57 protein-coding genes and 1 other RNA gene (2 of these 58 cut by a window edge) are annotated in these 55097 nt (G+C 68.0%); 23 read left to right on the top strand and 35 right to left on the bottom strand.

The window, feature by feature from the left end; genetic code table 11:
- From ruvB to G539_RS0119355, 12 genes are all read right to left on the bottom strand, one after another.
- On the bottom strand, positions 1-821 hold the 5' portion of the coding sequence (ruvB, locus tag G539_RS0119305; protein ID WP_029076649.1) for a Holliday junction branch migration DNA helicase RuvB. 217 nt of this gene lie to the left of the window's left edge; 821 of the gene's 1038 nt are visible here — the first part of the coding sequence; it begins with the start codon at positions 819-821; its stop codon lies off the left edge, out of view.
- Positions 822-927: 106 nt separating this feature from the next.
- The gene (gene ruvA / locus G539_RS0119310; protein WP_029076650.1) at positions 928-1545 is read right to left on the bottom strand and encodes a Holliday junction branch migration protein RuvA; all 618 of its coding nucleotides are present in this window, start codon (positions 1543-1545) and stop codon (positions 928-930) included.
- 54 nt (positions 1546-1599) lie between these two features.
- Positions 1600-2106 carry a crossover junction endodeoxyribonuclease RuvC gene (ruvC, locus tag G539_RS0119315; RefSeq protein WP_029076651.1) on the bottom strand — a complete coding sequence of 169 codons (507 nt, stop codon included), beginning with the start codon at positions 2104-2106 and terminating at the stop codon, positions 1600-1602.
- Between the two features lie 149 nt (positions 2107-2255).
- Positions 2256-3005, bottom strand: a complete 750-nt coding sequence (locus G539_RS0119320; protein ID WP_035831607.1) for a YebC/PmpR family DNA-binding transcriptional regulator — start codon at positions 3003-3005, stop codon at positions 2256-2258.
- 90 nt (positions 3006-3095) lie between these two features.
- A complete protein-coding gene (locus tag G539_RS0119325; RefSeq protein ID WP_029076653.1) occupies positions 3096-4193 on the bottom strand; it encodes a tetratricopeptide repeat protein in 1098 nt (365 codons plus the stop codon).
- On the bottom strand, positions 4190-4861 hold the full coding sequence (locus tag G539_RS0119330) for a thiamine phosphate synthase (protein ID WP_029076654.1): 672 nt from the start codon (positions 4859-4861) through the stop codon (positions 4190-4192). Before G539_RS0119330 ends, G539_RS0119325 begins: the two co-directional genes overlap by 4 nt.
- 82 nt (positions 4862-4943) lie before the next feature.
- Positions 4944-5738 (bottom strand): inositol monophosphatase family protein, encoded by a 795-nt coding sequence (locus tag G539_RS0119335; protein ID WP_029076655.1) that lies wholly within the window; start codon positions 5736-5738, stop codon positions 4944-4946.
- A 112-nt stretch (positions 5739-5850) separates the two neighbouring features.
- Positions 5851-6672: a TIGR00282 family metallophosphoesterase gene (locus tag G539_RS0119340; RefSeq protein WP_029076656.1), complete on the bottom strand. Its 822-nt coding sequence runs from the start codon at positions 6670-6672 to the stop codon at positions 5851-5853.
- Between the two features lie 18 nt (positions 6673-6690).
- The gene (locus tag G539_RS0119345; RefSeq protein ID WP_156912048.1) at positions 6691-7263 is read right to left on the bottom strand and encodes a 5-formyltetrahydrofolate cyclo-ligase; all 573 of its coding nucleotides are present in this window, start codon (positions 7261-7263) and stop codon (positions 6691-6693) included.
- 43 nt (positions 7264-7306) lie between these two features.
- Positions 7307-7465, bottom strand: a non-coding RNA gene (ssrS, locus tag G539_RS26795) — 6S RNA.
- Between the two features lie 105 nt (positions 7466-7570).
- Positions 7571-7942, bottom strand: coding sequence for a cell division protein ZapA (locus tag G539_RS0119350; protein WP_029076658.1), 372 nt, complete (start codon positions 7940-7942; stop codon positions 7571-7573).
- Between the two features lie 11 nt (positions 7943-7953).
- Entirely contained in the window at positions 7954-8235 is a 282-nt protein-coding gene (locus G539_RS0119355) for a DUF4164 domain-containing protein (RefSeq protein WP_029076659.1), read from the bottom strand.
- Positions 8236-8533: 298 nt separating this feature from the next.
- On the opposite strand from G539_RS0119355, the gene tkt reads away from it, so the two are divergent.
- From tkt to G539_RS0119375, 4 genes are all read left to right on the top strand, one after another.
- Entirely contained in the window at positions 8534-10525 is a 1992-nt protein-coding gene (tkt, locus tag G539_RS0119360) for a transketolase (protein WP_029076660.1), read from the top strand.
- A gap of 78 nt (positions 10526-10603) precedes the next feature.
- The gene (gene gap, locus G539_RS0119365) at positions 10604-11611 is read left to right on the top strand and encodes a type I glyceraldehyde-3-phosphate dehydrogenase (RefSeq protein WP_029076661.1); all 1008 of its coding nucleotides are present in this window, start codon (positions 10604-10606) and stop codon (positions 11609-11611) included.
- Positions 11612-11752: 141 nt separating this feature from the next.
- Positions 11753-12952 carry a phosphoglycerate kinase gene (locus G539_RS0119370; protein WP_029076662.1) on the top strand — a complete coding sequence of 400 codons (1200 nt, stop codon included), beginning with the start codon at positions 11753-11755 and terminating at the stop codon, positions 12950-12952.
- Between the two features lie 189 nt (positions 12953-13141).
- The gene (locus G539_RS0119375) at positions 13142-14173 is read left to right on the top strand and encodes a class I fructose-bisphosphate aldolase (RefSeq protein ID WP_029076663.1); all 1032 of its coding nucleotides are present in this window, start codon (positions 13142-13144) and stop codon (positions 14171-14173) included.
- Between the two features lie 191 nt (positions 14174-14364).
- Here the strand turns inward: G539_RS0119375 and G539_RS0119380 are convergent, their stop codons facing one another.
- Complete coding sequence (locus G539_RS0119380) at positions 14365-16089, bottom strand: amidohydrolase (RefSeq protein WP_245576908.1); 1725 nt, start codon at positions 16087-16089, stop codon at positions 14365-14367.
- Positions 16090-16604: 515 nt separating this feature from the next.
- Between G539_RS0119380 and G539_RS0119385 the strand changes: the two genes are divergently transcribed.
- The 3 genes from G539_RS0119385 to G539_RS0119395 all read left to right on the top strand — a co-directional run bounded on the left by G539_RS0119385 (position 16605) and on the right by G539_RS0119395 (position 19019).
- Entirely contained in the window at positions 16605-17615 is a 1011-nt protein-coding gene (locus G539_RS0119385; RefSeq protein ID WP_029076665.1) for a hypothetical protein, read from the top strand.
- A gap of 2 nt (positions 17616-17617) precedes the next feature.
- Positions 17618-18646 carry a peptidoglycan -binding protein gene (locus G539_RS0119390; protein ID WP_029076666.1) on the top strand — a complete coding sequence of 343 codons (1029 nt, stop codon included), beginning with the start codon at positions 17618-17620 and terminating at the stop codon, positions 18644-18646.
- 175 nt (positions 18647-18821) lie between these two features.
- A complete protein-coding gene (locus G539_RS0119395; RefSeq protein ID WP_029076667.1) occupies positions 18822-19019 on the top strand; it encodes a DUF2283 domain-containing protein in 198 nt (65 codons plus the stop codon).
- Here the strand turns inward: G539_RS0119395 and G539_RS0119400 are convergent, their stop codons facing one another.
- Entirely contained in the window at positions 19020-20822 is a 1803-nt protein-coding gene (locus G539_RS0119400; protein WP_029076668.1) for an ABC transporter transmembrane domain-containing protein, read from the bottom strand.
- A 257-nt stretch (positions 20823-21079) separates the two neighbouring features.
- On the opposite strand from G539_RS0119400, the gene rpmE reads away from it, so the two are divergent.
- A complete protein-coding gene (gene rpmE, locus G539_RS0119405; protein ID WP_029076669.1) occupies positions 21080-21304 on the top strand; it encodes a 50S ribosomal protein L31 in 225 nt (74 codons plus the stop codon).
- A 293-nt stretch (positions 21305-21597) separates the two neighbouring features.
- Here rpmE and rcdA read toward each other — a convergent pair whose 3' ends face one another.
- The gene (gene rcdA / locus G539_RS0119410; RefSeq protein WP_051231815.1) at positions 21598-22125 is read right to left on the bottom strand and encodes a protease adaptor protein RcdA; all 528 of its coding nucleotides are present in this window, start codon (positions 22123-22125) and stop codon (positions 21598-21600) included.
- A gap of 254 nt (positions 22126-22379) precedes the next feature.
- Entirely contained in the window at positions 22380-22571 is a 192-nt protein-coding gene (locus tag G539_RS0119415) for a DUF1192 domain-containing protein (RefSeq protein WP_029076671.1), read from the bottom strand.
- Positions 22572-22702: 131 nt separating this feature from the next.
- Here G539_RS0119415 and G539_RS0119420 point away from each other — a divergent pair, with 131 nt between their 5' ends.
- The 4 genes from G539_RS0119420 (at position 22703) to G539_RS0119435 (ending at position 26841) form a co-directional block, all read left to right on the top strand.
- A complete protein-coding gene (locus G539_RS0119420; RefSeq protein WP_035832085.1) occupies positions 22703-23683 on the top strand; it encodes an NAD(P)H-quinone oxidoreductase in 981 nt (326 codons plus the stop codon).
- Between the two features lie 816 nt (positions 23684-24499).
- Positions 24500-25222, top strand: coding sequence for a DUF1013 domain-containing protein (locus G539_RS0119425; protein WP_029076673.1), 723 nt, complete (start codon positions 24500-24502; stop codon positions 25220-25222).
- A 363-nt stretch (positions 25223-25585) separates the two neighbouring features.
- Positions 25586-25816: a 30S ribosomal protein S21 gene (rpsU, locus tag G539_RS0119430; RefSeq protein ID WP_029076674.1), complete on the top strand. Its 231-nt coding sequence runs from the start codon at positions 25586-25588 to the stop codon at positions 25814-25816.
- Positions 25817-25953: 137 nt separating this feature from the next.
- Complete coding sequence (locus G539_RS0119435; RefSeq protein ID WP_084640083.1) at positions 25954-26841, top strand: tetratricopeptide repeat protein; 888 nt, start codon at positions 25954-25956, stop codon at positions 26839-26841.
- A 115-nt stretch (positions 26842-26956) separates the two neighbouring features.
- Here the strand turns inward: G539_RS0119435 and G539_RS0119440 are convergent, their stop codons facing one another.
- The 3 genes from G539_RS0119440 to G539_RS0119450 are packed head-to-tail and all read right to left on the bottom strand — an operon-like array spanning position 26957 to position 28472.
- Entirely contained in the window at positions 26957-27436 is a 480-nt protein-coding gene (locus G539_RS0119440) for an SRPBCC family protein (protein ID WP_029076676.1), read from the bottom strand.
- Entirely contained in the window at positions 27433-27774 is a 342-nt protein-coding gene (locus G539_RS0119445) for an ArsR/SmtB family transcription factor (RefSeq protein WP_029076677.1), read from the bottom strand. Before G539_RS0119445 ends, G539_RS0119440 begins: the two co-directional genes overlap by 4 nt.
- A gap of 8 nt (positions 27775-27782) precedes the next feature.
- Positions 27783-28472, bottom strand: coding sequence for a glutathione S-transferase family protein (locus G539_RS0119450; RefSeq protein ID WP_029076678.1), 690 nt, complete (start codon positions 28470-28472; stop codon positions 27783-27785).
- A gap of 254 nt (positions 28473-28726) precedes the next feature.
- Between G539_RS0119450 and G539_RS0119455 the strand changes: the two genes are divergently transcribed.
- Entirely contained in the window at positions 28727-29530 is an 804-nt protein-coding gene (locus G539_RS0119455; protein ID WP_029076679.1) for an APH(3'') family aminoglycoside O-phosphotransferase, read from the top strand.
- 105 nt (positions 29531-29635) lie between these two features.
- Here G539_RS0119455 and G539_RS0119460 read toward each other — a convergent pair whose 3' ends face one another.
- The 7 genes from G539_RS0119460 to G539_RS0119490 form a co-directional block, all read right to left on the bottom strand.
- Positions 29636-31042 (bottom strand): NAD(P)(+) transhydrogenase (Re/Si-specific) subunit beta, encoded by a 1407-nt coding sequence (locus G539_RS0119460; protein ID WP_029076680.1) that lies wholly within the window; start codon positions 31040-31042, stop codon positions 29636-29638.
- 10 nt (positions 31043-31052) lie between these two features.
- Positions 31053-31544, bottom strand: coding sequence for a proton-translocating transhydrogenase family protein (locus G539_RS0119465; protein WP_029076681.1), 492 nt, complete (start codon positions 31542-31544; stop codon positions 31053-31055).
- Positions 31545-31546: 2 nt separating this feature from the next.
- Positions 31547-32734, bottom strand: a complete 1188-nt coding sequence (locus G539_RS0119470; protein ID WP_029076682.1) for a Re/Si-specific NAD(P)(+) transhydrogenase subunit alpha — start codon at positions 32732-32734, stop codon at positions 31547-31549.
- Positions 32735-32838: 104 nt separating this feature from the next.
- Positions 32839-32964 (bottom strand): aa3-type cytochrome c oxidase subunit IV, encoded by a 126-nt coding sequence (locus tag G539_RS0119475; RefSeq protein ID WP_029076683.1) that lies wholly within the window; start codon positions 32962-32964, stop codon positions 32839-32841.
- Between the two features lie 147 nt (positions 32965-33111).
- A complete protein-coding gene (locus tag G539_RS0119480; RefSeq protein WP_029076684.1) occupies positions 33112-34467 on the bottom strand; it encodes an ABC1 kinase family protein in 1356 nt (451 codons plus the stop codon).
- Between the two features lie 155 nt (positions 34468-34622).
- A complete protein-coding gene (locus G539_RS0119485; protein ID WP_029076685.1) occupies positions 34623-35015 on the bottom strand; it encodes a type II toxin-antitoxin system death-on-curing family toxin in 393 nt (130 codons plus the stop codon).
- A complete protein-coding gene (locus G539_RS0119490; protein WP_029076686.1) occupies positions 35012-35236 on the bottom strand; it encodes an AbrB/MazE/SpoVT family DNA-binding domain-containing protein in 225 nt (74 codons plus the stop codon). Before G539_RS0119490 ends, G539_RS0119485 begins: the two co-directional genes overlap by 4 nt.
- A gap of 302 nt (positions 35237-35538) precedes the next feature.
- Between G539_RS0119490 and G539_RS0119495 the strand changes: the two genes are divergently transcribed.
- A complete protein-coding gene (locus G539_RS0119495; RefSeq protein ID WP_084640084.1) occupies positions 35539-37437 on the top strand; it encodes an ABC transporter ATP-binding protein in 1899 nt (632 codons plus the stop codon).
- Between the two features lie 582 nt (positions 37438-38019).
- Here the strand turns inward: G539_RS0119495 and G539_RS0119500 are convergent.
- Complete coding sequence (locus G539_RS0119500) at positions 38020-39831, bottom strand: M3 family oligoendopeptidase (RefSeq protein WP_029076688.1); 1812 nt, start codon at positions 39829-39831, stop codon at positions 38020-38022.
- Between the two features lie 218 nt (positions 39832-40049).
- Here G539_RS0119500 and G539_RS0119505 point away from each other — a divergent pair, with 218 nt between their 5' ends.
- The 4 genes from G539_RS0119505 to G539_RS27330 all read left to right on the top strand — a co-directional run bounded on the left by G539_RS0119505 (position 40050) and on the right by G539_RS27330 (position 45689).
- On the top strand, positions 40050-41492 hold the full coding sequence (locus G539_RS0119505; RefSeq protein WP_029076689.1) for a sigma-54-dependent transcriptional regulator: 1443 nt from the start codon (positions 40050-40052) through the stop codon (positions 41490-41492).
- 116 nt (positions 41493-41608) lie between these two features.
- On the top strand, positions 41609-43270 hold the full coding sequence (locus G539_RS0119510; protein ID WP_029076690.1) for a L,D-transpeptidase family protein: 1662 nt from the start codon (positions 41609-41611) through the stop codon (positions 43268-43270).
- Between the two features lie 315 nt (positions 43271-43585).
- Positions 43586-45331: a peptidoglycan L,D-endopeptidase MepK gene (gene mepK / locus G539_RS27215; RefSeq protein WP_051231694.1), complete on the top strand. Its 1746-nt coding sequence runs from the start codon at positions 43586-43588 to the stop codon at positions 45329-45331.
- Positions 45332-45515: 184 nt separating this feature from the next.
- Positions 45516-45689 carry a hypothetical protein gene (locus G539_RS27330; protein WP_169516670.1) on the top strand — a complete coding sequence of 58 codons (174 nt, stop codon included), beginning with the start codon at positions 45516-45518 and terminating at the stop codon, positions 45687-45689.
- A 224-nt stretch (positions 45690-45913) separates the two neighbouring features.
- Here G539_RS27330 and G539_RS0119525 read toward each other — a convergent pair whose 3' ends face one another.
- The 3 genes from G539_RS0119525 to G539_RS0119535 form a co-directional block, all read right to left on the bottom strand.
- Entirely contained in the window at positions 45914-46165 is a 252-nt protein-coding gene (locus G539_RS0119525) for a DUF2312 domain-containing protein (RefSeq protein ID WP_029076691.1), read from the bottom strand.
- Positions 46166-46253: 88 nt separating this feature from the next.
- The gene (locus G539_RS0119530) at positions 46254-46571 is read right to left on the bottom strand and encodes a DUF1244 domain-containing protein (RefSeq protein ID WP_029076692.1); all 318 of its coding nucleotides are present in this window, start codon (positions 46569-46571) and stop codon (positions 46254-46256) included.
- A gap of 13 nt (positions 46572-46584) precedes the next feature.
- Positions 46585-47406, bottom strand: a complete 822-nt coding sequence (locus G539_RS0119535) for an N-formylglutamate amidohydrolase (protein WP_035831617.1) — start codon at positions 47404-47406, stop codon at positions 46585-46587.
- Positions 47407-47638: 232 nt separating this feature from the next.
- Here G539_RS0119535 and G539_RS25540 point away from each other — a divergent pair, with 232 nt between their 5' ends.
- On the top strand, positions 47639-48247 hold the full coding sequence (locus tag G539_RS25540) for a DUF1036 domain-containing protein (protein ID WP_425402366.1): 609 nt from the start codon (positions 47639-47641) through the stop codon (positions 48245-48247).
- Positions 48244-49683 carry a pyruvate kinase gene (gene pyk, locus G539_RS0119545; RefSeq protein WP_029076695.1) on the top strand — a complete coding sequence of 480 codons (1440 nt, stop codon included), beginning with the start codon at positions 48244-48246 and terminating at the stop codon, positions 49681-49683. The genes G539_RS25540 and pyk overlap by 4 nt, the downstream gene beginning before the upstream one ends.
- Before the next feature lie 142 nt (positions 49684-49825).
- Here the strand turns inward: pyk and G539_RS0119550 are convergent, their stop codons facing one another.
- Together G539_RS0119550 and ykgO are read right to left on the bottom strand one after the other, a co-directional pair.
- A complete protein-coding gene (locus G539_RS0119550) occupies positions 49826-50425 on the bottom strand; it encodes a tetratricopeptide repeat protein (RefSeq protein ID WP_169516671.1) in 600 nt (199 codons plus the stop codon).
- Positions 50426-50475: 50 nt separating this feature from the next.
- Positions 50476-50601 carry a type B 50S ribosomal protein L36 gene (gene ykgO, locus G539_RS0119555; RefSeq protein WP_029076697.1) on the bottom strand — a complete coding sequence of 42 codons (126 nt, stop codon included), beginning with the start codon at positions 50599-50601 and terminating at the stop codon, positions 50476-50478.
- Between the two features lie 219 nt (positions 50602-50820).
- Here ykgO and G539_RS27630 point away from each other — a divergent pair, with 219 nt between their 5' ends.
- Positions 50821-51009, top strand: coding sequence for a stress-induced protein (locus tag G539_RS27630; protein ID WP_245576909.1), 189 nt, complete (start codon positions 50821-50823; stop codon positions 51007-51009).
- A 110-nt stretch (positions 51010-51119) separates the two neighbouring features.
- On the opposite strand, the gene G539_RS0119565 is transcribed toward G539_RS27630, so the two are convergent.
- Positions 51120-51578, bottom strand: coding sequence for an Lrp/AsnC family transcriptional regulator (locus tag G539_RS0119565; RefSeq protein ID WP_029076698.1), 459 nt, complete (start codon positions 51576-51578; stop codon positions 51120-51122).
- Positions 51579-51738: 160 nt separating this feature from the next.
- On the opposite strand from G539_RS0119565, the gene G539_RS0119570 reads away from it, so the two are divergent.
- Entirely contained in the window at positions 51739-53004 is a 1266-nt protein-coding gene (locus G539_RS0119570) for a D-amino acid dehydrogenase (RefSeq protein WP_029076699.1), read from the top strand.
- A 94-nt stretch (positions 53005-53098) separates the two neighbouring features.
- On the opposite strand, the gene G539_RS0119575 is transcribed toward G539_RS0119570, so the two are convergent.
- Positions 53099-53341 (bottom strand): hypothetical protein, encoded by a 243-nt coding sequence (locus G539_RS0119575; RefSeq protein ID WP_029076700.1) that lies wholly within the window; start codon positions 53339-53341, stop codon positions 53099-53101.
- A 308-nt stretch (positions 53342-53649) separates the two neighbouring features.
- Positions 53650-54243 carry a helix-turn-helix domain-containing protein gene (locus G539_RS0119580; RefSeq protein ID WP_169516672.1) on the bottom strand — a complete coding sequence of 198 codons (594 nt, stop codon included), beginning with the start codon at positions 54241-54243 and terminating at the stop codon, positions 53650-53652.
- Positions 54244-54502: 259 nt separating this feature from the next.
- Here G539_RS0119580 and G539_RS0119585 point away from each other — a divergent pair, with 259 nt between their 5' ends.
- Positions 54503-55097: the beginning of an ABC transporter substrate-binding protein gene (locus G539_RS0119585; RefSeq protein ID WP_156912050.1), read on the top strand. 983 nt of this gene lie beyond the right edge of the window; 595 of the gene's 1578 nt are visible here — the first part of the coding sequence; it begins with the start codon at positions 54503-54505; its stop codon lies beyond the right edge, outside the window.

The following is a 55097-nucleotide window of genomic DNA, read 5'->3' on the forward strand; positions in this document are numbered from 1 at the left end:
CCGAACGAGACGGCGATGGTCGACATGTAGCGGCGGTCGAGCGAATCGAAGCCCATGCTGTCGACCTCGAGGCGGAGCAGCGCCCGGTCGGCGACCTCGCGCGTGATCGTGCCCGGCCCCTCGACGATGGCGAAATCGCGCACTCGGCGCAGCAGCCTTCCGGCGACGCGCGGCGTGCCGCGGGCGCGACGCGCGATCTCGGTGGCGCCGTCGGCCGTCATGCCGATGCCCATCAGCCGCGCCCCGCGCGTGACGATCAGCTCCAGCTCCTCGACCGTGTAGAACTGCAGCCGGACGGGAATGCCGAAGCGGTCGCGCAGCGGCGTCGTCAGCAGGCCGAGGCGCGTCGTCGCGGCGACCAGCGTGAACTTGGCGAGATCGATCTTGACCGAGCGCGCCGCCGGCCCCTCGCCGATGATCAGGTCGAGCTGGAAATCCTCCATCGCCGGATAGAGCACTTCCTCGACGGCCGGGCTCAGGCGATGGATCTCGTCGATGAAGAGGACGTCGCGCTCCTCGAGATTGGTCAGGAGCGCCGCGAGATCGCCCGCCTTGGCGATGACCGGGCCCGAGGTGGCGCGGAAACTCACGCCGAGCTCGCGCGAGACGATCTGCGCCAGCGTCGTCTTGCCGAGACCGGGCGGACCGACGAAGAGCACGTGGTCCAGCGCCTCCTTGCGGGCGCGGGCGGCCTCGATGAAGACGGAGAGATTGGCGCGCGCCTGCGCCTGGCCGACGAAATCGGCCAGCACCTGCGGCCGGAGCGTCCGGTCGATGTCGTCTTCCTGCTGGGCCCCGGATACCAGGCGGCTATCGCTCATTCTTCCTCCCGCGACGGCGATGGCCGCGCGCAAAATCCGTCCCGTCCGTAGCAGATGCGGCCGGCCGGCACCACGCCGGCGCCGTCAGCGCGACCGCTCGCCGCTGTCATCGCGCCAGTTCCTTGAGGCCGAGGCGGATCAGCGTCTCCGTCGTCGCGTCCTCGCCGGCCGAGCGCGCGGCGGCGGCGACAGCGGCGCTCGCCTGCGCCTGCTGGTAGCCGAGATTGGTGAGCGCCGAGACGGCGTCGGCGACCGCGAGCGGCGCGCGACGGTCGGCGAGATCGTCCTGCAGCGAGATCGCGGCTGGATCGATGCTGGAGAAGGCCGGCGCCTTGTCCTTGAGCTCGGCGATGATGCGCGCCGCGACCTTGGGGCCGACGCCCGGCGCCCGCGACACCTGGGCCTTGTCCTGCATCGCGATGGCGTTGGCGAGATCGGCCGGCTTCAGCACGCCGAGAATGGCGAGCGCCACCTTGGAGCCGACGCCCTGCACAGTCATCAGCAGGCGGAACCACTCCCGCTCGACGTCGGCACCGAAGCCGAACAGCTTGATCATGTCCTCGCGGACATAGGTCTCGATGGCGAGCTGCGCCGCCTCGCCGGGCGATGGCAGCCCCTGCAGCGTGCGGCTCGAGCAATGCACGAGATAGCCTACCCCGCCGACGTCGAGGATCACCCAGTCGTCGCCATAGGAATCGACGATGCCCTTGAGCTTACCGATCATGCTTCCCCCGCCTCCGCGAGCCGCCCGACGCGCCGGGTCCTGCCTCTGAAAGGGTCACGCCATCCGCATCATGCGGTTGAGGGTGACGCGATGATGAACGTGGCAGATCGCGATGCCGAGCGCATCGGCCGCGTCGTCCGTGTCGAACTCGGCCTTGGGCATCAGCACCTTCACCATCATGCGGATCTGCTCCTTCTCGGCGTGGCCGGCGCCGACGATCGTCTTCTTCACCGCGTTCGGTGAATACTCGGCCACCGACAGGCCGGCCAGCGCCGGCACCAGCAGCGCGATGCCGCGCGCATGGCCGAGCTTCAGCGTCGCGCCGGCGTCCTTGTTGACGAAGGTCTGCTCGACGGCCGCCTCGTCGGGCTTGAACTGCGCCATCACGGCGGTCAGCCCCTGGTGCAGCGTCACCAGACGGTGCGCCAGCTCGCCGTCGAGCTGCGCCTTGACGGTGCCGGAGGCGACGAAGGAAAGCTGGTTGCCACGGCTGTCGACGATACCCCAGCCGGTGCGGCGGAGTCCGGGGTCGATGCCGATGATGCGAATCGTCTGGGTCATGCCCAAGGCCTAGCCGACCCTTGCCCGCTTGGGAAGAACATTCGGGGAACATCGGTGCGGCGACCGCGCCAAAATTGGCTCCAGAACGAAGAAAGCCGCCCCGGTGCGGAGCGGCTTTCCGTCGATTGCCAGAAATCCGGCGCCCGGGATCAGGCGGCGGTCAGCTTCTGCATGATCTCGTCCGAGACCTCGAAGTTCGTGTAGACGTTCTGCACGTCGTCATCGTCGTCGAGCGCGTCGATCAGCTTCATCACGCTCGTCGCCTTCTCCTCGTCGACGGGGACGAGGTTCTGCGGCTTCCAGATCGCCTTGACCGATTCCGCCTCGCCCAGCGTCTCCTCGAGCGCCTTGGAGACGTCGCTCAGGTTCTCGAAGGCGGTGATGATCTCGTGGCCATCCTCGCTGCTCTGGACGTCGTCGGCGCCCGCCTCGATCGCCGCCTCGAGGACCTTGTCGGCCGAGCCGGCTTCCGGCTTGTAGAGGATCTGGCCGACGTGATCGAACATGAACGAGACGGCGCCGGTCTCGCCGAGCGCGCCGCCCGAGCGGGTGAAGTAGGAGCGCACCGCGCTCGCCGTGCGGTTCTTGTTGTCGGTCAGCGCCTCGACGACGACGGCGATGCCGCCGGGGCCGTAGCCCTCGTAGCGCATCTCGTCATAGCTCTCGCTGTCGGCGCCGGATGCCTTCTTGATGGCGCGGTCGACATTGTCCTTCGGCATGTTTTCCGCGCGCGCGTTCTGGATGGCCAGGCGCAGGCGGGCATTCATCTTCGGGTCGGGCAGGCCGAGCTTGGCGGCGACGGTGATTTCGCGCGCCAGCTTCGCGAACAGCTTGGAGCGCTTCGCGTCGGCGGCACCTTTGCGGTGCATGATGTTCTTGAATTGTGAATGTCCGGCCATCAGAGGCGTCCTGTCAGCGAGAATTGGGGGCGGCGCTGCGCCGCGCGATCGCCCGCTTTATAGGGGCAAGAAGGCCCGAAATAAAGCCGCCTAGCCTCCGGCAGGCCAGCGTTCCGCTGCGGCTTCCGCGCTTTTCCGGTCGGCATCGGGGAGCTTCGAGACGAAGTCGTCGAGCCATTCGTCCTTGACGCCGCCCTTGACGGCGATCAGGTGCCACTTGGCCGCCTGGACCGGATCGCGGGGCGTTCCCATGCCGGTCGCGAGCACGCGGGCATAGCGATTGGCGCCGACCGCGTTGCCGGCTTCGGCGGAGCGGCGGAACCAGCCGGACGCCGTGATCACGTCCTTCTTGGTGCCGGTGCCATTGAACAGGCGGATGCCGTATTCGACCGCCGCGTCGGGGTGCCCGGCCTTGGCCGCCTTGGCGATCCACATCGTCGAGATGCCGTCGTCGAGCAGCACGCCCTCGCCCTCGGCATAGAGCTGCGCCAGCGCGAACTGGGCGTCGATATTGCCCTGGCCGGCCGACTTGCTGAACAGCGAGGCCGCCTTCTCCGGGTCCTTCGGGCGGACGCCGCCTTCCAGATAGAGCAGGCCGAGATTGTAGAGCGCCTGGGGCTCGCCCCATTCCGCCGCCTGCTCGAAGGCGTCGGCGGCCTTGGCGCGGTCCTTCTTCACGCCGCGGCCGTCGAGATAGAGCACGCCGAGGGCGAGCTGCGCGTTGGGATCGCCGGCGAGCGCGCCCTGCTGGTACCAGGCGGCGGAAGCCTTGTCGTTCTGCTTGACGCCGAGGCCCTCGCCATAGAGGCGGCCGAGCAGCGTCGCGGCGGCGGCGTCGCCGCGGCCGGCGCGGTCGAGCGCGATCGCGGCGGCGGTCAGGTAGAGGCCGCGCTGGAAGGCGCCGAAGGCGACGTCGCCCTCGGCCTCGTCGCCGAGCGCGCGCCCGGACTTGAGCAGGTCCTCGGCGCTCGGCATCAGCCCCGCCTCGGGCGGCGGCACGCCCAGCGTACTGCCGCCGAGAACCGGCGCGATGGAGAGCGGCTTCGGTTCGGCCGGGCTGGTCGAGCCGGTCGGCGCCTCGCCGGTCGCCGTCTTCGGCTTCGCCACCGGAACCGGCGCCTTCTCGGCCGCGGCGGGCAGCGCCGTGGCGAGGGCAAGGACGGCGAGGATGGCGATGCGGGAGATCATGGCGTGGCTTCGGCCTGGCGCGCGAGGATCAGGCGGTTCGCCTCGGCGACCGCGGCGGCAGGCCCCTCCGGGTGGTTCCAGATCGCGCTCCTAAGCGCGACGAACTCGATATGCGCGTCGACCGCCGGCTCGACCGAGGCGAGCGTGTTGCCGCCCATGACGATGGCCGGGATCTCGAACATCGCCGACCACCAGGCCGCGAGGTCGAAGCTCTTGTCGAAGCTCTGTTCGCCGCTGTCGCCGTCGAAACGGCCGAAGAAGAGGTAGTCGCAGTCGGTTTCGGCGGCGAGCATGGCGTCATGCCGGGTCGCGACGCCGCCGGCGCCGACGATGTGGTCCGGCCGCAGCGCCGCGACCGCGTCCTTCAGATCGGCGAGGCCGGTGTCGACATGCAGCCCGTCGGCGCGGGCGCGGCCGAACAGGCGCGTATCATTTGCCACGATCGCGGCGACGCCGTTTTCCTGCGCCACCGGCACCAGCGCCTCGGCGAGGCGCTGCAGCTCGGTCGCGTTCGCCGTCTCCGAGACGATGAACAGGGTCGCGACGTCGCCCGCCTTCAGCGCGGCGTCGAGCACCGGCGCGAAGGTCGCGGCATCGGCGCCGGCGGGCGTGACGAGGCAGAGGCGCGCAAACGGCTCCGGCGGGGGGGACTTTTTCTTCTTGGCCATGGTCGCTTTCGGAAACGCGCGGAAAAGACGCCACAGCCATATGGCGAAAGCACGACGGCGTTCAAGCCGTCGCGCGATCGGATCAGCCGCGCGAGCCGGTCAGCGCGGCGAAAAGCTTGCGCTGGATCTGCTCATTGCCGCAGCAGATGCTCTTGGTCTCGATCATGCGCTCGCCGCCCCACAGGTCGGAGACGTAGCCGCCCGCCTCGCGGACGAACAGCCAGCCGGCGGCGATGTCCCAGGGACGCAGGTTCTCCTGCCAGAAGCCGTCGAGACGGCCGGCGGCGACCGAGGCGAGGTCGAAAATCGGGGCGCCACTGGCGCGCAGGCCGGCCGTCTCGATCATGACGGCCTGCATCTTGCGCACGGCGCCGGCATGGTCGGGCGTGCCGAGATGCGGGATGCCGGTACCGATCACCGCGTCGGCGAGCGCCGCGCGGCCGGCGACGCGCAGGCGCCGCTCGTTCAGGAACACGCCGGTGCCGCGCTCGGTGACGTAGAGATCGTTGGTGACCGGGTTGAACAGCACGGCCGCGACGATCTGCCCTTCCCGCTCGAGCGCCAGCGAGATGCCGAAGACGGGAATGCCGTGCAGGAAGTTGGTGGAGCCGGCGAGCGGGTCGACGATCCAGCGATGGGTCTCGTCGGTGCCCGGCAGCTCGCCACGATCCTTGGTCAGGAAGCCGTAGCCGGGCCGCGCCTTGGTCAGTTCGGCGATCAGCGCCTGGCCGGCCTTGCGGTCGGCGGCGCTGACGAAATCGGCCGGGCCGCGCATCGAAACCTGCAGGTTCTCGATCTCGCCGAAGTCGCGGGCGAGCGGGCGGCCGGCCTTGGTGACGGCGCTGACCATGACGTTGAGAAGGGCCGAGCGGGCCATGGGCGAAACTCCTGCAGCATCGTCCGGCGGTGTCGATGCGAACCGCACCGGGACGGAGCAATTTCAAATGGGGGAAGCGTTTGCTTCTCCCATCACGGAATGGCGACCGCCGTCAACCCCAGAAGCTCGGCAGCCGCTGTTCGAGCACGCCGCCGATGGCGAGCGGCGCCACCGCCGTCGCGAGCCCGGTGGTGTCGTCGACCTCGACGCAGAGCCCGCACAAGGTCGCTTCGGCCTGCGCCGGCTGGAACCGCCCGGACGGGACCTTGGTCAGGAAACGGCGCACCGGCTCGTCCTTCTCCATGCCGAGCACCGAATCATAATCGCCGCACATGCCGGCGTCCGACTGGTAGGCTGTGCCGCCGGGCAGGACGCGGCAATCCGAGGTCGGCACGTGGGTATGGGTGCCGACGACCAGCGTGACGCGGCCGTCGAGATGGTGGCCGATCGCCTGCTTCTCGCTGGTCGCCTCGGCGTGGAAATCGACGACGATCGCGTCGGCCTGCTCGCCGAGCGGACAGGCGGAGACCTCGCGGTCGATCACCGCGAACGGATCGTCGAGCGCGTCCATGTAGATGCGGCCCATTGCGTTGACGACGAGAACGCGGGCGCCGTTGCGCGCCACGAACAGGTTGGCGCCCTTGCCCGGCGTGCCGAGCGGATAATTGACGGGCCTGAGGAAGCGCGGCTGGCGCTCGCAGAAGACCAGCGCCTCGCGCTGGTCGAAGGCGTGGTTGCCGGTGGTGATCACGTCGGCGCCGGCATCGAGCACGTCGCGCACGATCTCCTCGGTGATGCCGAAACCGCCGGCGGCGTTCTCGCCGTTGATGACGACGAAATCGAGCCGGTAGCGCTCGATCAGGCCGGGCAGCTGGTCGATGACCGCGTTGCGGCCCGACCGGCCGACGATATCCCCCAGGAAAAGCAGTCGCACACGAACCCCCTTGATCGTTCAGCCGGTTTTTGGCGCAGCGATCAGTTCGGCCTCGGTCAGGATGAAATCGAGGGGGATGTCGTGCGGCTCAAAGGGCACTTTGTCGACCTCCTGCACCGCGAAGGCAAGCCCGACGAGCAGCGGACGCGCGCCCGAGGCGACGATCGCGGCGACGGCGCGGTCGTAATGGCCCTTGCCATAGCCGATGCGATGGCCGGCCCTGTCGAAGGCGGAGAGCGGCAGGAGGATGATGTCGGGCACCAGTTCGGGGGCATGCGCCGGCGGGCCGACCGTGCCGAAGCCGGCCGGCGCCAGGGTGACGCCGGCATCCCAGCGGCGGAAGCGCAGTGTCTCGCTGTCGAGCAGCACCGGCAGCGCCACGACGGCGCCGGCGGCGCGCGCCCGCTCCAGCAGCGGCCGCGGATCCGCCTCGCTGCGAATCGGCCAATAGCCGGAAACGACCTGGCCCGGCGCGTCGAACAGCGGCCCGGCATGCTGCAGGAAGGCGGCGTCGGCCTCGGCCCGCGCCGAGGCGTCGATCGCGTCGCGACGGGCGAGCGCGTCGCCGCGCAGGATTGCCTTTGAAATCACGGGATCCGGACCGCTGGCGGCAAGAGAAGCAGAGGGAAAGGGTGGCGAGCCACGATGGGCCGATGGAGTGATCGATCCCGGGAACCTACAGCGTAGGTGGGCGCCGTATGTCCGGAACCAGGGCTCCGGTCAGGGACAGCTCCCTTTTGGATCGATAAGGCCCCGGGGAATTGTGATCTCCTGTCGCACCGCGCAGCCTCGCCACCTGCAAATATAGGCGACCGGGAAGCGCTCCGCCAGCGATCTCGGCGCGAAGCTCCCAGAAGCTTTCGCTGCCTCGGTGTCGCAGGGAACCGAAGGGGCCGGCTCAGTCGCGCTTGTCGCCGGAGACGAGCTTCTCGGCCAGGCTTTCGAGACGGATCGCCGCCTGCTCGATGGCGCGCGCCATGCCGGCTTCCGAATCCTCGAAGCGCTTGATCACTGCCGTCTTGGTCTCGTTCATGGCGGCGAGCTCGGCCTCGAGCCGGCGCGCCTGGCGGCGCGATTCGGCGAGCTCATCGCCCATGGTGAGCGCCGCCATCACGGTCAGCCGCTGATCGCCGATTTCGCCGAAGCTCTGGCGCAACTGCTCGATGATCTCGTTCAGCCGGTCGGCGAGGCCCTCGAGATGCGACTCCTGGCCGTCGTCGCAGGCCATGCGGTAGGTCTTGCCGTTGATGGTGACGCTGACCTGCGACATGCCCTCTCCCGTCACCCGTCCTGCCGGTCGAGCACGGAGCGAATCGTTTCCATGGCGGCGACCAGGCGGCGGGAGACTTCCTTGTTGGCTTCCTCGAGGCGCTCGGAACGGGCCTCGGCGGCGTCGACCGACTGGGCGAGGCGCGACCGGTCGAGGCCGATGCGCTGCATTTCCATCTCGATCTCGCCGAGCCGCGCGCCGGCATTGAGCCGCCGGTCGACCGCTCCCTCCAGCCCGTCCAGCGCTGCATTCAAGCGCCGCAACGCACCGTCCATGGGCGATGCCCCACGCATTCTCGGCGAAATCTCCCTGTCACACCGGACTGAAACCGCTTCGGACATTAGGCAGGCCCCGAACGGGGCGTCAATGGGCTCTGACGGGCCGGTGAATATCCCGGATTTCCGAGGACTCGCGACGATTGTGGCGGCGCACCTGCGTCAGGCCGCGAGATTGACTCACCAAGGTGGTCTGGTATTTGTCGCAGCGCCTTTCCGCGACGGTCCGGCGGCCTGGTAGATACCCCACAGAACAACGCGGCCGCGCGCTGCCCGACAACCGGGCAGACGCCCGGCCCATAGCGTGGAAGCAGAGATGACAGCAGCTGAAACTCACAAGCGCATGGCCAACGCCATCCGTGCGCTCGCGATGGACTCGGTCGAGAAGGCCAAGTCCGGCCACCCCGGCATGCCGATGGGCATGGCCGACGTTGCCACGGTGCTGTTCTCGCGGTTCCTGAAATACGATGTCAACGCGCCGTTCTGGCCGGATCGCGACCGCTTCATCCTGTCGGCCGGCCACGGCTCGATGCTGATCTATTCGGTCCTGCACCTGCTCGGCTCGAAGGAACTGCCGATCAGCGAGCTGCAGAACTTCCGCCAGCTGCATTCGAAGACGCCGGGCCATCCCGAGAACTTCGTCACGCCGGGCGTCGAGACCACCACCGGTCCGCTCGGCCAGGGCCTCGCCATGTCGGTCGGCTTCGCGCTCGCCGAGCGCATGCTGAACGCCGAATACGGCAACGACCTCGTCGATCACTACACCTATGTGATCGCCGGTGACGGCTGCCTGATGGAAGGCGTCAGCCACGAGGCGATCGACCTCGCCGGCCACCTGAAGCTGAACAAGCTGATCGTGCTGTTCGACGACAACAACATCACCATCGACGGCCGCGCCGACCTGTCGACCTCGATCGACCAGGTCGCCCGCTTCAAGGCGAGCGGCTGGAACGCCGAGCGCGTCGACGGCCTCGATCCGGAGGCGGTCGCCGCCGCCATCGAGCGCGCCCGCAAGTCCGACCGCCCGACCATGATCGCCTGCAAGACGATCATCGGCTATGGCGCGCCGACCAAGGCCGACAGCCATGCCTCGCATGGCGCGGCGCTCGGCGACAAGGAAATCGCCGGTGCCCGCGAGGCGCTCGGCTGGCCCTACGCGCCGTTCGAGATCCCGGACGACGTCTACGCCGCCTGGCATGACGCCGCCGCCAAGTCCGGCGCGCCGCGCGCCGACTGGGAGAAGCGCCTCGCCGCCGCCGACGCCGCCGTGCGTTCGGAGTTCGAGCGCCGCATGAAGGGCGAACTGCCGGCCGGCCTCGACGCCGCCGTCGACGCCTACAAGAAGTCCCTGTCGGAGACCAAGCCGAAGGTCGCGACCCGCAAGTCGTCCGAAATGGCGCTCGACATGCTGGCGACCGTCGTGCCGGAACTGGCTGGCGGCTCGGCCGACCTGACCGGCTCGAACCTGACCCGCGCCAAGGCGCAGCAGCCGCTGACGCCGGACGACTACTCCGGCCGCTACATCCACTACGGCATCCGCGAGTTCGGCATGTCGGCGGCGATGAACGGCATCGCGCTGCATGGCGGCTTCATCCCGTATGGCGGCACCTTCCTGGTGTTCACCGACTATGCCCGCCCGGCCATCCGCCTCTCGGCGCTGATGCATGAGCGCGTGATCTACGTCATGACGCATGACTCGATCGGTCTCGGCGAGGACGGCCCGACGCACCAGCCGGTCGAGCACCTGGCGGCGCTGCGCGCCATCCCGAACCTGCGCGTGTTCCGCCCGGCCGACGCCGTCGAGGCGGCGGAAGTCTGGCAGATTGCGATCGAGAGCCAGAAGAACCCGTCGGTCCTGGCGCTGTCGCGCCAGAACCTGCCGACGCTGCGCACCGAGCATGTCGCGGAGAACAAGTCGGCCAAGGGCGCCTATCTGCTCGCCGGCCCCGCGACCGCCGACGTGACGCTGTTCGCCACGGGCTCCGAGGTCGAGATCGCCATGAACGCCAAGGCGAAGATCGAAGCGGCCGGCCGTACGGCCCGCGTCGTCTCGGTGCCGAGCTTCGAGCTGTTCGAGGCACAGGACGACGCCTACAAGGCTTCGATCCTCAACGGCTCGACCGTGCGCGTCGCCATCGAGGCGGCGATCCGCATGGGCTGGGACCGCTTCATCGGCGTCGATGGCATCTTCATCGGCATGAACGGGTTCGGCGCCAGCGCGCCGGCCGACAAGCTGTACGAGCATTTCGGCATCACGGCGGACGCCGCGGCCGAAGCGGCGCTCGCGCGGCTGAACACCAACGCCTGAACTTTTGACTGAACCACGGCCGGGCGCAGGCCCGGCCGAAATGACGAAGGCGCCAAGCGCGCCTCAAGGAGATCGAATATGGCGGTGCGGGTTGCTATCAACGGGTTCGGCCGAATTGGCCGCAACATCCTTCGCGCGATTGTCGAGTCGGGCCGGACCGACATCGAGGTCGTCGCGGTCAACGATCTCGGCCCGGTCGAGACCAACGCCCATCTGCTCCGCTTCGATTCGGTCCATGGCCGCTTCCCGCACGAAGTGGTCGTCGACGGCGACACGCTCGTCATCGGCAAGAACCGGATCAAGGTGACGGCGATCAAGAACCCGGCCGAGCTGCCGCACAAGGAGCTCGGCGTCGACATCGCGCTCGAGTGCACCGGCATCTTCACGTCGCGCGAGAAGGCCGCCGCCCATCTCGCCGCCGGCGCCAAGCGCGTCATCGTCTCGGCTCCGGCCGACGGCGCCGACTACACCACTGTGTTCGGCGTCAACCATGAGGGCCTGACGAAGGACCACCTGGTGATCTCGAACGGCTCCTGCACCACCAACTGCCTGGCCCCGGTCGCCAAGGTCCTGCAGGAGACGGTCGGCATCGAGCACGGCTTCATGACGACGGTGCACTCCTACACCGGCGACCAGCCGACGCTCGACACGATGCACAAGGACCTCTACCGCGCCCGCGCGGCGGCCCTCTCCTCGATCCCGACCTCGACCGGCGCCGCCAAGGCGATCGGCCTGGTGATCCCGGAGCTGAAGGGCAAGCTCGACGGCTCGTCGATCCGCGTGCCGACCCCGAACGTCTCGCTGGTCGACCTGAAGTTCGTCGCCAAGCGCGCCACGACGATCGACGAGATCAACGCGGCGATGAAGGCGGCCGCCGCCGGCCCGCTGAAGGGCGTGCTCGCGGTCACCGACCAGCCGAACGTCTCGCACGACTTCAACCACGACCCGCATTCGGCGACGTTCCACCTCGACCAGACCAAGGTCATCGACGGAACCTTCGTGCGCATCCTGGCCTGGTACGACAACGAGTGGGGCTTCTCGAACCGCATGGCCGACATGACGGCCTATTTCGCCACGAAGATCTGATCGGGCGCGGTTCGTCGCAAAGACGATTTGATCCGTAGAAACGAGATCAGCTAGAACCAGATGGCCCGGACGCGTTCCGGGCCATTTTCACATGGGGGGCGTCGCCGCCCCGCCCGGGACGCCCGCAAGGAGTGAGCGCGCATGTCGACCTTCCGCACCCTCGATACCGCAGACGTCAAGGGCAAGCGCGTCCTGATCCGCGTTGACCTGAACGTGCCGATGAAGGACGGCATGGTCACGGACGACACGCGCATCCGCGCCATCCTGCCGACCGTGCGCGACGTCTCGAAGCGCGGCGGCAAGGCGATCCTGCTCGCCCATTTCGGCCGCCCGAAGGGCGAGCGCGTGGCGGACATGTCGCTGGCGCCCGTCGTGCCGGCGCTGGAGACGCTGCTCGGCCGCCCCGTCGCCTTCGCCCATGACTGCATCGGCAACGACGCCGCCCAGGCGATCGCCAAGATGTCGGACGGCGACGTGCTGCTGCTCGAGAACACCCGCTTCCACAAGGGCGAGGAGAAGAACGATCCGATCTTCGTCGCGTCCCTCGCCGAGCTCGGCGACCTCTATGTCAACGACGCCTTCTCCGCCGCCCACCGCGCGCACGCCTCGACCGAGGGCCTCGCCCACCATCTGCCCGCCTATGCCGGCCGCTCCATGCAGGCCGAGCTCGACGCGCTCGGCAAGGCGCTGACCAGCCCGAAGCGCCCCGTGATCGCCATCGTCGGCGGCGCCAAGGTGTCGTCGAAGATCGACCTCCTGGAAAACCTCGTCGGCAAGGTCGACGCGCTGGTGATCGGCGGCGGCATGGCCAACACCTTCCTGCACGCGCAGGGTTTGCCCGTCGGCAAGTCGCTCTGCGAGAAGGACCTCGCCGACACCGCCCGCCGCATCATGGCGAAGGCCGAGAGCGCCAATTGCGCCATCATCCTGCCGGTCGACGCCACCGTCGCCTACCATTTCGAGGCGCATGCCCCGAACCAGACCTACGGCGTCGACGCGATCCCCGAGGACGGCATGATCCTCGACGTCGGCGGCCTGTCGATCGAGCGCATCAGCGCGGCGATCGACGACGCCGCGACGCTGGTCTGGAACGGCCCGCTCGGCGCCTTCGAGATGGAGCCGTTCGATCGCGGCACGGTCGCGGCCGCTCGCCACGCCGCCAAGCGGACGAAGGAGGGACACCTGCTCTCCGTCGCCGGCGGCGGCGACACGGTGGCGGCCCTCAACCATGCCGGAGTCGCCGACGACTTCTCCTATGTATCGACGGCCGGCGGCGCGTTCCTCGAGTGGCTTGAAGGCAAGCCGCTCCCCGGCGTCGAAGTTCTCCGTCGCCAGGACTGAAGATCTTTGCTGCAGTGCAGCACTAGTTTCGACTTTGCGACAATTTGATCCGGTCGATCAAACAACTTCCGTGCTTTCCCGGCGCGGGAGTTGTTTTATTTTGCAGTGCAAAATCTATTGCGACGCGTTATGCAACGGCCGGGTGATCCGGACGGTCCGGATCCGCATCCAGTCAAGAGAACGCTCCGCATGACCGAAAGCCTTCAGGATATTGCCCGCCGTCTCGTCGCGCCCGGAAAGGGCATCCTCGCGGCGGACGAAAGCTCGAGCACGATCAAGAAGCGTTTCGACAGCATCCAGCTGGAATCGACCGCCGACGCCCGGCGCGACTATCGCGAGATGCTGTTCTCGGCCGATGAGGCAATGCGCAACCATGTCTCCGGCGTCATCCTGTTCGACGAGACGATCCGCCAGCAGGCGAAGGACGGCCGCGCGCTGGTCGAGCTGATCACCGCCACCGGCGCGATCCCGGGCATCAAGGTCGACCAGGGCGCCAAGCCCCTCGCCCTCCACCCTGGCGAGACGGTCACCGAGGGCCTCGACGGCCTGCGCGAGCGTCTGGTCGAGTACCACAAGCTCGGCGCCCGCTTCGCCAAGTGGCGGGCCGTGATCACCATCGGCGAGAACCTGCCGACGGCGAGCGCGCTCTCCGCCAACGCCCATGGCCTCGCCCGCTACGCGGCGCTGTGCCAGGAGAACGGCATCGTCCCGATCGTCGAGCCGGAAGTCCTGATGGACAACGCCAACGCCACCCACACGATCGAGACCTGCCACAAGGTCACCGAGGAGACGCTGCGCGTCGTGTTCGAGGAACTCGAGCGCGCCCGCGTCGACCTCGCCGGCATCATCCTGAAGCCGAACATGGTCGTGCCGGGCAAGGACAGCGGCCAGAAGGCCGACCCGTCCGAGGTCGCCGAGCGCACCGTCGCCGTGTTCCGCGCCACCGTGCCGGCCGCGGTTCCGGGCATCGCCTTCCTCTCCGGCGGCCAGTCGGACACGCTTGCAACCGAGCACCTGTCGCGCATCAACGCGATCGGCGACCTGCCCTGGGGCATCACCTTCTCCTATGGCCGCGCCCTGCAGGCGGCCGCGCTCAAGGCCTGGGGCGGCAAGGCGGAGAACGTCGCCGCCGCGCAGCGCGCCTTCCTGCACCGCTGCCGCATGAACGGCCTCGCCGCGCTCGGCCAGTGGAACGCAGAGCTGGAGAGCGAGGTCGCCTGAGCGGCCTCGTCCTGACGCAGACGAAACGCGCCGCCCCGAACGGGGCGGCGCATCATGCCGCAGTCCCATGCCGCAGTCCCATGGCTCGGCGCGGCAACCCCGGCGAACGGCGGACAGCCGCCTGATTGTCGCGTTCTAGCCCCGCTCGTCCGCGCCAGCACGGCAGGACGCGCCCACGGCGGACGGAGCCTCTACGCAACCGGCAGCACGCGGCCTTCCTGCACGGTACCCCAGACCGCAATGTCCTTGATCCCCATCGGATCGACGGTGACGGGATTGTCCGAGAGGATCGTGAAATTGGCGAGCTTGCCAGGCACGATGCTGCCGACATCCTTTTCCATCTGGAGCGAATAGGCGGCATCGAGCGTGACGGCCCGCAAGCCGCCAAGACGGCTGACGCGCTGCTCGGGCCCCCGCAGGTTGCCCTCGTTCGTCACGCGATTCACGCCCGACCAGATCAGGAAGAGCGGCTGGCCGGGAGCCATCGGCATGTCCGAGTGGAAGGAATAGGAGATCCCCGCCCTCTCGACATCCCCCATGCGGACCATCTTGTCGGCGCGCTCCGGATCGAGGCCGTTGGCGCGATAATTGTCGGCGAGCGCGACGGGGTAGTACGGATTGCCACTGACGATCGCGCCCAGACGCCGGATCCGCTTCACCTGGTCCGGGGTGGAGATCGCGAAATGGATGATGACCGTGCGATGATCGGGGCGCGGATGGCGGCGCATGTTGAGCTCGAGCTGATCGAGCACCATGTCGAGCCCCTTGTCGCCGTTGACATGGACATGAAGCTGGTAGCCGAGGTCCCAGTAGACACGGAATGTCCGGGCGAAGAAGTCCGGATCCATCATCCACTCCCCCCTGTGCCCATCCGTGTATCCGCCATTCATCTGCATGGCCTGCGAGAAGATCGCGCCATCGGCGAAGAGCTTCACCTGCTTCGGAAGGTAGGCGGTCATGCCCCGGCCCCAGGAGAGCAACCTTTCGCTCTCGGCGGCAACCTGGTCGTCCGGATAGGCGCCGGTGATCGACTTGCCGTCGGCGATGAAATAGAAGCGGAAGGGCGAGGAAGCGTCGCTGAGGACGGCGTTCTGCGCATCCTGCATCGTCTTCGAGGCCATGCCGCCGGGTTCGCAACCGAGCGTCACGCCATTGGCGTGATAATAGGCCTTCACGAACTCAAGCCCGGAACGCACCCGCTCGGGAGAGGCGATGGCCGGGGCAATCAGGGGCATGACGGCGAAGGCGCCCTGCTCCCAATAGTGGGAGTTGGCGAAGTCCGACTGCGCCCTCGCGCTGTCCGTCAGCCGGTCGAACCACTCCCGGGTCACGCCGTATTTCTTCTCGGCAACGGCATTGAGGAAGAACTCATGCCCGGAACGGTGCCAGACGATGATGGGACGGCCGGTGCTGATGGCGTCGAGGTCGGATCTCTTGAGCTCCCCGTGGAAGTATTGATGGTACCCCCACGTCAACAAGGCCTCGTTCGCGGGCTTCAGCCTCGCGTTCGCTTCGGCAAGACGCGCGAGATACTCGGAGCGGTTCCTGGCGGCCTTCGCCGTGCGCCCCGGCAGCCGCCAGTCCTCGATCGCGATGATCTCGCTTGTCATCGTCAGGGCGGCTAGCATCGGGTGGTCATGCTGGGCGATGAAGCCCGGCACGATGACCTGATCGGCGAAGGTCGTATCCACCTTGTAGGGTTGATCGCCGGCCGCCGTCGCAAGCTCCTCGAACGAGCCGACAGCGAGAATGCGGTCTCCCACCACGGCGACCGCCTCGGCGGTGGGCCTCGCCGGATCGAGCGTCACGATCTCCCTGGCGCGGAAGATCGTCGCCTCCGGCAGCGCCTTCGTGTCGAACTGGTCCGCGATGTCCTGCAGCGAGGCGGTTGCCGCCCGCGCGGGTCCTTGCCCCACCGTCTCGCAAGCGAAAGCGCCGGCCGCCACCGTTGCGGCCCCTCTCAGGATGTGGCGTCGGGACGGAAGAAGGAGGCGACGGAAGGCCTCGGCGAACGCCGGATTGCAGTTGATGCACATCAACGGAACTCCACAGCGCGGCAAGCAGCCGACTAGGCTCCCCGCGGTCGCGGATGTCAACGACTTGCCAGTACGACCCGGTCTCGCGTCCGGCCCGGCCCTGCCCACGCCCCTCTGGTGCCGGCGCGCCGGGCCAGGCCGGTGTTCATAAGGCTGGCCTGCGACCACCTCTGGCCGCGGGTCCATCGGTCCGTGTCCTTGGGGCCGGCGCCAATCGAGAAGGAGGCACTTCCTATCCTGCGGCAAATCACGCTAAACCTTGATCCGCGCGATGCGTTCCCGCCTTGGAAGGGGCGCATCGCGGCAAGGACTTGGCGCGACGATCCGGCCATGCAGTCTGTCTTGGCCGGCACGCGCGGAGTGAAACGGGACGCAGCGTGATCCGGCGGCAAAAGATGGCAAGAGATTTCGACCCCTACAAACTTGCCAGCCCGCAGGTTTATCTCTGGCGCATGATCATCTTCCTGGTCATCGCGGCCTTCGTCGCCCTGATCCTCTATCGCCAGGTCTACACCTCCTTCCTCGCCAATCCGGCGCTGAACGGCGTCATCATCGGCGTCCTGTTCATCGGCATCCTGCTCGCCTTCCGCCAGGTGATCCGCATCTTCCCGGAGGTGCGCTGGGTCAACGGCTTCCGCAACTCCGACCGCTCGATCGAGCTGGAGCGCGCGCCCGTGCTGCTGGCGCCGATGGCCGCCATTCTCGGCGACCGCATCGGCCGCATGTCGATCTCGACCCAGACCATGCGCTCGGTGCTCGATTCGATCCTGATGCGCCTCGACGAGGACCGCGACACCTCGCGCTACCTGACGGGCCTGCTCGTCTTCCTCGGCCTGCTCGGCACCTTTTGGGGCCTGCTCGAGACCGTCGGCGCCGTCGCCGACGCGATCCGCGGCCTCAATATCGGCGCCGGCGACAGCGCCGTGATCTTCGAGGACCTGAAGGCCGGCCTCGAGGGCCCGCTGACCGGCATGGGCACGGCGTTCTCGTCCTCGCTGTTCGGTCTCGCCGGATCGCTGATCCTCGGCTTCCTCGACCTGCAGGCCGGCCAGGCGCAGAACAAGTTCTACACCGAGCTGGAAGACTGGCTCTCCACCGTCACCGATCTCGACCCGAGCATGCTCGACGTGCGCGAGGGCGCCTCGACGGGCGAGGATCTGCGCGCCGCGATCGAGCGTCTCACCGCGGTGGTGCAGGAAGGCGGCGGCGGATCGAGCGGCACCAACCAGCGCGCCACGGCCGCCATGGCCAATCTGGCCGAGGGCATCCAGGGCCTGGTCCAACACATGCGCAGCGAGCAGCAGGTGGTGCGCGGCTGGGTCGAGCAGCAGGCCGACCAGCAGCGCGAGATGCAGCAATTGCTTGAACTGATCGCCAAGGCCCTCAAGCACCCGGCCGGAGAATAGTCGTGGCCGCGCGCGCCCGCCGCCGTGAGGCCAGGAGCGATGTCTGGCCCGCCTTCGTCGACGTGCTGTCGAACCTTCTGCTCGTCTTCATCTTCCTACTCTCGATCTTCGCGCTGCTGCAGTTCCTGCAGAGCCGCGAGATCACCGGCAAGGACACGGTGCTGAACCGGCTGAACAGCCAGATCGCCGAGCTGACCGAGCTGCTCGCCATGGAGCGCGCCGGCAAACAGGACGCGACCGACCAGATCTCCAACCTGCAGGCGAGCCTCGCCTCGATCGAGGCCGAGCGCGACCGGCTCCGCAGCGCCGCCGACAGCCAGTCCGCCGCCGCCGGCTCGGCCGAGGGCCAGATCGCCATCATCACCAAGGCGCTGGAGGACGAGAAGGTCGTCAGCCAGAAGGCGCTGTCGCAGGTCGAGATCCTGAACCAGCAGATCGCCGCGCTGCGCCGCCAGATCGGCGCGCTGGAGGAGGCGCTGAACGCCTCGGAGAAGCGCGACACCGAGAGCCAGACCAAGATCGCCGATCTCGGCCGCCGCCTGAACGTCGCGCTCGCCCAGCGCGTGCAGGAACTGTCGCGCTACCGCTCCGACTTCTTCGGCCGCCTGCGCGAGATCCTCGGCAACCGGCCCGACATCACCATCGTCGGCGACCGCTTCGTGTTCCAGTCGGAAGTTCTGTTCCCGTCCGGCTCGGACGAGATCAACGCCGAGGGCCGCGTCGAGCTGGCCAAGCTCGCCGAGGCGCTGAAGACGCTCGAGGGCGAGATCCCGCCGGAGATCGCCTGGGTGCTGCGCGTTGACGGCCACACCGACGCCCGCCCGCTCTCAGGCTCCGGCCGCTTCCGCAACAACTGGGAACTGTCGTCGGCCCGCGCCATCGCGGTCGTGCGCTTCCTGGTCGAGCAGGGCGTGCAGCCGATCCACCTGGTCGCCGCCGGCTTCGGCGAGTTCCAGCCGCTCGAAGCGGGCTCCACCGACGCCGCCTACGCCAGGAACCGCCGCATCGAGCTGAAGCTGACCGAGCGGTAGGCGCGCGAACACGATAGACACCGCAGCAGGTCGATCCGCACTTCCCTTCACCTCTCCCTGAGGGAGAGGTGAAGGGAAGCGCTCGCCATCTGGGCCTGACACCAAAGGCGGTCTTTGTGCCGGAAAGCGATCGCAATAGGGTGATCACCGCATTCCTCGACCGAGGCCCACGCCGATGAAAACCGCCTATGACAGCGAGACCGACGCGCTCTATCTCCGCTTCACGGACGCCGCGATCCTGGAGAGCGAGGAGATTCGTCCAGGCCTGATTCTCGACTTCGACCAGAACGGCAAGATCGTCGCCGTCGAGATTCTCGACGCCTCGCAGCATCTCGCGCCGGGAACCGACCTGGCGCGCCTCGTCGCGGCCTGATCAGGCCGCGTCGTCGCGGAACTGCAGCCGCGCCAGGCGAGCATAGAGGCCGCCCTGGCGCACCAGCTCCTCATGCGTGCCTTCCTCGACGATCTCGCCGCCATCCATCACGAGGATGCGGTCGGCCTTGAGGATGGTCGCGAGCCGGTGCGCGATGACGATCGTCGTGCGGCCGACCATCAGTTCGTCCAGCGCCTGCTGCACCGCCACCTCGCTCTCGGCGTCGAGCGCGCTCGTCGCCTCGTCGAGCAGCAGGATCGGCGCGTCCTTGAGGATGGCGCGCGCGATGGCGATGCGCTGGCGCTGGCCGCCCGAAAGCGTCACGCCGCGCTCGCCGAGCTCGGTCTCGTAGCCCTGCGGCAGCGCCGCGAGGAAATCGTCGGCATGCGCCGAGACCGCGGCGCGGCGGATCGCCGCCTCGTCGGCGCCGGGACGGCCGAGGGCGATGTTCTCGGCCGCGCTGGCGGCGAAGATGAAGGTATCCTGCGGCACGATGGCGATCCGGCCGCGCAGCGCCACCGGATCGAGGTCGCGGACGTCGATGCCATCGAGCGTGACACGGCCGCGCTGCGGGTCGTAGAAGCGCAGCAACAGGTTGAACAGCGTGCTCTTGCCGGCGCCGGACGGGCCGACCACGGCGACGCGCTCGCCGGGCGCGACATGGAACGAGACGTCGCGGATCGCCGCGCCCCTGCCCCCTTCTGGATAGCCGAAGCCGACAGCGTCGAAGGTGACCGCGCCCTTGACCGGCTCGGGGAGGACGGAAGGCCGGGTCGGCGCCGCGATCGACGGTTTCTCCGCCAGGATCTCGGCCAGGCGCTCGGCCGCGCCGGTGGCGTTGGCAATATCGCCCCAGACCTGCGACAGCTCGCCGAGCGCGCCGGCGGCGATCACCGCATAGATCAGGAACTGGCCGAGCGTGCCCGGCGTCATGCGGCCGGCAAGCACGTCCTGCGCGCCCCACCAGAGCACCGCCACCATGCTGGCGAACACCATGAAGATGCCGAAGCCGGTCAGCGCGGCGCGGGCCCGCGTCGAATTGCGCGCCGCGACGAAGGCGTTCTCGACGCTTCCCGCGAAGCGCCGCGACACGCTCGCCTCGGCCGTGAACGACTGCACGATGCGCATCGCGCCGATCGCTTCCGACGCGTAGGCCGACGCATCGGCCAGCATGTCCTGCGCCTTGCGCGAGCGCAGCCGGACGCGGCGGCCGAAGCCGACCAGCGGCAGCACGATGATCGGCAGCGCCAGCAGGACGAGGCCGGACAGCTTCGGGCTGGTGAAGATCATCATCGCCGCGCCGCCGAGGAACATCACGAGATTGCGCAGCGCGATCGAGATGTTGGCGCCGGCGACCGCCTTGATCTGGGTGGTGTCGGCCGTCAGCCGCGCGGCGATCTCGCCGGAGCGGTTGCGGTCGAAGAAGTCGATGCCGAGGGCGGCGAGATGGCGAAACACGTCGGCGCGCAGATCGGCGACGACGCGCTCGCCGAGCCAGGTGACGAAATAGAAGCGCAGGCTGGAGGCGAGCGCCAGCACGGCGACGACGCCGATCAGCGCCATGAAATAGGTGTTGATCGCGCCGGCCCCGTCCGCCGTGAAGCCATGGTCGATCATGCGGCGGACGGCGAGCGGAACCGTCAGCGTCGCGAGCGCCGCCAGCACGAGGGCGAAGCCGGCGCCGGCGAGCTGGGGCTTGCGCCGCAGGACGTAGGGCAGCAGCATGGCGAGCGGCTTCAGCGAGCGGCGGCCCGCCCTGCCCGGCTCGTCGGCGCGGGATCGACCCTCTGCATCGGTCGGCATCGTGTCTCGAACGGCCATCGGCACCCGTCAACGATCTGGACTGGGGGCCTCGGCCCCGGTTGCGCCTAGATGCACCGATGACCGCGGTGTTTCAAGGCAAGCCGCCTCTTGTGCCGGCCCGAACGCTGGGCTATATCGTCGCCCCACAGGACGGCCCGTCGCAGGCAGCCGTTTTTCCCATTGATCAGGACGGCGCCTCCGCCTTGGCGGGCGACGACCATGCGGTCCCGAACGGACCGAGCCGCGAGGACCAGACGATGAAGAAAGACATTCATCCCGACTACCACACGATCAAGGTCGTGATGACGAACGGCACCGAATACTTCACCAAGTCGACCTATGGTGAAGAGGGCTCCGTCATGAACCTCGACATCGACCCGACGACGCACCCCGCCTGGACGGGCGGCAACCAGACGCTGCTCGATCGCGGCGGTCGCGTCTCGCGCTTCAACAACAAGTTCAAGGGCTTCATCGGCGGCTAAGCTGCCCCGAAGCACTTCGGATAGGAAAACCCGGCCTCTGGCCGGGTTTTTTTGTTTTTGCGGTCGTCAAGAGCTCGAGCGTCATCCCGGCGAAGGCCTGTTCTTCGGCGGGGTCCAAAATATCCTACTTCACCTCTCCCTGAGGGAGAGGTCGACGGCCGAAGGCCGGCGGGTGAGGGTTTAGGGAACCATCCGGTGAGGCCGTAAACCCTCACCCGGAGCTTCGCTCCGACCTCTCCCTCAGGGAGAGGTGAGGACAGCGCTCTTCACTCGGTCGCGCCAAGGCATGCGCCCTACTCGCGGCCGCCGCCAAAAGCGCGCGCCAGCTGGCCGAGCTGGCGGCTGACCGGGTTCTCGGCCGGTGTCTCGGCATTGGCGGCGTTGTAGATGGCGTCGTCGAGCCGGATGACGCGCTCCTGCAGGCGGATCGAGCGCTCGATCAGGTCGCGCAGCCGCTCCGGCAAATCGTCCCAGCCCGCCCCTTCCGTCGCCGAGCCGAAGCCCCGCAGCCGCACCTTGGCCTTTTCGGCCCCGGCCTGCTCGAAGGTCATCTCGCCCTCGTTGACGGCGCGCTGCAGCAGCAGCCACGACGCCAGCTGCATCAGCCGCGTCGTCAGCCGCATCGATTCGGTGGCATAGCTGAGCGAACCGCCGCGCGGCAGGTCGCGCGAATCGGCCCGACCGTCACCGTCGAGATAGGCGGCGGTCTCCTCGACCAGTAGCATGCCCTCGCGAAACAGGCCGCGAAAGGTGTCGGAATGCGCGAAACGCTGGCCGAATACGATCGGCGCGTCGAGATGCCCAGGGCTGTCGTCTGTCATGAAGTCGTTCCGTCGCGCCAGCATGCCGATCCCGCGCGGATTCGGGCGGGGCGCAAGTTTCACGGATTTTGCCGCCGATCGGATCCGAAGTCAAAAAAAGAGCCGCGGGAAACGGCTCTTTTGAGGCGACAGAGGGAGGAGTCCAACAGAGAAGTTACCACTCACATCCAGATCGCTGGATGGCATGATTACGCGCCCATAACCTTAACGAGTCGTTAACGGGCCTGGCCTGCGGACGCGGCGTCTCCCTCCGGCTAGCTCTTGAAGAACGAGGACGCCGCGGCGCGCGATGCCGTCTTGGCCGAGATCGCCTCGCGCAGGCGGCCGATCTCGCCCTCCAGCAGTTCGATCCGCGCCTCGAGTTCATCGATCGAAAGGCGGCCCAGCTCCTCCCCGATCCGGTGCGGCGCCGGCTTCTCCACCGGCAGATCGTCGAAAAGTGCCATGGTGCACTCCGTCTCGTTTTGGCTCCCGTCTGGCCCTAAGAATAGCAACATCGCGCCGGCCTGCCAGCCGCGCCGCCCTCGAGAGGAGTTCCGCGTTGTCCACGCCCGCCGAATCCGCCCTGCCCGCCACCATGACCGTGATCGCGATCTCCGAGCCCGGCGGCCCGGACGTCCTGCGGCCCGAGACGCGGCCGCTGCCGCATCCCTTCGAGCACGAGATCCTGATCCAGGTGGCGGCCGCCGGCGTCAACCGGCCCGACGTCGTGCAGCGCCAGGGCCATTATCCGCCGCCGAAGGGCGCCTCCGACCTGCCCGGGCTGGAGGTCGCCGGCCATGTCGTGGCGCTCGGCCGCAATGCGAGCCGCTTCAAGCTCGGCGATGCCGTGACGGCGCTCGTCGCCGGCGGCGGCTATGCCGAATATGTCGCCGTCAACGAGACCAATGCGCTCCCCGTCCCGGCCGGCCTGTCGCTGGTCGAGGCGGCGGCCCTGCCGGAAACCTTCTTCACCGTCTGGCACAACGTGTTCGAGCGCGCCGGCCTGAAGCCGGGCGAGACGCTGCTCGTGCATGGCGGCTCCTCCGGCATCGGCACGACGGCGATCCAGCTCGGCCGCGCCTTCGGCGCCACGGTGCTGGCGACGGCCGGCTCGGCGGAGAAATGCGCCGCCTGCCTCGAGCTCGGCGCCAGCCGCGCCATCAACTATCTCAAGGAGGATTTCGTCGAGGCGGTGAAGGAGGCGACCGATCGCAAGGGCGCCGACGTCATCCTCGACATGGTCGGCGGCGACTATATCGAACGCAATTTCGACGCCGCGGCGCTCGACGGGCGCATTGCTCAGATCGCCTTCCTGAACGGTCCCGTCGTCGAGGTGAACTTCAACCGCCTGCTCACCAAGCGGCTGACGCTGACCGGCTCGACGCTGCGCCCGCGCACCGTCGCCTTCAAGGGTGCGCTCGCCGCGGCATTGCAGGAAAAGGTCTGGCCGCTGATCGAGAACGGCACGATCCGGCCGCGCATCGACGCCACCTTTCCGCTCGCCGGGGCCGCCGAAGCGCATCGCCGGATGGAAAGCTCCGGCCATATCGGCAAGATCGTGCTGACCGTCGGTTAACCATGGCGGCACGAAATCCGGTCGTCCCTGCAACCACGCCGCGCTTTTGCCGTTGGATCACCGCAGGCGGCCCCGCGACGATCAGCATCCCCTAGCGTCAGCTCCGGTCTCCGCCTGTCGAACCCCTCGGCCGACAGGCTGAGGCGGCGCGGAAGGCTATCGCCGAGGTCGCCGGCGAGTAGAATTTCGACGCCGAAGAGACGTGACGCCACGTTTCCTCTTCGTGGAACGGGTTGATTCGATGTAAGATTGCGACCGCCGGTGCAACTCGCACCCCGGAGGACAACATGCAACGCCAAAATACTTGGATATGGGTCGTCGTGGTGATCATCGTTCTGGTGATTGCCTATTTCTGGTGGAAGTCGAGAACGCCCGTCGCACCGCCCACGCCGCCCGCGGCCGAGCAGTCCGCTCCGGCGCCCGCGCCGGCTACCCCGGCACCGGAAGCACCGAAGCCCGCCGAGCCTGCGCCTGCGCCGACGCCTCCGGCGGCCGAGCCCGCTCCGGCTCCGGCCACGCCGGCCCCGGCCGAGCCCGCGACGCCCCCGGCCACGACGCCGTAGCCGGACGCCAGCGCGCGCGGGCCTCGCCCGCGCGTCGCGCCATCACGGGGTCCGCCGGCGCAGGGGCACGGCGGGCCCCTTTTCGTCTGCGAGGACGGCGCGGCCCGGCCGGTCGCGCGATTTTGACGGCGATCGTCGCGCAAGCTTCGTTTGCGTCGCTGCGGGCAGCGGTCTATATATCGGCCATTCCCGTCATTCAGACGTTTTGCTCAGCTCCCCCGGCGACCACCTGGAGAGCGACCAGGAGAGAATTATGTCGACTATCCCGCTGATGCCGAAGGCAACCGCCGTATGGCTCGTCGAGAATACCTCTCTCGGCTTTGACCAGATCGCCGACTTCTGCAAGCTGCACCCGCTCGAGGTGAAGGCGATCGCCGACGGCGAGGCGGCCACCACGATCAAGGGTCTCGATCCCGTCTCGACGGGCCAGCTGACGCGCGAGGAGATCGACCGCGCCCAGCGCGATCCGAAGTACCGCCTGAAGATGGCCGAGACGCGCGTCCGCGTGCCGGTGCAGAAGCGCAAGGGCCCGCGCTACACCCCGGTCTCGCGCCGCCAGGACCGTCCGAACGCCATCCTCTGGCTGCTCAAGAACCACCCCGAGCTCAAGGACGCGTCGATCATGCGCCTCGTCGGCACCACCAAGCCGACGATCGATTCGATCCGCGACCGCAGCCACTGGAACTCGGCCAACCTGTCGCCGATGGATCCGGTGACGCTCGGCCTCTGCTCGCAGATCGATCTCGACTTCGAGGTCGAGAAGGCCGCCAAGAACGCGCCGCCGCGCGAGCCGGGCGCCGAGGGCGAGGTGCTGCTGCCGGCCGAGGAGACGACCGCCGCCGACGCGCTGGCCGCCGCCGCGCTGCGCTCCTACCGCCGCGACGAGGCGAAGGAGGACGAGCTCGACGCCGACGCCGTCTTCGCCAAGCTGAAGTCGCTGAAGGGCCCGGTCGAGGACGACGAGGACGACCAGTAAGGTCCGAATCGCGCCCCGCGCCTCGAACAGAGCCCTCGCCCATCGGCGGGGGCTTTTCTTTCGCAGCCTCCGCGACTCGCCCGGCGAGTCGCGGACCTGCCGAAACGGCAGGAAATGCGTTTCACCCCGCGCACGGCGCTGTTGCGATTCCGCCGCTGCCGCCCCGAACCGGCCCGAAAATGCAGGCCCCGGCAGGCAAAAAGCCGATTTTCCGGCATTGCGGGGCGGTTCGCTTTGACAGGCGCCGGGCGCTTCTGCTAATAGACGCCCCACAATCGGGACGATGTTTCCTAGCGGCTTTCGCTGCACTCCTCGTCTCGCCCGAGAATTCATCCGGATCGGATCAAGATAGGACGCTCCCGCGTGCAGGTACTCGTTCGCGACAACAACGTCGATCAGGCGCTCAAGGCTCTCAAGAAGAAGATGCAGCGTGAAGGCATCTTCCGCGAGATGAAGCTCCGCAACTTCTACGAGAAGCCCTCGGAGAAGAAGGCTCGCGAGAAGGCCGAGGCCGTCCGCCGCGCCCGCAAGCTGGCCCGCAAGCGCGCCCAGCGCGAAGGTGGCCTGGTCGCCGCGCCGAAGGCGAAGCGCTGACAAGCAGGGCGCGCGCCCTGCTTTCGCCTGCTTTTTCGCTATGAAGTTCTAAGTAACGAGCCCGGTTCGCCGGGTTCGTTGCTTTTTGCCATCTGCGCTCACCTCATCCGCATGGGCGCCGCCTAGGAGCATTGCCCATGATTGGGTTCGGCAGGATCGCGCGCGTGAACTTGGCTACGGACCCGACGGCGACCGGACGCCGTCCGCTGCCGGGGCCTGCCATGGCCGCGCTCCTGGGCGCGCTGGCGCTGGCCGGCTGCCAGTCCTCCGGACCGCATGATTTCGGCAACGACGTCGACCGCGCCATGGGCTCGGAGGCGAACATCTCGTCGCTCAGCGCCGTGGTGAACCAGAACCCGAGCGACGCCTCCGGCTACAATGTGCGCGGCACCGCGCTCGGCCGCGCCGGCCGCTACGAGCAGGCGCTGGCGGACTTCAACAAGGCGATCGAGATCAATCCGGGCTTCTACCAGGCCTACTCGAACCGCGCGCTGGTCAAGCGCAACCTGAAGCAGGACGGCGCGGCGCTGGCCGACTACAACACCTCGATCCAGCTCAACCCGAGCTATCACGAGGCCTATGTCGGGCGCGGCAACCTCTATCGCTCGCAGGGCCAGATGGATTACGCGCTCGCCGATTTCTCCAAGGCGATCGAGCTCGAGCCAAACGATCCGAAGGCCTACAACAACCGCGCGCTGATCTACCAGGGCCGTGGCCGGCACGAGGACGCGATCGCCGACTTCACCGCCGCGCTGACCTACGCGCCGAACGCCGTGCCGCCGCACCAGGCGCGCGGCCTCTCCTATCTCGCCACCGGCGACTACAAGTCGGCGCTCGACGACTTCTCCGCCGTCGTCCGCGCCGACAAGAACAGCTACGAAGGCTGGACCAACCAGGGCATCGCGCTGGAGAAGCTCGGCGAGCGCGACGCGGCGCATGCCGCCTTCGCCCGCGCCCAGCAGCTGAACTCGGGCTATGCCCCGGCGCGCGACGGCCTCCGCCGCACGGCCAAGGCCGGCGTCTGAGCGGACGCGCGACGTCGCCGCGATTCCTCCCGACGAATCGACGAGACCTTTGAACCCGAATCGCGACGGCGGACCGATACGTCATCCGCCGTCTTGACGAGATCCGGCCCCGGCCTCAGTGCCGGACGGCCATTTCGCCGGCGAGGATGTCGGCCAGCCGGTCCAGCCCCGCCTCCGTCCCCGCCAAGCGCTGATCCCGGGCCCCTGCCCCGCCTCCGATCATCGCGACCTGCTCGGTGAAGGTCATCCGCGTCTTCGCGCCCACCGGCGCCAGCAGGATCGTCACCAGCGACGCCGACAGCCGCGCCCCGGCGAAGCTCATCTCATAGGCGTAGATGATCCGGCTCGGCGCGACGATATCGAGATAATGCGCGTGAAAGGTCTGCTCGGCGCCGTCGGGCGTGCGCCAGCGCTTGGCCTCGGTGCCGCCGGCGCGAAAGTCGCACCGGTCTTCCAGAACGGTCCAGTCCGGATGGCAGCTGTTCCAGCGCGCCTTCAGATCCGCGTCCGACCAGAAGCGGAACGCATGCGCCGGACTGGCGGAAAAATCCCGCTCGATGACGAAGCTCGTATGCTCGACGCGTTCGGCCGTCATGGATCCTGCTCCTCCTCGGGAAAGGCCAGCATCGCACGCTCGAGCCGGTCGAACGAGGCGTTCAGCATGGCCTCGCGCTGCGCCACCCAATGCTGGATGGCACCAAAGGCGGTGGGGCTGATCGCATAGGTGCGGACCCGGCCCGTCTTGCTGGAGACGACGATGCCGCCCTCCTCCAGCACCCTGAGATGCTTGAGCGCGGAGGGAAGCGCCATGCCGGCGGGCTCGGCCAGTTCCTTGACCGAGGCGGGATGACGACAAAGTCGCTCGACCATGCCCCGCCGGCCCGGATCAGCCAGCGCGCTGAACACGCGATCGAGTGTCGACGAATCCATCATCCGCCCCTTCACGCCTCCGCGGGATCGAGGAAGCGCCGCGGCATCTTCTCGCGATAGGGGTAGAGGTGGAAATAGGGGCGCGCCTCGTCGAGCGTGCGCCGCACCGAGGGCCGCGCCATCAGATCCTCGAAATAGGCCGCGAGCCTCGGTTGGTCCGGCGCGAAGGGATGCACGATCGACGCATAGAAGAGTGCCGGCGTCGCCGCGCAATCGGCGATGGTGAAGGCCTCCCCGCGTACGATCGGCCCGCCCGCCAGCCGCGCCTCGATCATGCCATAGGCCATGTCCAGCGCCCGGTGCGCCTCGGCCAGGCCGGCGGGGTCCTTGCTCCCCTCGGGGCGCATGCGATCGAGGACGATCTTCTGCATCGGCACATGCACGTAGAGATCGAAGAAGCGATCCCAGAGCCGCGCCTCGAGCCGAGCCTCGGGATCCCTCGGCAGCAGCGCGACGGGGCCGGGATAGCGCCGGTCGAGATATTCGATGATGATGCTGGTTTCGGGAATGACGCGATCCTTGGCGCTGTCATGCAGCACCGGGATCTTGCCGACCGGCCATTTGTCCAGGAGCGCCGCCGTCGACCCCTCGTCGGCGAAATCGACCATCCGCGGCGTGAACGGCGTGCCGTTCTCATAGAGCGCGATCAGCACCTTGTGGCAGAAGGAGGCGAGCGGATGCAGGTAGAGCGTCAACGACATGGCGGCGGGCTCCGGTTCAGTTTCCCTGAGCGGAAACTCTCCTTCGCGGCGCGACGCCTGTCAAGAATGGTTTCCGCAGCTGGAAAGTAATTCCCGCGCCCGCCACGAGCTCACGAGGCCAACAGGCGACCGACGCGCAATAGGGGCCGAAGAATGGACTGGGGCAGTCGGGGCTTGGCCCGCCAAGGTTCAGCCCGGCATTTCCGGCTCGGCACCGGACCGACTGGCCGCGCCATAGACGAAGGATTTTTTTCATGAATCTGGATGACGCCTTGCCGGACGGTTCGCAAGGCCGCTGGCTGCCCTTCAGGAACGGCGAGTCCGGCGACCGGGTCTATCGCCGGGAGGATGGCCTCGCCTATGCGAAGCTTGTGCCCGCGACCCGCGCCCGCGAGCTGGCCGGGGAACGCGATCGGCTCGCCTGGCTTCGCGGCCGCGACATCGCCTGTCCCGAGGTCGTCGACTGGCTCGATACCGGGGACGAAGCCTGCCTGGTGATGACGGCGATCCCCGGCATACCGGCGGTCGATTTGTCGGGCGCCGAGCTGCTCAGGGCCTGGCCGTCCATGGCGCGGAGCCTGACAGCCATCCATCGGCTGCCGGCTGACCAGTGCCCGTTCGAACGCGGCCTGGCGTCCATGTTCCGGCGCGCCGTCGATGTCGTGTCCCGCGACGCCGTCAACCCGGACTTCCTGCCCGATGACGACAAGGACAGGCCCGCCGCGGAGCTTCTGGCCCGCGTCGAACGAGAAATGCCGACCCGGCTCCGCCAGGAAGCCGCCGACAGGGTGGTGTGTCATGGCGACCCCTGCCTGCCCAATTTCATGGTCGATCCGGACAGTCTCCAATGCACCGGGCTGATCGATCTCGGTCGTCTCGGAACGGCGGACCGCTATGCCGATCTGGCGCTCATGGTCGCCAATGCCGAAGAGGGCTGGACAACGGCCGACCAGGCCGACGACGCCTTCGCCGCCCTGTTCGCGAGCCTCAACATCACGACGCCGGATCGCGACCGCCTGGCCTTCTATCTGCGCCTCGATCCGCTCACCTGGGGCTAGCGTCCGCATCGGCAGCTCATCCTTTGGAGCGTGCCTGACGCGCCCCCAATGAAAAAGGCCGCCCCGGGGGCGGCCTTTCTGTATCGCGTGCCGAAGGCCTCGAGCTCAGTCGAGCGCCTTGACGATGCTCTCGACCATCTTCTTCGCGTCGGCGAAGAGCATCATCGTGTTGTCCTTGAAGAACAGCTCGTTCTCGACGCCGGCATAGCCGGAACCCATGCCGCGCTTGATGAACAGCACCGTGCCGGCCTTCTCGACGTCGAGGATCGGCATGCCGAAGATCGGCGAGGTCGGGTCGGTCTTGGCGGCCGGGTTGGTGACGTCGTTGGCGCCGATGACGAAGGCGACGTCGGCCTGGGCGAACTCCGAATTGATGTCCTCGAGCTCGAAGACCTCGTCATACGGCACGTTCGCCTCGGCCAGCAGCACGTTCATGTGGCCCGGCATGCGGCCCGCCACCGGATGGATGGCGTACTTCACCTCGACGCCCTCGGCCTTCAGCTTGTCGGCCATCTCGCGCAGCGCGTGCTGCGCCTGCGCCACCGCCATGCCGTAGCCCGGCACGATGATGACCTTGGACGCGTTCTTCATGATGAAGGCGGCGTCGTCGGCCGAGCCCTGCTTGACCGGACGCTGCTCGACCGCGCCGCCGGCTGCCGCCGCGGCCGTCTCGCCGCCGAAGCCGCCGAGGATGACCGAGATGAACGAGCGGTTCATGCCCTTGCACATGATGTAGCTGAGGATCGCGCCCGACGAGCCGACCAGCGCGCCGGTGATGATCAGCGCGGTGTTGCCGAGCGTGAAGCCGATGCCGGCGGCGGCCCAGCCCGAATAGGAGTTCAGCATCGACACGACGACGGGCATGTCGGCGCCGCCGATCGGGATGATGATGAGACCGCCGAGCACGAGCGAGACGATCACGATCAGCCAGAACACCAGGTGGCTCTCGGTGAAGACCAGCGCGATGATCAGCGCCACCAGCAGGATGGCGAGGCCGGCATTGATCATGTGGCGACCGGCCAGCAGGATCGGCTTGCCCGACATGTTGCCATTGAGCTTGGCGAAGGCGATGACCGAGCCGGTGAAGGTGATCGCGCCGATGGCGACGCCGAGCGACATCTCGACCAGCGCCTGGCCGTGGATGTGGCCGATGTCGCCGATGCCGAAGGCGGCGGGCGCGTAGAGGGCCGCGGCCGCCACCATGACGGCGGCGAGGCCGACCAGCGAGTGGAAGGCGGCGACCAGCTGCGGCATCGCCGTCATGGCGATGCGGCGGGCGATCACCGCGCCGATGCCGCCACCGATGGCGAGACCGACGATGATCAGGCCCCAGGCGGTCGCGCTCTTCGGCGCGGCCAGCACCAGCGTCGTCAGGATGGCGATCGCCATGCCGACCATGCCGTAGAGATTGCCCTGGCGCGAGGTGGCGGGGCTCGAGAGCCCGCGCAGCGCCATGATGAAGAGGACGCCGGAGACGAGGTAGAACAGCGCCGTGATATTTGCGGTTGTCATCGGCGCGGCCTCACTTCGACTTCTTCTTGTACATGGCGAGCATGCGACTGGTGACGAGGAAACCGCCGAAGATGTTCACGCTGGCGAGGATCAAGGCGATGAAGCCGAAGCCCTGCGCCCAGGCGTGGCCGGAGGCCGACGCCGCATCGACCGCCGCGTCGACGCCGACGGCGAGCAGCGCGCCGACGACGATCACCGAGGAGATCGCGTTGGTGACCGACATCAGCGGCGTGTGCAGCGCCGGCGTCACCTGCCAGACGACGTAGTAGCCGACGAAGATCGCCAGCACGAAGACGGAAAGCTGGAAGATGAACGGGTCGATCGCGCCACCGGAGACGGCGTGAGCGGCCGCGCCGGCGACGTTGCCGAGGCCGCTGGCGGCCTGCTCGGCATAGAGCTGGGCGGCGACGGCCGCCTCATGCGCGGCGCTGGCCGCGGCGCTCGCCGCGTCGGCGGCGGACTTGGCGGCGCTGGCCGCCTGCTCGGGCGTAAGATTTGCCATGATCAGTTGCCCCCCTGCTCGGCGACGAGAATCGGCTTCGGTTCATCCACCGGTGCTTCCTTCGGCTTGAAGGCCGGGTGCACGACGGCGCCGTCGCGCGTCAGCACGGTCGCCTTGACCAGCTCGTCGTCCCAATTGACGGCGACGGTCTTGGCGGCCTTGTCGATCAGCGTCTCGACGAAAGCGTAGAGGTTCTTGGCGTAGAGCTGCGAGGCGGTGGCGGCGATGCGGCCGGCGACGTTCATGTGGCCGACGATCTTCTTGCCGTCGATCTCGACCGTCTCGCCGGGCCTGGCGCCCTCGACATTGCCGCCGCGCTCGACGGCGAGGTCGACCAGCACGGAGCCGGGCTTCATCGACGCGACCATGGCGGCCGAGACGAGGCGCGGCGCGGCGCGGCCGGGGATCAGCGCCGTCGTGATGACGATGTCCTGCTTCTTGATGTGCTCGGCGACCAGCGCCGCCTGCTTGGCCTGGTACTCGGCCGACATCGGCTTGGCGTAGCCGGCGGCGGTCTCGGCCTGGCGGAACTCCTCGTCCTCGACGGCGACGAACTTGGCGCCGAGGCTCTCGACCTGCTCCTTGGCGGCGGGCCGCACGTCGGTCGCCGTCACCACCGCGCCGAGGCGGCGGGCGGTGGCGATCGCCTGCAGGCCGGCGACGCCGGCGCCCATGACGAACACGCGCGCGGCCGGAACGGTGCCGGCGGCGGTCATCATCATCGGCAGGGCGCGATCATATTCGGAGGCCGCGTCGATGACGGCCTGGTAGCCGGCGAGGTTCGCCTGGCTCGACAGCACGTCCATCACCTGGGCGCGCGTGATGCGCGGCATGAATTCCATGGCGATGGCCGTGATGCCGGCGCCGGCCATGCCGGCGACCGCGTCCTCGTGGCCATAGGGGTCCATCGTCGCGACGACGAGGGCGCCCTTCCTGTAGCCGGAAAGCTCGGAAGCCTCGGGGCGGCGCACCTTCAGCACGATGTCGGCGCCGTCGACCGCCTCGGCGGCGGTGGCGGCGATCGTCGCGCCGGCGGCAGCATATTCCGCGTCGGGAATGCGCGACTTGACGCCCGCGCCGGCCTGAACCGACACGCTGGCGCCGAGCGCGATGAACTTCTTGACGGTTTCAGGCGTCGCGGCGACGCGGCTCTCGAGCCCGTCGACCTCCGCCGGCACACCAATCTTCATGGCGTTGTCCTAAGGAACGGCGGGGCCTCGCAACGCGCCCGCACAGTCAAATCAGTGGGGTATCGCGACGTCCGATGGTCCGGCCACCAAGGACCGGCCAAAGCTCAGAGCAGGAAGATTGCCATGAGGATGAGGACGACCACGCAGGCGATCGTGCCCCATTTGGTCAAGCCAGTGAAGAACGCATAGGTCTTCTCGTGCTCGCGGTAGTCCATCGGGCTATCGGTCATGGCGTCTCGGTCCTTCAGCGCAAACCAAACTGAGCGGCCTTTACAACACTTGGCTGGGGCGGGCAATCCGGCATCACGCCACGCCCCCGCAATGCCCGAAAACATCGCGATTCCGCCCTATGGAACGGGTGCGCGCCCGGGACCGCCTCACGCCAGCCCGACGCCGCCGAGCGCCGCGCGCTGGCGCATGGCGAGAATCTCGCGATCGAATCCCTCGATCGTCGCGGCGAACAGCTGGTGGAAGTTCATCTCGGCCTTCAGATGCAGGAACACGGAGCCGAGCCCGACCGCCGCGCGGTCCATGAACACGAACTCGCGCGGCACCGTCACCGGCCCCTTCTCGCGCAGCACCTGGTGCACCTGGAAGGCCTCGCGGCGGCCATATTCCGAAGGCGCCACGCCGTCGGCGATGGTGCGGACACGATCGTCGATCAGCGGTCCGTAGATGAAGCGCGCCCAGATGTTCAGGGCCTCGATCAGTTCGTTCGAGAGGCCGGCAAAGCCCCAGACCTCGTAGGCGGAGACGATCCGGTCGCGGTCGTTCTCGCGCAGGCCGTGGAACAGGTTGACGACGCCGTCGACGAAGGCGGCCGGGAAGATCCGGACGCAGCCATAGTCGAGCAGGTTGATGCCGCCCGCCTCGCCGGCCTCGTTCTCGAACACGGTGTAGTTGCCGAGATGCGGGTCGCCATGGATGACGCCATATTGCGCGAACGGCGCCCACCAGGCGCGGAACATGGCGGTGGCGATGCGGTTGCGCTCCTCGAGCGACCGGTCGCGATAGTCGAGCACGCGCTTGCCGTCGAGCCAGTCCATCGCCAGCAGCCGGCTGGTCAGGAGCGCCGGCTCGACGCCCGGCACCCGCACCAGCGGCTCGCCGTCGAGCATGATCTTGTAGAGCAGCGCATGCCGCGCCTCGCGGTCATAGTCGAGCTCCTCGCGGATGCGGCTGCCGATCTCCTCGTAGATCTCGCTGGTGTCGATCGAGCGGTCGACACGGCGATAGATCGAGAACAGCACCTTCAGCTGGGCGAGGTCCGCTTCCACGGCCGACTGCATGTCGGGATATTGCAGCTTGACCGCCAGCGCCCGGCCATCGGCGGCGATGGCGCGGTGCACCTGGCCGAGCGAGGCGGCGGCGGCCGGCTGCCGCTCGAACAGCTGGAAGCGCTTCTCCCATCCCGGGCCGAGCTCCGACTGCATGCGGCGCTTGACGAAGGGCCAGCCCATCGGCGGCGCGTTCGACTGCAATTGCGACAGTTCCTCGGCATATTCCGGCGGCACGAGATCGGGCACGGTCGAGAGAATCTGGCCGACCTTCATCAGCGGCCCCTTCAGCCCGCCGAGCGCGGTCGCCAGCTCCGAGGCGTGCTTGCCCTTGTCGAGCGAGGTTCCGAACAGCCGCGCGCCCGCCACCTTGGCGGCGACGCCGCCGACATTCATGCCGACGCGGGCATAGCGCGACAGGCGGCCGGAGAGACGGTTGCGTTCGGAATCGGACATGGGCTCTCTCTTCGAGCGCTCGTCACGAGCGCTCCTCTCAAGGGCGGACCTGCCGGACAACAACCCGGCCGGCTGGGACGGAATCGATCAGGCGTGCTCCTAAGATGCGGTGCGTAGCGGCGGGCGCAAGCCACGCCGACCCAACAGGCCCCGCGCTACTCCGTCGCTGGCGGCGACCGGTCACGGATCCAGCGGGCGAGGCTCTCTTCCGAGATTTCGCCCGCGGCCAGGCCGAGGATTGCAGCGGTCGCCTCGGCCGGCGGCGGCGCAAAGCGAAGATCGTTCAGGCGCAGGAACATCATCAGGGCGACAAACGCCGCGCGCTTGTTGCCGTCGATGAAAGGATGGTTGCGCGCAATGCCGAACGCATAGGCGGCCGCGAGGCTGGCTAGATCGGTCTCGCCATAGGCGAATTTGTTGACGGGACGGCCGCGCGCCGATTCCAACGCTCCCAGATCCCGGATCCCGTGCGGCCCGCCGAACCTTGCAATCTGGCGGTCATGCGCGACCAGAATCTCCTCGAGGGTGAGCCAGCGCGGCTCTCTCATTTGGCGAGTTCTCTCAGGGTATCGCGGTACTCGTCCATGATGTCATCGACGATCCGCATGGCCTTGTCGAACTCGGGATCAAATGGCGAAAGACGGATCGAACCATCGGCATTTTCGGTCACGTTCAGCCACTGGCCCTGCTGCAGATCGAGCCGGGTCAACAATTCCTTCGGCAGGATCAGTCCCGTCGAGTTGCCGATCTTCTTGATCTCGAGCTTCATGGCGCGCACTCCGTTGTACATTCAGTATAACGGAATGTCGTAACCTCGACAACGAGGCACGAAACGTGCCTTGCCGCGACACGCTGCGGGTACCTTGGAGAGGCGTTTTGGCCGGACAGCGGATCATTGCATCCGGTGCCGAAAAGCCACGCCCCGAGGGTTTCCGCCAAACCGGCATTGCCGGGAGCGGGCCTGCAGGACCATAGTGCCGCTTCGTTACGCGAAAACCCGGGAGCCTCCGATGACAGCCCTCATGTCCCAGCAGAAAGGAGCCTTTGAAAATCATCAGGATATGACGTTCCATGCTTATCCGTTCCCCGGACCCGCAAGCACGCGCCGACGCCCCTAGCGCCAGCGACCTCCCCCCTCCTCCGCTTCCCTCCGCCGAAGTCGGCGGCCGCGCCAAGGCGCGAGCCGGATCGCTGTCGGAGGACGACCCGAGCCCGGCCACGCCGCCGCTGACGCGTGCGCGCCTCGCCAAGTTCCTCGGCTATTACCGGCCCTACCTGCCGCTCCTGCTGCTCGATCTCGCCTGCGCCGTGCTCGTCTCGGTGACGGCGCTGCTGCTGCCGCTCTGCGCCAACTACGTGACGCGCCTGCTCGTCGCGGCGGAGGATCCGTCGTCGGTGCTTCCCGCCATCTACGCCACGGGCGGGCTGATGCTGGCGCTTCTCGTCGCGCAGGCGCTGGCGACGCTGTTCGTCGACTATCAGGGCCACATGATGGGCGCGAAGATGGAGGCGGCGCTGCGGCGCGAGCTCTTCGCCCACTGCCAGAAGCTCTCCTTCGGCTTCTATGACAGGCAGCGCGTCGGCCAGCTGATGAGCCGCATCACGCATGATCTGTTCGACGTCGGCGAGCTCTATCACCACGGGCCGGAGGAGCTCGCCATCGCGGTCCTCAAATTCGCCGGCGTGACGGCGATCCTCTTCACCCTGGACGTCCCGCTCGCCCTGATCGTCCTGACCACCCTGCCGCCGGCGGCCGTCTTCTCGATCCACTTCAACAACCGCGTCAACGCGGCGATGCTGCGGGTGAAGGAGCACATCGCGGGCGTCAGCGAGCGGGTCGAGGACTCGCTCGCCGGCATCCGCGTCGTGCAATCCTTCGCCAACGAGGCGCTGGAAAACCGGCGCTTCGACGTCGCCAACCGGCGCTTCCTCGAGGGGCGGCGCATCGGCTATCGCAGCGAGGCCTATCTCTGGGCCGGCACCACGGTCTTCCCGCAGCTGGTGACCGTCCTGGTCATCGTCGCCGGCGCGGTCCGCGTCGCGCAGGGGGCGCTCGGGCTCGCCGAACTGCTGACCTTCCTGCTCTGCATCGCCGTGCTGGTCGATCCGATCAATCGCCTCGCCAATCTCGCCCGCCTCTGGCAGACCGGCTTCACCGGTTTCGTGCGCGTCATGGAGATCTTCGAGACGGAGCCCGACATCGTGGGCCGCCCCGGCGCCATTGACCTCGGCCGGGCGCAGGGCGGGATCGCCTTCGAAGACGTCGGCTTCCGCTATGACGAGGACGGCCCGCATGTGCTCAGGAACCTGTCGCTCGCGATCAAACCCGGCGAATTCGTGGCGCTCGTCGGTGCTTCGGGCGCGGGAAAGAGCTCGCTCTGCGCGCTGATCCCGCGCTTCTACGACGTGACGGAGGGACGGATACTCATCGACGGCGTCGACATCCGCGACATCCGGCTCGACGCGCTCCGGCGCAACATCGGCATCGTCCAGCAGGACGTCTACCTGTTCGCCGGGACCGTGTTGGAGAACCTCCGCTATGGCCGACCCGACGCCACCGACTCCGAAATCGAGGCGGCGGCGCGGGCGGCCAACGCGCATGACTTCATCCTGGCGCTGCCGGACGGCTACCAGAGCGACATCGGCCAGCGCGGCGTGAAGCTCTCCGGCGGGCAGAAGCAGCGGCTGACGATCGCCCGCGCCATCCTGAAGGACGCACCAATCCTCATCTTCGACGAGGCGACCAGCGCGCTCGACAATGAAAGCGAGCGGGCCGTGCAGCAGGCGTTGCTGACGCTGGCACGTTCCCGCACGACACTCGTCATCGCCCACCGCCTGTCGACGGTGCAGCGGGCCGACCGGATCCTGGTGCTGACCGAGGCGGGAATCGTCGAGGAAGGCAGCCACGAAGCTCTCATCGCGGCGAACGGCGCCTATGCCCGGCTCTACCGGGCGCAGGCGAGTCTTTAGGGGGCTGACCGACAGCCCCCCAACACGCTCCGCCATCATCCTGAGGGTCGGGTCACAAACAGCCGGCGCGTGGAGCGCGGCATGACGCGAGGGACGCGCTAAACGTCCCGAGCGATGCGCACCGCCTTCCCCCTCCCCCTTGTGGGGAGGGCCGGGGTGGGGGTACCACCTCGGCCCGCCGAGCTTCGAGCGGCACTCCTGCCTTGAGGCGGAGCCGGTACCCCCTCCCTAACCCTCCCCACAAGGGGGAGGGAATTTCGAGCTTCTCCTTCGAAGCCCGGCTGCGCCGGGCGCCTCAGGATGAGGGATGTCCGGGGAATACGGCCAGAGAGAAGGTGCCGGGCGACCGTTCGCAGCCTCCATCCGACCCTCGCCGTCATCCCGGACGCAGCGCAGCGGAGATCCGGGATCCATCCAGCCGAGGACTCGGGTATTTCGCTCAGCTGTCAGTACGAAAACCCTGCGAACCCGGCGGCATGGATCCCCGCCTTCGCGGGGATGACGCGAGCCAACCCACAAAAAAGCCCGGCGCCGTCCGATCGGGACAGCGCCGGGCTCAACATCGGAACGAAGATGAAGGCCTCAGGCCTCCATCGCCTCCAGCTCGCTGATGAAGCCTTCCAGCACGGAAAGACCCTTCTGCCAGAAGGAGGGGTCGGTCGCGTCGAGGCCGAAGGGGGCCAACAGCTCCGAATGGTGCTTGGTGCCGCCGGCCTTCAGGAGGGCGAAATACTTGTCCTGGAAGCCGCTCTCCGACTGCCGGTAGACGGCGTAGAGCGAGTTCACCAGGCAGTCGCCGAAGGCATAGGCATAGACGTAGAACGGCGAGTGGATGAAGTGCGGGATGTAGGTCCAGAACGTCTCGTAGCCGGAGCCGAGGCGGATCGCCGGGCCGAGGCTCTCGGCCTGCACCTCCATCCAGATCTCGTTCAGCCGGTCCGACGTCAGCTCGCCCTCGCGGCGGGCGATGTGAACCTTGCGCTCGAAGGAATAGAAGGCGATCTGGCGGACGACCGTGTTGATCATGTCCTCGACCTTCGAGGCGAGCATCGCCTTGCGCTGGATCGGATCTTTCTGCGCGTCGAGCAGGGCGCGGAAGGTCAGCATCTCGCCGAACACGCTGGCCGTCTCGGCGAGCGTCAGCGGCGTCGGCGCCATCAGCGCGCCCTGCGGGCCGGCCAGCACCTGGTGCACGCCATGGCCGAGCTCATGCGCCAGCGTCATCACGTCCCGCGTCTTGCCCTGGTAGTTCAGGAGCACATAGGGGTGCGCCGACGGCACGGTCGGATGCGCGAAGGCGCCCGGCGACTTGCCGGGACGGACCGGCGCGTCGATCCAGTTCTTGTCGAAGAAATCGCTCGCGATTGACGCCATCTCGGGCGCGAAGGCGCCATAGGCGGAGAGCACCGTGTCGCGCGCCTCGGTCCAGGGGATGGTGCGGCTCGGCACCTTCGGCAGCGGCGCGTTGCGGTCCCAGTGGTCGAGCGCGTCCTTGCCGAACCACTTCGCCTTCAGCTTGTAGTAGCGGTGCGACAGGCGCGGATAGGCGTCGCGCACGGCGGCGACCAGCGCGTCGACCACTTCCGGCTCGACCCGGTTGGCGAGATGGCGCGAGGCGGCGACATCCTCGAAGCCGCGCCAGCGGTCGGAGATTTCCTTGTCCTTGGCCAGCGTGTTGGTGACCAGCGTGAACAGGCGGATGTTCTTGCCGAAGGTCGCGGCAAGCGCCTCGGAGGCGGCCTTGCGCTTCGCCTCGTCCGGGTCCTGCATCAGGTTCAGCGTCGGCTCGAGCGTCAGTTCCTCGCCGTTCACGTCGAAGCGGAGCGAGGCCATGGTCTCGTCGAAGAGCCGGTTCCAGGCGCCGCGGCCGGTGACCGACTTCTCGTGGAAGAGCTGCTCGACCCGGTCCTCGAGCTGGTAGGGCTTCTCCTTGCGGACGTCCTCGATCCAGGGGCGGTAGTGGGCCAGCGCCGCATCGGCCTGCATCGCCGCCTCGAGAACCGAATCCTCGACGCGGTTCAGCTCCAGCGTGAAGAACAGCAGATGGGTCGAGGCGTCGGTGATCTTCTGCTGCACGTCGCCATAGAACTTGGCGCCGACCGGATCCGTGGTGTCGCCGGAATAGACGAGGCCGGCATAGGAGATGATGCGGCCGAGCAGTTCGTCGAGCGCCTCATAGGCGCGGATCGCCTCGACCAGACCGCCGTCGCGGGCGAGCGCGTCGAGCTTGCCCTTGTAGGCGGTCTCGAAGGCGACCGAATCGGTCTGCGCCCTGGCGAGGTCGGCGACCAGAACCGGCGAATCCATGCCCGGATAGAGGTCGGCGAGGTTCCATTCCGGCAGGGGCCCGAGCGCCGCCGCCTCGGCGGGCTGGGTCGCGAGGGTGGAACTCATGGGAAGCGGTGTGGTGGGGAACATGGGGGATCCGGTCGCACGAGAATGGGTGCTCTTACTTAGGGGTCTCCCCCCGCCCGGATCAACCCGCGAGCGCGGCATGCCGCACGGCCGTGGACCGGAGGGCGGCGTTGCCGGAAGGGTAACAGGACGTTAACGCCCCGCCCCGATCATGACCGCCATCCGCCTGCCGATCCCCTCCCGCGAAGCGCCTGCCGATGCCCGCCCCGATCCTCATCGTCGACGACGATCCCGCCGAGCGGAGCCGGCTGGCCGAGGCGTTGGCGCAGCAGGGCCATGCCGTCGAGGCCTTCGGCGACGGCGCAGCGGCGCTCGCGCGCCTTGCGGCGGCGGACGGCCCTCGCTTCCAGCTTATGATCCTCGACCTCGTCATGCCGGAACTCGACGGCATCGGCGTGCTGCGTCGGCTTTCCGAAAACGGCAGCAGGATCAAGGTGATCGTCCAGGCGACGGTGGCCGGGGCCGACCGCGTATCCGACGCGATCCGCGCCGGAGCGGTCGACTTCCTCGTCAAGCCGGCAGCGCCGGAACGCCTCGCGGTCACCGTCCGCAACGCGCTCCGCCTATCCGCGCTGGAGGACGAGGTTTCGCGCGCGCACCGAGCCGCCGATGGCCCCACCGGCTTCGACGACATCGTCGCGACCGACCCGGGCATGGAACGGGCGCTGACGCTCGCCCGCCGCGCCGCCCATGTCGAGCAACCGGTGCTGATCGAGGGGGAACCCGGTACCGGCAAGGCCCTCCTCGCCCGCGCCATTCATGGCAGCGGCGACCGGCGGAGCCGGCCGTTCGTCGTGGTTTCCTGCGATGAGACGGAGCCGGACCGCGCCGGCCGCGCGCTGTTCGGCGCGGATCCGGCGACCAACCGGGTCCAGGCCGCCCGGCACGGCACGCTGCTGATCGAGGAAGTCGGTCGGCTACCGCTCGACGCGCAGGCGAAACTGATGGCCCTGCTCTCGGCGGCGGAGGACGACCAGCCGAGCGGCAGGAAACCCGTCCGCCCCGACATCCGGCTGATCGCGACCACGAGCGACGACCTGCAGGAGCGCGTCCGCGCCGGGCGTTTCCGGGAAGACCTCTATTATCGCCTGAATATCCTGCCGATCCGCGTGCCGCCGCTCCGCAGCCGCCCCGAGGCCATCCCGGAGCTGGCCAGGCGCTTCACGACTCGCTTCGCAGCCGAGCATGGCAGGACGGTGCAGGACATCGCGCCGGAGGCCATCGAACAGCTGGGCCGCCGGCCATGGACCGGCAATGTCCGAGAACTTGAAGCGGCGATTCTTCGCGCCGTCATGCTGGCGGAAGGACCGTTCCTGACGTGCACCGACTTTCCCGCCGAGGAAGACGCCGACTCGAACCGGACCGCGTTGAGGCTCGTCCCAAGCACTAGCGCGGCCCAAGCTGCGGAGGCGAGCCACGGCACGCCGGTCCCGGCCGGCCGGCTGAGCGCGCTGTCGCCGGATGGCGAGATCCGCCCCCTCGCGGAGATCGAGGCCGAGATGATCGGGCTGGCGCTCGAACACTACCGTGGCCGCATGGCAACGGTGGCGCGCAAACTCGGCATCGGACGATCCACCCTCTATCGGAAGCTGAAGGAACTCGGCATTTCCGACAGCGCGGAGAAAATCGCGGCGGAGTGACCGGGATCGCAGCGGGGCCGACGGAGTTGATGCTATAGGGGTCGCACCATCAGGCTCGGATCGGACAGGATCCGGCCGGTGCGGCGGACGCGGAAGGCAAGGAAGGGCACGACGACATGATCCGGAAGGCGACGAAGGCACTGCTGGCGAGCGTGGCGCTGATCGGGTTCACCGTCGGCGCAGCCCATGCCTACCTGCCCGAAGGCAAGACGTTCCGCGAGCGCGCCGGCAGCGCCGCCAGCCTCGCCATGGCCGACGCCGCGAGCGATCCGGCCGCCCAGGCGCTGAAGGTGCTTCTGGCCGCGCAGCCGAAGACCGGCAGCTTCATCGAGAAGCGCGACCGCGCGGCGCTGGCCGAGTTCTACGCCGAGCGCGACTACCAGCCGGTCTGGATGGTCGACGGCGCCTACACGCCGCAGGCGCGCGCCGTGATGGCGCGGATCGCCGCCGCCGAGGAGGATGGCCTCGACCCCGCCGCCTATCGCCTGCCGCCGGCGACGATCGGCGCCACGACGCCCGCCGGCGCCGAGATCGCCGCCTCGGTCGACCTGGTGCTCAGCCAGGCGGTGCTGCTCTATGCGCGCCAGGCCTATGCCGGCCGCCTCGACCCGTCGTCGATCAGCAAGCTGATCACCATCAAGCCACTGCTGCCCGATCCGATCGAGGTGCTCGCCAGCGTCTCGTCGGCCAGCGACGGCGCCACCGCGATCGCCAGCTTCAACCCGCCGCATGAAGGCTATCTGCGCCTGAAGAAGGCGCTGGCCGACGCACGCGCGACCGAGACGGGCCCTCGCCTCGCCCGCGTTCCGGAAGGCAAGTCGATGAAGCTCGGCCTCGCCGATCCGCGCGTGCCGCTGCTGCGCGCCCGGCTCGAAGTGCCCGCGCCGAGCGAGGCGCCGGAAGTCTATGACGAGGCGCTCGCCGCGGCGGTGAAGAGCTTCCAGTCCAGCAAGGGCCTGACGGCCGACGGCATCGCCGGCAACGCCACCGTCGCCTATGTCAACGGCACCGGCCGTTCGCATACGGCCGAGATCATCGCCAACATGGAGCGCTGGCGCTGGCTGCCGCGCGATCTCGGCGCGTTCCACATCATGGCCAACGTGCCGGAATATCTGGTGCGCGTGGTCGACAACGGCGTCGTCGTCCATACGACCCGCACCGTGGTCGGCAAGATGACCAACCAGACGCCGATCTTCTCCGACCAGATGGAATCGATCGTCGTCAATCCGAGCTGGAACGTTCCCGCCTCGATCACGACCAAGGAAATGCTGCCGGCGGCCCGGCGCGATCCGAGCTACATGTCGCGCAAGGGCTACCAGGTGCTCGCGAATGTCGACGGCAAGTACCGGCCGATCGATCCGCAGATGGTCGACTGGAGCAATGTGAACCCGCGCCAGATCATGATCCGCCAGCCGCCGGGCGACGACAACGCCCTCGGCAGCGTCAAGTTCCTGTTCCCGAACGAGCACGCGGTCTACCTGCACGACACCCCGTCGAAGAGCTTCTTCAAGCGCGACGCCCGGGCGCTCAGCCATGGCTGCGTGCGCGTCCAGGACCCGCTCGAATTCGCCGATGTCCTGCTCACGCACCAGGGCGGCTGGACCAAGCAGCGGCTGCGGAAAATGATCGGCGGCAAGGAAAAATGGATCAATTTGCCGAATCGGATCCCGATCCATCTCACTTATTTCACCGCCTTCGTCGGTGATTCCGGCTCGCTGGAGACCCGTCCGGACGTCTATGGCTTCAACGCCCGCGTTGAAAAGGCACTCGGCCTCTAGCGCCCCGGAAGCCGCGGATTTCCGCCCTTTTTTCCAAACAGGCGAAAGCCCGACCTACGGGCGCGGACGAGATGACCGCGGCCGCCCACCACGAGAAGATGTGCAACCGCGCCGGTGCGACCGCCTGCGCGGTTTTCTTTTTGCCCCTCAAATGCCACGATCTGCTTCGAATGATGTCGAGATGAAATTGCCGTGATCGGCAGGTGAGGCCCCGCGAGGGGCACGAAAAGGTCGCTTACGGTAAATGCTCGTTAACTCTCATCAAGCATTCTGCCCTTACGGGGGCCCATTGTCGGGCAAGGACGCAGAAGCACTTTGATTAAGCAGATCGATCAGAATCGGCGAGACCGGGGCCTGCTGCAGCGTTGCGGCACCGCGCTTCGCACGCTCCTCGCCACTGCGCTCGTGACCAGCACCATGGTGGCGACGGCGCCTGTGCAGGAAGCCGAGGCCGCCGCGGGCGACCGCGCGCTGAAGCTCTTCAACGTGCACACCAAGGAATCGGCGACCATCGTCTTCAAGCGCGGCAATCGCTACGACGCCGCCGGCCTGAAGCAGATGAACCAGTTCCTGCGCGACTGGCGCCGGAACGAGCCGACCAAGATGGATCCCCAGCTCTTCGACCTGATCTGGAGCGTGTACCAGCAGAGCGGTTCGCGCCAGCCGATTCACGTCGTCAGCAGCTATCGTTCGCCCGCCACCAACGGCATGCTCCGTTCGCGTTCGCGCGGCGTCGCCAAGAAGAGCCAGCACATGCTCGGCAAGGCGATGGATTTCTACCTGCCCGACGTCCAGCTTGCGAAGCTGCGTGCCATCGGCCTGAAGATGCAGATCGGCGGCGTCGGCTTCTATCCGACCTCCGGCTCGCCCTTCGTGCACATGGACACCGGCAGCGTCCGCCACTGGCCGAAGATGTCGCGCGACCAGCTGGTCCGCATCTTCCCGGACGGCAAGACCCTGCACGTTCCCTCCGACGGCAAGCCCCTGCCCGGCTATGAGCAGGCCCTCGCCTCGTACAAGGCCCGCAAGGCCGGTGGTGGCGCCGCCATCATGATGGCCAGCGCCGAGCCCGCCAAGAAGGGCAAGTCCTGGTTCGCCCGCCTCACCGGCACGGATGCCTCGGACGAGGACGATATGCCGAATGCCCCGGCGGAGGCCGCTCCGGCCGAGAAGCCCACCAAGGCTGCGCCCGCCGAGGTCGACGCCGTCCAGGTCGCGGCCGTCGCGCCGGAAGCCGAGACGGTTCCGTTCGCGACCGCTTCGGCCCCGCTGCCCCGCCCTTCGCCGGGCCGCGATGCCGAGCCCATGCTCGTCGCCGCCGCCGAGACGGACGCCGCCTTCCCGCCGGCGCCGCGCCGCTCGCCGGTCGTGCGCCCGATGACGACGCTGGCCAGCGTCGCGCCGATCCCGCAGGCCGCGCCGCTGCAGCCGACGCCCAATTACGGTTCCGGCATCACCGACACGCTGGCCGCGCTCGAGCAAACGGCGCCGGATGGCCCGGCGCTGCCGCGTCCGCGCGGCTCGGCCGCCGACGCCATCGCCGACGCGATCGGCAAGCCCAAGGCGAACAGCGACGCGATGATGGCCTATGCCGCCCCGCTCGCGGCCGACGAAGCGCTCACCCACATCGACGCCGCCACCGGCGCCCTCGTGACCAGCAAGCCGGCTCCCGCCCGTCCCGCGGCGAACGAGCCGCGCGTCGCCTCGCTCGGCGGCGAGATCAGCCTCGACGCCGGCGCTCCGGCCGAGGCCGGTGCGCGCATCGGCCAGGATCCGCTGGCCCAGTTGACGCCCGTCGCCTACCAGGCGACGACGATCGAGCTCGTGACCCGGACCGGCTCGACGCGGCAGAAGGCCTATGCGGAGCTGCAGATGCCTCAGCCCTTCGCCATGCCGCAGCTGTTCACGGCGCCCGAGCGCTCGATCCGCCTCGGCTTCGGACGGATCGCCTATGAGGGCCTCCGCACCGATCGCTTCGCCGGACCGCTGGTCCATCATCTCGGCACGCAGGATTTCGCGATGCTGACGACCGGAAGCCGGACCGCCCTGCTGAAGCGCTGAGCCCTCCACATCGCATGCAAAAAGCGCCGCAGCCGAGCTGCGGCGCTTTTTCTTTGCGCAATCGCCGGACAGCGGATGCGCCCGTTCGGAGCCATCCGCGCAGCCTGCGACAGCGCCCGCGGTGGATCCGCAACGACGGGTGCTCTAAACTTGGCGGCGAGCCCCCCACAGGAAAGCCTCAGCCATGACCGAACAGAGCGACCGCTTCAAGAAAGCTCCGCGCAAGAAAGCCGCCCCCGCCAAGACGGTGGCGCTGTCGGCAGAGGCCCGCAAGGCCTATGAGGAGATGATGCGCAGCCGCGACGAGCGCGACCGCAGCTACGGCCAGCACCTGCCGGCCGACGCCAAGGCACGCTAGCGCGTCATCGGGCGATCCGGACGACGGATCGCCCGATGACGCCGCGATGGGACAAGGAGGATCCCTTCGACGTCGCTTCGCGCGATGAAGGGAAAGAATGGAGGCACCTGCCTCCATAGCGCCTGGATCGGCGCGCCCGTCGAAACGGAACTTTCCGGCCGCCCGGGCCGTCGCCGGCGGCCGAACGTCATCGGCCCGCGCGAGCGCGGGCCGAATGAGCCGCCTCAGACCATGCCGAGGGCGTTCTTGTAGAGTTCGAGGATCGCTTCTTCCTCTTCGCGCTCGTTCGCGTCCTTCTTGCGGAGCGCGACGATCTTGCGCAGGGCCTTGGTGTCGTAGCCATTGGCCTTCGCCTCGCCGTAGACGTCCTTGATGTCGTCGGCGATCGCCTTCTTCTCTTCCTCGAGGCGCTCGATGCGCTCGACAATGGACCGGAGCTGGGCGGCGGCGATGCCCTGGACTTCGTCTTCAGCCATGTTGGGAAACCTCAATAGTTTGGCGCAGGCGTGGGTGAGTGCCCGAGTTGGGCGTGGGGGTCAAGCCCGTCAGGAGCGTGGCGGGACGTCAATGATCGGGACGGTTGGCCGCGAAGGCCGCCAGCTTTTCGGGCGAGGCCTCGGTCTGGTTGCGCTTCTGCCATTCCGCATAGGGCATGCCGTAGATGATCTCGCGGCTCTCCTCCTTGGAGAGGGCGATGCCCTTCGCCTCCGCCGCCTCGCGATACCAGTTGGCGAGGCAGTTGCGGCAGAAGCCGGCCAGATTCATCAGGTCGATGTTCTGGACATCGCCGCGCTCGCGCAGATGCGCCAAGAGCTGGCGGAAGGCGGCAGCCTCGAGCGCGGTCGTCGTCGCCTCGTCGAGGGATTCGGGGGTGCTGGACATGATGGGAACCCTTCTACTCGATCAGCGGGCCGGTGAGGGACCCGAAATGCTCGATCGCGTGCGGCGTGGAGCCGATGTTCAGTTCGGTCAAGACGCCCGCGAGCCGGTCGGCCCAGGCGGCGACGCCGGCGGGGTCGGCGATCAGGTCCTGCCGGACCTCGACCAGCGCATGCGCCAGGCCACGCCGCGTCGCGTGACGATAGAGCGTGTCGCCCTTGAGGGCGCCGTGATAGGGCTCGTTGTCGCCGACGACGATGGCGGGATCGCGCGCCAGCCCGTCGATCAGCGGCCGCGCCAGGCGCGGATCCGCATCCCAGAGGATGCCCGCGTGCCAGGGACGCGGCACGCCCTTCCAGCTGGCCGTGAAGCTATGGATCGACAGCACCATCGGCAGCCGGCCGCTCGCCATGCCGGCCTCGATCGTCGCGTTCACCGCGTCGTCATAGGGACGGTAGAAGCGCGCGATGCGGCGTGCCCGCTCCGCCGCGTCGATCTTCGCGTTGCCGGGCACCACCGCGCCATCCGACAGCCGCATGATCAGGGTCGGATCGTCGAGGCCGCGATTGGGATCGATCAGCAGGCGCGAGAAATGCGACAGCACCGCCGGCACGCCGAAGCGAGCGGAGAGCGCCCGGGTCAGCGCCGCAGCGCCGATGTCATAGGCGATGTGCCGTTCGAACTCGGACGGCGGCAAGCCGAGCGAGCCATATTCCGGCGGGACATGGCTCGACGCATGGTCGCAGATCAGCACGAGGCCGGCGTCGACACGGCCGGCGATCACTTCAAACGCGGCTGCGCCATCGGCGGCCGGCACGGTATCCAATTCGGTGCGCATGACCGGATGATAGTGGCCCGGCGGCCCGGCTGCCACCGGAATGTGCCGCCGCCCGGTCAGGCCCCCTCGCCTTCCCGACGGGCGCGGTCCCCGTGACATGATCGGGGCCGCGGCGCGCGCCGACGGTGGCGCCTCAACCCGCGCGGGACGGGACCGATACCTCCCCCGCAGGGCATCGCGCCGCCACGGTTTCAGCCATCATGCCGCCGCGATCTTTTTGGACATCAGGTCCATGCGATTCCTCGACCCGAAAGCCGCGGCCAGCCCGCGCCCTGCGCCGGCGCCGGACCCGGCCGACTCGATCCCGTCCTGGTTGACAGCCGGAAAGCCGCGGCGGCATAAAGCTGCCTCCAGCGTCAACCGGTTCGCGACCCTCTCGATGCGATCATGCCTGCTTCGATCCTGGCCGCGGACGGCCCTCCTGGCCTCGGCGGCCGCGTTCGCAGCCCTGTTCCTGCAGACCGCGCCGGCCTCCGCCGACCTCCGGCTCTGCAACAAGACGCCCAGTCGAGTTGGCGTCGCCATCGGCTACAAGGACAAGAAAGTCTGGACCACTGAAGGATGGTGGAACGTACCGGTCAATAGCTGCGAAACGCTCGTCAGCGGCACGCTCGTGTCACGCTACTATTACGTCTATGCGGTCGACTACGACCAGGGCGGAGAATGGAGCGGCAAATACGTGATGTGCACCAAGGACAAAATGTTTACCATCGAGGGCACCGAAGATTGCGTGCCGCGTGGATTTAATCGTTCCGGCTTCTTCGAAGTCGACACCGGCGAACAAACCAGCTGGACCATCCAGCTCAACGAACCTGCCCAGCAAGGAGCAAATCGAAAATGAGACGGTCGCGTAAGGTCAGAATTCTCGCGACCCTAGGTCCAGCCTCTTCCGACAAGACGACGATCGAGGCCCTGTTCCGGGCTGGCGCCGACGTCTTCCGCATCAATATGAGCCACACGGCGCACGACAAGCTCAACGAGCTGGTTCGCATCATTCGCACCGTGGAAGCCGATGTCGGCCGTCCGATCGGCATCCTCGCCGATCTGCAGGGTCCCAAGCTGCGCCTCGGGACATTCGCCGACAAGGCGGTCGAGATCACCGTCGGCCAGAACTTCGTGCTCGACAGCGATCCGACGCCTGGCACCCCCGGCCGCGTCTACCTGCCCCATCCGGAGATCCTCGAGGTTCTCGAGCCCGGCCATCGCCTGCTGATCGACGACGGCAAGGTTCGGCTCCGCGTCATCTCCGCCGACGGCAAGAGCGCGCTCACCACGGTCGAGGTCGGCACCAAGCTTTCCGACCGCAAGGGCGTCAGCGTCCCGGATTCGACGATCAAGACCGGCGCGCTGACCGAGAAGGACCGCGCCGACCTCGACGCCGCCCTGCAGGCCAATGTCGACTGGATCGCGCTCTCCTTCGTGCAGCGTCCGGACGACGTCGCCGAAGTGCGCAAGATCGCGGCCGGCCGAGCCGGCATCATGTCGAAGATCGAGAAGCCGCAGGCCGTGCAGCGCCTGGCGGAGATCATCGAGATCTCCGACGCGTTGATGGTCGCGCGTGGCGATCTCGGCGTCGAGATGCCGCTCGAGCAGGTTCCGGGCATCCAGAAGCAGATCACCCGCGCCTGCCGCCGCGCCGGCAAGCCGGTGGTCGTGGCGACGCAGATGCTCGAATCGATGATCACCGCCCCGGTGCCGACCCGCGCCGAGGTGTCGGACGTCGCCACCGCCGTCTACGAGGGCGCCGACGCGATCATGCTGTCGGCCGAATCCGCGGCGGGCGCCTTCCCGATCGAGGCTGTCGCGACGATGGACCGGATCGCCACCCAGGTGGAGCTCGATTCGAACCATCGAAACATCATGCACGCGCAGCGCACCGAGCCGGAGGCGACCGGCGCCGACGCCATCTCTGCCGCCGCGCGCCAGATCGCCGAGACGCTGAACCTCGCCGCGATCTGCTGCTACACGGCCTCGGGCTCTACCGGCCTGCGCGCCGCCCGCGAGCGGCCGCTGACGCCGATCATCGCGCTGTCGCCGATCGTCTCGACCGCGCGCCGGCTCTCGATCGTCTGGGGCCTGCACTGCGTCGTCAGCGACGACGCCTACAACCTCGACGACATGGTGAACCGCGCCTGCTTCATCGCCAATCGCGAAGGCTTCGCGAAGAGCGGCGACCGGATCATCATCACCGCCGGCGTGCCGCTGCGCACGCCGGGCGCGACCAACATGCTGCGCATCGCCTTCGTCGGCACCGGCACCGAGGACGGCCGGCGCTGACCGCGCCGCGCGTCCCAGCGAGCCTGCAAAGCCAAACGGCCACCCCTCCCAGCGGAGGGGTGGCCGTTTGCATTAGAAGCCCCTGCAACACGCGGGGAAGCCGACTGTATCGTCCCGGCGCGAACCTGCGCGGCGGAAGGAGCTAGATCTCCCGGCCCGCCACCTCGGGCTCCAGCGACTTGACCGTGTCGCGGACCTGGTCGTCGAGATAGGGATCGATCACCAGCGCCTGCTGCAGGGCGGCGAGCGCCTCCTTCTTACGGCCGATCTCGTTCAGGATCATTCCGAGGCCGGACAGCGCCCCGAAATGGCGCGGCTCGAGCGCCAGCACCTTCTCCAAGTCGGAGATCGCCTTGCCGTAGTCGTCCTGCAGGAAGAAGAGCGTCGCGCGCCGGTTCCAGCCTTCGGCATAGTTCGGCTTGAGCGTCACCACCGCATCGAGGAAATCGAAGGCACGCGGATAATTCTTCGTGGCCACGGCCTCGGCCGCCCACTGCATCAGCAGGTCGATGGTGTCGCTGCCGGACGCCAGCCAACGCCGCTGGATCTCCGCCTCGGCGGCGGAGCCCGCCTGCTCGTCGCCGGGCGTGCCGAGCGTCGCAAAGAGCTGCTCGAGGCTCTGGCTGCCGAGATCGCCGGGCGACGGCGCGTCCTTCGCCAGTGAAAGCGACGGCGCGGCCAGAGCGGCCAGGGCGACGAGAGAAACGACAAATGCCCGCATGATGGCCATCATAGCCTTCATGCGGGCATCGTCAAAACCAAATCCAGCCGGCGCGCGACGCGCGCCCTTCATCAGCCCTGACGGGCCTTGAAGCGCGGATTGACCTTGTTGATGATGAAAACACGGCCCTTGCGGCGAACGAGCCGGTTGGCACGATGGCGCCCGAGAAGGGACTTGAGCGAGTTCTTGATCTTCATGGCGCGACGCTCACGAAAGGGTTCCGGGAACGAAACGAGCGCCCAAGGCGCCCGCTCGAAAATTCGGGCGGACCATATGCAGCGAGCCCTCGTCTGTCAACACGAGCGCTCCAGAATCCCGTGACGGAGGCCCGTCGCCTCGCGTTATCCGGCAAAGTTCGGAACGATTGGCCGGAACGCGGGTTCTTACACCGGACGGGGTTCATTGGAGTGAGCGACATGCCCAACAAAGACCAGCGCGGTGGATCCGGAAACTCCGTAAACGACCCGAAACGGGCCTCCGAAATGGGCAAGAAGGGCGGCGAGCCGTCCGGCCAGCGCCAGCAGAGCCAGGCGTCCGAGAGGTCGCCGCAGCAAGGCTCGCAGCACAAGAATCGCGACATGCCGCCCAAGGGCGGCCAGCGCTGAGCGACGGCTGCACGATTCCTATCCTGAACCCGCCCGACAGGGCGGGTTCTTTCTTGGGGGGCGCCCCGGAACCCCGATTCTCGACCGTGGCGGAGAATCGATTCCCATTCCTATCCGGGCCGGCGCGCCGACAGCACATTGCGGATGGCGAAGCTCGAATGGATGCGGGCGACGCCAGGCAGCGCCGACAGGATCTCCTTGTGCACGCGCTCGAACCCCGCCGCCGTCTCGACCTCGACGCGCAGGAAATAGTCCGACCCGCCGGTCATCAGGAAGCATTCGCGGATCTCGGGATGCTTGCGCACCGCGGCCTCGAATCGATTGAGATAGTCCTCGGTCTGCCGCTCCAGCGTGATCTGCACGATGACGGCGATCCCCTCCCCCGCCGCGCCCGTGGCGACGAGGGCGGTGTAGCCCCGGATGACGCCGCTTTCCTCGAGGATCTTCACCCGCCTGAGGCAGGCCGAGGGCGACAGGCCGACCGCCTCGGCGAGCCTGGCGTTGCTGACCCGCGCATCCAGGCGAAGCTGGCGGATGATGTTGCGGTCGATGGCGTCGAGCCCGGACATGCAGCTTCCTTCATAACGTGCGCAGGAAATTTCGAAATCGAGCCATCTATCGCACGATCTTGCGCGAATAGCTCGAACGTTCGCAGGATGGCGCAATATGATGGAGGCAGACATCTGGGCGACGCGCGGCGGCACGGGCCGAGCGCGGACGGGGACGACCATGAAGATCACCATTCTCGGCGCCGGCGTCATCGGCGTGACGTCCGCATACTATCTGGCCAAGGCCGGGCACGAAGTGACGGTCCTCGACCGCCAGCCCGGTCCTGCGCTGGAGACCAGCTTCGCCAATGCCGGCGAGATTTCACCCGGCTATTCCTCGCCTTGGGCCGCACCCGGCATCCCGCAGAAGGCGGCGAAGTGGGTGTTCATGAAATATGCGCCGCTGATCATCCAGCCGATGCTCGACGCCGACACCTGGCGCTGGGTGATGGCGATGCTCGGCAACTGCACCTCGGCCCGCTACGCCACCAACAAGAGCCGCATGGTGCGGATCGCCGAATATTCGCGCGAATGCCTGATCGAGCTGCGGGCCGAGACCGGCATCGCCTATGACGGCCGCGAACAGGGCACGCTGCAATTGTTCCGGACGCAGAAGCAGCTCGACGGCATCGGCAAGGACGTCGACGTGCTCAGGAGGGACGGCGTGCCCTTCGAGGTGCTGGACCCGTCCGGCTGCGTCGCCGCCGAGCCCGGCCTCGCCCATGTCCGCGACAAGATCGTCGGCGGCCTGCGCCTGCCGCATGACGAGACCGGCGACTGCTTCAAGTTCACCAATGCACTGGCGAAGCTGGCGGAGGCGCTCGGCGTCACCTTCCGCTATGGCACCGACATCCTCGGCCTGCGCACCGAGGGGACGCGCGTGGCGGCGGTGCGGACCTCGGCAGGAGAGATCGCGAGCGACGTCGTCATTGCCGCCATGGGCAGCTTCACGCCGCGGCTGCTGAAGCCGCTCGGCCTCGACGTGCCGGTCTATCCGGTCAAGGGCTACTCGATCACCGTGCCGATCGTCGACGAGGCGCGCGCACCCGTTTCGACGATCATGGACGAGACCTACAAGATCGCCATCACGCGGCTTGGCGACCGCATCCGCGTCGGCGGCATGGCGGAGATCGCCGGCTTCAACCGCGACCTGCCGCCCGCCCGCAAGGCGACGCTGGTCTATTCCGTCGAGGATCTGTTCGGCGGCGCCGGCGACCAGTCGCAGGCCAGCTTCTGGTGCGGTCTCCGCCCGATGACGCCGGACGGCACGCCGGTGATCGGCCCGACCCGCTTCGACAACCTCTTTCTGAACACCGGCCACGGCACGCTGGGCTGGACGATGGCCTGCGGCTCCGGCCGGCTGATTGCCGACCTGGTCGACGGCAAGCGCACGGCGATCCGGTCGGACGATCTGGGCCTTGCTCGCTATCAGGGCCGCGCCACCTGACACACGATGAAGGGCGGCCGGGATGACTCGGCCGCCCTTGCATCGCCGCGGGACGGGCCACGCGCCCCTGGCGCGCGACCTCGAGGCTCGGGAGCTAGTAGCTCGTGCCGCCCGAGGAAGAGCCCTGCGGCGCCATGGTCTCATGCGGCTTCGGGGTGGCGTGGTGGGCCGTCGGCTCGCACCGCCAGACATGCTTGCCCTTCTCCATCACCCGCGTCGCCTGCGTGCCGGCCTTGCAGCTTAGGCCGTGCGTGCTGGCGGCCGACGCCGGGACGCCCGCCGTCAAGGCGGCGAAGGTCATCGCCGTTGCGGTCGCGAGAGCGAATTTGCTGTTCATGATCATCCTCCAGTTTCGCCGGAGTGCGCACGCCGGGGCGTGAATCCCTCCGACCCGCTCAATCAACTGGAGCACGGTCGCGGGAAGACAAACGCCGCACCGCAGAGCCGAGGTTACAGGCGACCCCGAGCCGGCACGGCCCGGCCGGTCCGGCCTCGGCGCCGGCCCGACGCGGCCCGCAATTGCCAAGCCGTTGCAGCAGGTTGCAGGGCGCGGCGAACGCCCGACCGCCGCGCCGGTCCCGCGTGGAGGCTCCGGATGTCCGCCCGGTTAAATTTTGGACATCTTCGGCAGGCTCTTCCGCCGCCTCAATAGGGCGGCGAGTTGACCCAGACGATGCGGGCCACCACCGTGCCGATATTGCTGTAGCTGTGCGGCAGCGACGACTGGAAGAAGAACGAGCTGCCGGCGCCGATGACGACGGCATGGCCGTCGACGACCAGCTCGATCGTGCCCTCGATGACGTAGCCGACCTCCTCGCCGACATGGCGAAGGACGCCGTTCGAACCGCCGCCCGGCGGCACGACATGCACGTTGGCGTTGAGCGTCCGACCCTCGGCATAGGGGATCATCCGCTCGAAGCTCGCGAGCGGCGGGCCGGAGCCACGGCGCTCGAGCGCGAGGACCGGGCGCTCGCCATTGCGATAGACGGTGAGCGGCGCCTTGGCCGTGTCGCTGAACAAGGCCTGCACGGGCGTGCCGAGCGCCTCCGCCAGACGGTGCAGCAGGTGCAACGACGGGTCGGCGCGATCGTTCTCAACCTTGGAGAGCATGCTTTCGGAGCAGCCCAGCTCGAGCGCAAGATCCTTCAGGCGCAATCCCTTGAGCCGGCGAAGATGGCGCAGCTGCGCCCCGAGCGATGGCGCATCCGCATCGCTGCCGGCATCCGTGGCCTTGTCCATATCACGCATCAAAGAGCTTACATTCTCGGCGGCTGTTGAATGATCTTGTAGCGCAACCCCCGCCGCGAAAACAGCGCCTGAATGCCCGGAAATTCGGCTGAGCATGACCAGCATTTGCCCTTGACCGGCGTGATGACTTTCCTGACATTCAAGTGTATTCAACTTTTCCGTCAGTCGTGCCGAGGGGGCGCGGATGACACTCCGCGCCTGCCACATCGCAGCGCGGACAGCGTTCGATTGCAGGGGAGATCGATCCATCATGACAGTTCATCGGCGCATGACGGTCAGCCGTCGTTTCATCCTGAAGGCCAGCGTCGCGGCGGCTGCCGTGATGGCCGTCGGCCTGCCGTTCGGCATGGCTCCGGCATTCGCCGAGGAGCCCGTCCGCGGCGGCGTGCTGAAGCTCGCCTTCTCGGCCGACCCGGCCGGCTTCGACCCGGCGCGCGGCCCGAGCGGCATGTCGCATGTGGTGATCGAGCAGGTCTATTCGACGCTGATGTCGCTCGATCCCGACGCCAAGCCCTATCCCGACCTCGCCACCGGCTATGAGGTCTCGGAAGACGGCAAGACCTACACCTTCAAGCTGCGCGAAGGCGTCAAATTCCACAATGGCGACCCGGTCACCGCCGAGGACGTCAAGTTCACCTTCGACCGCCTGCGCGCGCCCGACAGCGGCTATTCCTACGCCTCGCAGGTCGAGACGATCGAATCGATCGACGTCGTCGATCCGCTCACGGTCCGCTTCAACCTTTCGAAGCCGACCGGCCCGTTCCTGATCTACATGGCCTTCCCGGGCTCCTCGATCGTGCCGAAGAAGCTGGTCGAGAGCGGCCACGACCTGAACTCGCAGCCGG

Source organism: Kaistia adipata DSM 17808, assembly GCF_000423225.1.
Lineage (GTDB): Bacteria > Pseudomonadota > Alphaproteobacteria > Rhizobiales > Kaistiaceae > Kaistia > Kaistia adipata.

Excerpts from the sequence above, each read along its gene's own strand:
- G539_RS0119565 (WP_029076698.1), bottom strand. The coding sequence starts at position 51,578 with ATGTCCGGGCTCGACGCCATCGACCGCAACATCATCCGCCAGCTTCGC.
- G539_RS0119570 (WP_029076699.1), top strand. The coding sequence starts at position 51,739 with ATGAAGATCACCATTCTCGGCGCCGGCGTCATCGGCGTGACGTCCGCA.
- G539_RS0119420 (WP_035832085.1), top strand. The coding sequence starts at position 22,703 with ATGACCGTGATCGCGATCTCCGAGCCCGGCGGCCCGGACGTCCTGCGG.
- G539_RS0119480 (WP_029076684.1), bottom strand. The coding sequence starts at position 34,467 with ATGTCCGATTCCGAACGCAACCGTCTCTCCGGCCGCCTGTCGCGCTAT.
- G539_RS0119395 (WP_029076667.1), top strand. The coding sequence starts at position 18,822 with ATGAAAACCGCCTATGACAGCGAGACCGACGCGCTCTATCTCCGCTTC.
- G539_RS0119550 (WP_169516671.1), bottom strand. The coding sequence starts at position 50,425 with ATGAAGGCTATGATGGCCATCATGCGGGCATTTGTCGTTTCTCTCGTC.
- G539_RS0119350 (WP_029076658.1), bottom strand. The coding sequence starts at position 7,942 with ATGTCGCAGGTCAGCGTCACCATCAACGGCAAGACCTACCGCATGGCC.
- G539_RS0119490 (WP_029076686.1), bottom strand. The coding sequence starts at position 35,236 with ATGAAGCTCGAGATCAAGAAGATCGGCAACTCGACGGGACTGATCCTG.
- tkt (WP_029076660.1), top strand. The coding sequence starts at position 8,534 with ATGACAGCAGCTGAAACTCACAAGCGCATGGCCAACGCCATCCGTGCG.
- gap (WP_029076661.1), top strand. The coding sequence starts at position 10,604 with ATGGCGGTGCGGGTTGCTATCAACGGGTTCGGCCGAATTGGCCGCAAC.
- G539_RS0119450 (WP_029076678.1), bottom strand. The coding sequence starts at position 28,472 with ATGTCGTTGACGCTCTACCTGCATCCGCTCGCCTCCTTCTGCCACAAG.
- G539_RS0119475 (WP_029076683.1), bottom strand. The coding sequence starts at position 32,964 with ATGACCGATAGCCCGATGGACTACCGCGAGCACGAGAAGACCTATGCG.
- G539_RS0119320 (WP_035831607.1), bottom strand. The coding sequence starts at position 3,005 with ATGGCCGGACATTCACAATTCAAGAACATCATGCACCGCAAAGGTGCC.
- ykgO (WP_029076697.1), bottom strand. The coding sequence starts at position 50,601 with ATGAAGATCAAGAACTCGCTCAAGTCCCTTCTCGGGCGCCATCGTGCC.
- G539_RS0119580 (WP_169516672.1), bottom strand. The coding sequence starts at position 54,243 with ATGGACAAGGCCACGGATGCCGGCAGCGATGCGGATGCGCCATCGCTC.
- rcdA (WP_051231815.1), bottom strand. The coding sequence starts at position 22,125 with ATGACAGACGACAGCCCTGGGCATCTCGACGCGCCGATCGTATTCGGC.
- G539_RS27630 (WP_245576909.1), top strand. The coding sequence starts at position 50,821 with ATGCCCAACAAAGACCAGCGCGGTGGATCCGGAAACTCCGTAAACGAC.
- G539_RS0119510 (WP_029076690.1), top strand. The coding sequence starts at position 41,609 with ATGATCCGGAAGGCGACGAAGGCACTGCTGGCGAGCGTGGCGCTGATC.
- G539_RS0119400 (WP_029076668.1), bottom strand. The coding sequence starts at position 20,822 with ATGCCGACCGATGCAGAGGGTCGATCCCGCGCCGACGAGCCGGGCAGG.
- G539_RS0119370 (WP_029076662.1), top strand. The coding sequence starts at position 11,753 with ATGTCGACCTTCCGCACCCTCGATACCGCAGACGTCAAGGGCAAGCGC.
- G539_RS0119530 (WP_029076692.1), bottom strand. The coding sequence starts at position 46,571 with ATGTCCAGCACCCCCGAATCCCTCGACGAGGCGACGACGACCGCGCTC.
- G539_RS0119575 (WP_029076700.1), bottom strand. The coding sequence starts at position 53,341 with ATGAACAGCAAATTCGCTCTCGCGACCGCAACGGCGATGACCTTCGCC.
- G539_RS0119440 (WP_029076676.1), bottom strand. The coding sequence starts at position 27,436 with ATGACGGCCGAACGCGTCGAGCATACGAGCTTCGTCATCGAGCGGGAT.
- G539_RS0119495 (WP_084640084.1), top strand. The coding sequence starts at position 35,539 with ATGCTTATCCGTTCCCCGGACCCGCAAGCACGCGCCGACGCCCCTAGC.
- ruvA (WP_029076650.1), bottom strand. The coding sequence starts at position 1,545 with ATGATCGGTAAGCTCAAGGGCATCGTCGATTCCTATGGCGACGACTGG.
- G539_RS0119445 (WP_029076677.1), bottom strand. The coding sequence starts at position 27,774 with ATGATGGATTCGTCGACACTCGATCGCGTGTTCAGCGCGCTGGCTGAT.
- G539_RS0119325 (WP_029076653.1), bottom strand. The coding sequence starts at position 4,193 with ATGATCTCCCGCATCGCCATCCTCGCCGTCCTTGCCCTCGCCACGGCG.
- G539_RS0119525 (WP_029076691.1), bottom strand. The coding sequence starts at position 46,165 with ATGGCTGAAGACGAAGTCCAGGGCATCGCCGCCGCCCAGCTCCGGTCC.
- G539_RS25540 (WP_425402366.1), top strand. The coding sequence starts at position 47,639 with ATGCGATTCCTCGACCCGAAAGCCGCGGCCAGCCCGCGCCCTGCGCCG.
- G539_RS0119465 (WP_029076681.1), bottom strand. The coding sequence starts at position 31,544 with ATGGCAAATCTTACGCCCGAGCAGGCGGCCAGCGCCGCCAAGTCCGCC.
- G539_RS0119335 (WP_029076655.1), bottom strand. The coding sequence starts at position 5,738 with ATGGCCCGCTCGGCCCTTCTCAACGTCATGGTCAGCGCCGTCACCAAG.
- G539_RS0119415 (WP_029076671.1), bottom strand. The coding sequence starts at position 22,571 with ATGGCACTTTTCGACGATCTGCCGGTGGAGAAGCCGGCGCCGCACCGG.
- G539_RS0119330 (WP_029076654.1), bottom strand. The coding sequence starts at position 4,861 with ATGGCCAAGAAGAAAAAGTCCCCCCCGCCGGAGCCGTTTGCGCGCCTC.
- G539_RS0119385 (WP_029076665.1), top strand. The coding sequence starts at position 16,605 with ATGGCAAGAGATTTCGACCCCTACAAACTTGCCAGCCCGCAGGTTTAT.
- G539_RS0119455 (WP_029076679.1), top strand. The coding sequence starts at position 28,727 with ATGAATCTGGATGACGCCTTGCCGGACGGTTCGCAAGGCCGCTGGCTG.
- G539_RS0119500 (WP_029076688.1), bottom strand. The coding sequence starts at position 39,831 with ATGAGTTCCACCCTCGCGACCCAGCCCGCCGAGGCGGCGGCGCTCGGG.
- G539_RS0119505 (WP_029076689.1), top strand. The coding sequence starts at position 40,050 with ATGCCCGCCCCGATCCTCATCGTCGACGACGATCCCGCCGAGCGGAGC.
- G539_RS0119485 (WP_029076685.1), bottom strand. The coding sequence starts at position 35,015 with ATGAGAGAGCCGCGCTGGCTCACCCTCGAGGAGATTCTGGTCGCGCAT.
- ruvC (WP_029076651.1), bottom strand. The coding sequence starts at position 2,106 with ATGACCCAGACGATTCGCATCATCGGCATCGACCCCGGACTCCGCCGC.
- G539_RS0119470 (WP_029076682.1), bottom strand. The coding sequence starts at position 32,734 with ATGAAGATTGGTGTGCCGGCGGAGGTCGACGGGCTCGAGAGCCGCGTC.
- pyk (WP_029076695.1), top strand. The coding sequence starts at position 48,244 with ATGAGACGGTCGCGTAAGGTCAGAATTCTCGCGACCCTAGGTCCAGCC.
- G539_RS0119460 (WP_029076680.1), bottom strand. The coding sequence starts at position 31,042 with ATGACAACCGCAAATATCACGGCGCTGTTCTACCTCGTCTCCGGCGTC.
- rpmE (WP_029076669.1), top strand. The coding sequence starts at position 21,080 with ATGAAGAAAGACATTCATCCCGACTACCACACGATCAAGGTCGTGATG.
- G539_RS0119375 (WP_029076663.1), top strand. The coding sequence starts at position 13,142 with ATGACCGAAAGCCTTCAGGATATTGCCCGCCGTCTCGTCGCGCCCGGA.
- G539_RS0119355 (WP_029076659.1), bottom strand. The coding sequence starts at position 8,235 with ATGCGTGGGGCATCGCCCATGGACGGTGCGTTGCGGCGCTTGAATGCA.
- G539_RS0119435 (WP_084640083.1), top strand. The coding sequence starts at position 25,954 with ATGATTGGGTTCGGCAGGATCGCGCGCGTGAACTTGGCTACGGACCCG.
- G539_RS0119425 (WP_029076673.1), top strand. The coding sequence starts at position 24,500 with ATGTCGACTATCCCGCTGATGCCGAAGGCAACCGCCGTATGGCTCGTC.
- G539_RS0119535 (WP_035831617.1), bottom strand. The coding sequence starts at position 47,406 with ATGCGCACCGAATTGGATACCGTGCCGGCCGCCGATGGCGCAGCCGCG.
- G539_RS27330 (WP_169516670.1), top strand. The coding sequence starts at position 45,516 with ATGACCGAACAGAGCGACCGCTTCAAGAAAGCTCCGCGCAAGAAAGCC.